The organism is Bacteroidia bacterium (genome assembly GCA_026932145.1).
Taxonomy (GTDB): domain Bacteria; phylum Bacteroidota; class Bacteroidia; order J057; family JAIXKT01; genus JAIXKT01.
Genome location: JAIXKT010000008.1, coordinates 1 through 57671 on the forward strand (window position 1 = coordinate 1; position 57671 = coordinate 57671).

A 57671-nucleotide genomic window follows, 5' to 3' on the forward strand; every position below is an offset into this window, starting at 1 on the left:
TGAACGGGAGAAAATTTGGGCTTTTTTAAAGATTTAGAGGTTATGCAACACGCTCGTAAATTGTAAAAAAAACTCCCCAAAAACTCCCCAAAAACTCCCCAAAAAATCAAAATTTATTTTGAACGGGAGAAAATTTGGGCTTTTTTAAAGATTTAGAGGTTATGCAACACGCTCGTAAATTGTAAAAAAAACTCCCCAAAAACTCCCCAAAAACTCCCCAAAAAATCAAAATTTATTTTGAACGGGAGAAAATTTGGGCTTTTTTAAAGATTTAGAGGTTATGCAACACGCTCGTAAATTGTAAAAAAAACTCCCCAAAAACTCCCCAAAAACTCCCCAAAAAATCAAAATTTATTTTGAACGGGAGAAAATTTGGGCTTTTTTAAAAATTTAGAGGTTATGCAACGCGCTCCATCAGAGATTCTTGGTATAGGTCGGCTATGTTTTCAACATTCATACAGCTAAATTAATGATATCCTTGCGTAACATCAGTTATTAAAACAGATTTAAGAGTGCGACCAATTTATCATTACAAAAAACGTAGGATAGAAGCACATATTTGCATTGCTTTTGCTGCTTGCAAGTTATACAAAGAGTTAGAACGTCAATTAAACATCAAAAAGGCAGGAATAAGCCCTGAAAAAGCTATTGATATTTTAAAGACAATCTTTGGACTTACTATCCGGTTGCCGCAATCCAATGAAAACAAACTTATGTTGCTTGATAAAACAGAAGAACAAAAATGGCTATTAGCACTGTTTTGAACTTTTGGGTGTCCTATTGATGAAGTCAGGAGTTAAACCCTTCAGCATCGATGGTACTGGGATAAAACCCGGAAGAGTAGACCACCGCCCAACCTATTTTTAAAAAAGCCCTACATAAGGGCTTTTTTTTATTTGAAAAACTTCTATTCATGGAAAAATATTTATTCAACTATTTCTTTTGTGTAAAAAACAGTTGAATAAACTAACGTAGCGTAATTCTAAGTACTAACCTTTAACTTTGCTGCAAAATATAGTTGTATGCGTATAGACACCAGCCCAACAACCGTTGAAACTGCCCAAAAATTAGGTTTGTTATCGGAGGAGTATCACAGGATTACTGAAATATTAGGACATGAGCCTAACTTTTTAGAACTCAGTGTGTATTCTGTTATGTGGAGTGAGCATTGTTCTTATAAAAATTCTATTCTTTGGCTTAAGAAACTTCCGAGAGCCGGTAAGGGAGTTTTGGCAGGCGCCGGAGAAGAAAATGCCGGTTTAATGGATATTGGAGATAGGTTAGCGGTTTGCTTTAAAATAGAATCTCACAATCATCCGTCTGCGATTGAGCCTTATCAGGGGGCTGCTACAGGTGTAGGCGGTATTCATCGTGATATTTTTACAATGGGTGCGCGCCCGATTGCTGCGTTAAACTCGTTACGTTTTGGGGACTTATCGCTTCCAAAGACTACTCAACTGCTACGCGGCGTTGTGCGGGGTATCGGAGACTACGGAAACGCCTTTGGTGTTCCAACCGTAGGCGGGGAAACTTACTTCGATTCCTGCTATAATGTAAATCCCCTCGTAAATGCAATGTCAGTAGGCGTTTTAGAGCAAAATAAAACAGCTTCCGCAATAGCAATCGGCATTGGAAACCCAGTTTATATTGTAGGGTCAGCTACCGGCAAAGACGGTATTCACGGCGCAACGTTTGCCTCCGCAGATTTAACAGAAAATAGTGCAGAACAACTCCCTGCCGTTCAAGTGGGAGATCCCTTTACTGAAAAACTACTTTTAGAAGCTACCTTAGAAGCAATAGCAACAGGTGCCGTTGTAGGCGTTCAAGATATGGGCGCAGCCGGAATCACCTGCTCCACCGCAGAAATGTCCGCCAAAGGGAGCGTAGGAATGGACATCTGGCTAAACCAAGTTCCTACAAGACAAGCAAATATGCATGGGTTTGAAATCCTATTGTCAGAATCCCAAGAAAGAATGTTAATCGTAGCTGATAAAAATAAGACTGCAGCTATTGAAGCTGTCTTTCAAAAATGGGATTTACCCTGCACTCAAATTGGAGTTGTTACAGATAGTGGAATGATTCGTTACTTTGACAATACGGAACTTTTGGGTTCAGTTCCGGCAGAAAGTTTAGTTTTAGGTGGCGGTGCGCCGGTCTATGAACGCCAATTTCAAGAACCTGACAGATTCAAAAAAAGACAGAAACCTGACCTATCATCAGTATTTGCAGATTTCGACTTCCCAAAATCTTTGGCTCTTGTTTTAGCCCATCCCAATATTGCATCTAAGAAGTGGATTTATCGGCAATATGACTCCATGGTAGGAACGGCTAATTTGACGACCCATAAACCTTCGGCAGCACCGATTGTTAAGATTCACAATACTTCAAAAGCTATTGCGATGACCGTAGATTGTAATTCCCGCTATGTTTATGCTGATCCATTCTTGGGATGTGCACATGCTGTAGCCGAAGCAGCCCGAAATATTGCCTGCACCGGTGCTAAACCGCTTGGCATCACCAACTGCCTGAATTTCGGAAATCCATATAACACGGAAGTATATTGGCAGTTTACCCAAGCTATTTTAGGTATGAAAGCTGCTTGCGAAGCGTTTTTGCTACCCGTTACAGGCGGAAACGTTAGCTTTTACAATCAATCTTCTTTTGAGGGGCCTGTTTATCCCACCCCAACAATCGGTATGGTTGGGCTAATGGATAATTTTTCAGAACAGCACATTGGTATAGCCTTTCGGAATCCCGGAGATATTTTATTTGTTGTTGGCCAGCAGCAATTAGACCTTAATTCGTCTGTGTTGTTGCAAATCAATCATATAGAGTCTGATTTTGCACCCTATTTGGATTTATCAGAAGAGTTAAAGTTGCATCGGTTTTTACAGGATTCAAATACCCACAAATGGCTGCAAACAGCAAATGATGTGTCAGAAGGAGGTTTGGTCATCACCTTGATAGAATCAGCTATTGTAGGAAAGTTCGGCATTAAGGTAAAAAATCCAACTGACCTGCATTCAGCATTATTCTGGTTCAGTGAAAGTGCCGGAAGAGTGTTAGTATCTGTTTCTCCCCAAAATGAAACTAATGTGCTTGCATTAGCCCAAAAACAAAATATTCCTATTCATAAAATTGGAACGGTTATCGAAACATCAGAAATCCAAATAGATGAGGTAGCCAATGACATAGAGTCTCTGCAAAAACTGTATGAAAGTACTTTGCCTCAATATGTATCTAACTAAATCTACCTTGAAATAGGGTTGCAAAAATAAAATATAACCGCTATTGTCCGATAAAAAATGGGTCAATCCTAATTTATGGGGAGTAATTGTTAAAAAGGAGTATGTTTGAGGCAGTAAAAAGTACTTACCATCGAAACAACATTTTTCAATGAAGTATTTCCGGAAGAGATATTGCGAGCTTGTTACACGACAAAAAGAATAAAAATATTTAACTATTTGATTTTGAATTAATTAACTAATACGATAATGATATTTTAATTAGACCAAAATGTATCTATATTCATATATTTGAATGTGCATATAGACATTACCATTTGAGGGCTTAGGTTCTTTATTGCTTGGTCAAAGAATGTGCTGATTTGTTCTAAATTTTCGAAATGTTTATTGGTAAACTTTCTTTTGATATGTTGCCATATCTTTTCAGCAGGGTTTAACTCTGGGCTGTAAGGAGGTAGAAATAATAGGAAGATATTTTTTGGAATGATTAGTTTTTTTGCCTTGTGGAATGCACCATTATCCAAAACCATTATTTTGTATTCTTCAGGTTCTTGCAATGAAAATTCATCAATGAAAATTTGAAAAGTTTCTCCATTGCAACTAGGCATCTCCAGTTGGAATTGCGTACCACTTACAGGAGAAAATGCTCCAAAAAGATAAGTGTATTGAAAAACTTGTTGGAAAGTACACACCGGTTGAATGCCCTTGGCCGTAAGACCTCTACCATACTTGGTATGTAATCCAAAACGGCTTTCGTCTTGAAAATAGAGATTAACAGATTGAAAATCTATTGAAAATGAAAGGATTATATTGGTTATTTTATTAATAAAGTTTTTTTAAAATCCTCAACAGCTTGTTCATTTTTTTTGACATGGCTTTTGCGAGCTACTTTTACCTTTGTCCCAAAATGCTTTGTGGCATATTTAAGCACTGTGTTGTATTTAATATCCTTGTTAAACTCATTGGCTATCCATTCCTTGAGTTCAATATACCCTGCCAGTCCATTTTTAGGGTCATGCAGTTTCTCTTCCATTTTTTTATGCTCTTCCTTGGTGAACACTGATGGCTTTCCTGCTTTCCCTTTCCTACCATTATGTAGCAAGGTGTCCATACCTCCTTTTTTGTAGGCAGTGCGCCAATTGTGGATGCTTTGACTGCTGGCACCAATGGTATCCATCAACTCACGTTTAGAAATACCTTTACTGCCCGCCTCTTTCATCGCTACCAACATTTTGATGCGAGGTTGCATCATTAAAGACGATGATTTTAATGATTTTCTCAACTCAGTCAAACTTTCTGATACAGGAATATATAATGCAAATGACATAATGATTTATATTAAAAACCAAAAATAAAATAAAAAATCCAATATGCAAAATATTGGTCTTGTTTATTTTTCACTATCGTATTAGATATTTTTGGATTTTTTTACCATCCATTCTGGATTATAATCTCACGTGTAATACGGTAATTTTATTTTGTTCTGATAGCTTCTACCGGGTCCATTTTAGCAGCTTGGTATGAAGGCCAAATTCCGGAAACTAAACCGATAAACAGTGATAAACCAATTCCGATAAGTATATCTTTAAACGCAACATAAACCGTGATGTTTATATCCAGATACTGCAATAATAATGTAGCCACAATCACCGTTAAGTACAAAAATGCTATTCCTACTATTCCGCCTAAGAGGCATAGCAGCAGTGCTTCTAATAAAAATTGCATCAAAATAAATTCTCTCGTTGCTCCCAAGGCTTTTTGTATCCCGGTTTCAGCTGTTCTCTCTTTTACTGAAACAAACAGGATATTCGCTATTCCGAAACCACCAACCAATAATGCCAATAAACTGATGAAGATTCCGCCGGTATTTAGCGCACCAAATATACTATTTAGCTCTTCCATCAAAGCCTCCTGTTTGTTGATTGAAAAATTATCCTCAATATTTGGTTTCAAGCCTCTTGATGCTCGAATTAAGCCGATAATATCACTTTCTACCTCTGGAACTTTTTCATAGCTTACGGCTTTTATGGAAATCACCTTATCTATTCTGCGACCGCTTAAATTGTATAGTTGAGACATGACGGGAAACGGCACTAACATCATTTCATCATTACTTTGGCCAAAAATATCTGGTGAGCCTTCTTTTTCAAGAATACCTATAACTAAAAGTCTTTTTCCTCGATGGGTTATATAGCGGCCAATTGGGTTTGCATCGGCAAATAATATCCGGCTTATCCCATAACCCAAAATGCAAACATTTCTGCCGGAAGTTATTTCTAAGTGGCTAAAAAACCTGCCAAAGCTAAATTTTAGGTCAGAAATTATTTGATAATCATAAGTTACCCCAACCGCCCGAGCATTATCTACAGAATTACCGCCACTTTTTAGGGTAACACCGTTCTTTACAGCTTCAAAAGAAACTCCCTCAACATTTTTTAAGTTATTCTTAAGTTTCAAAAAATCCCGATAGTTTACTTTGGGGCGGTTAAAGTATTTAAACCAATCCTCTGAATTATCTTTCCACGGCCAGTTATGTACATACAAAACAGTGTTTCCCAAAGCCGATAAGCTGCTGGTTAGGGACATCTGCATTGAATAAACCAGCGTAGAAATAACCGTTATGGCATAAATCCCGATAGAAATACCCAGCATAGTTAAGAACGTTCTTAACCGATGACTCGTAATCGCATGAATAGCTATCCTAAATGCTTCCGTAATCAGTATCCACCACCGCATTGCTATCCCAAAGTTCTATGTAATAATCAAATTGTAGATTATTTTTCGACCGAAAGCTACCTTTTTCAGGTAAAAGATACTTCAGGCATTTATCATCCCCAAAATTATCCCATAAAAGTTTAAAATTCATAAAAGTAGTTATTCAATCTTATGTAAATGTCTGATAAAAAGCTGTAACTTTGCAGCCGCTTTTTTAAAAAAGCAAAATATGCTCCCGCTAAAAAACATTGCTATCATTGCGCACGTTGACCACGGCAAAACAACATTAGTTGATAAAATTTTACACACCGGAAATTTATTTCGAGAGAACCAAAACCCGGGTGAGTTGATTTTGGATAACAATGAATTAGAGCGAGAACGCGGTATTACTATTGTTTCTAAAAATGTTTCTATTAGATATAAAGGATTTAAAGTTAATATTTTAGACACACCCGGCCACGCAGATTTTGGAGGGGAGGTAGAGCGCGTATTGCGTATCGCTGATGGTGTTTTGCTATTGGTAGATGCCTTTGAAGGACCAATGCCCCAAACTCGCTTTGTATTGAAAAAAGCCATCGAACTTGGCCTAAAACCAATTATTATCATCAACAAAGTAGATAAAGCCAACTGCCGCCCTGACGAAGTACTGGATAACGTAGTTGATTTACTTTTTTCTTTAGACGCAACCGAAGAGCAGTTAGACTTCAAAACAGTCTATGGATCAGGGAAATCTGGCTGGATGGGAAAAGACTGGAAAACCCCAACCCGAGACATCTCTTTTTTGTTAGATACCATTATTGAAGAAATTCCCACATCTAAATCCGTAGAAGGCCCGCTTCAGCTTCAGATTACTTCCTTAGATTATTCTAACTATGTAGGCAGAATCGCTATCGGGCGTGTAACCCGTGGCTCAATTAAAGAAGGCCAGCAAGTGTCTATCATCAAACGAAATGGTAGCATCGTTAAATCCAAAATAAAAGAACTCTATACCTTTGAAGGGCTTGAAAAACAAAGAGCAGCTGAAGTTACCTGCGGTGATATTGCCGCCATCGTTGGCTTAGAAAATTTTGAAATTGGCGAAACCATTACGGCTATAGAATGCCCCGAAGCATTGCCTCTCTTGCAGGTAGATGAACCAACGATGAGTATGTTATTCACAATCAATAACTCTCCGTTTTTAGGTAAAGAAGGAAAATATGTAACCTCTCGCCACCTACGGGATAGGCTGTTTAAAGAAACCGAAAAAAACTTAGCTCTGCGGGTATTTGAAACCGATTCAGCAGATTCTTACTTAGTTTATGGGCGGGGAGTGCTGCACCTCTCAATACTCATAGAAACCATGCGTAGAGAAGGTTATGAATTTCAAGTTGGGCAGCCACAAGTGCTCTTCAAAGAAATTGACGGCATCAAAAATGAACCTATCGAACATTTAGTAGTCGATGTTCCAGAGAGTTTTTCTGGAAAAGTTATTGAATTAGTAAATTCCCGTAAAGGAGAGTTATTTATCATAGAACCTAAGGGAAGTTTACAGCACTTAGAGTTTTACGTTCCGGCACGCGGGCTAATCGGCTTGCGCAGCACAATGCTTACGGCTACGCGGGGTGAAGCGGTGATGTCTCACCGGTTTTATGAATACCAACCTTATAAAGGAGATATTTTAGGCAGAACTAATGGAGTCCTGATTTCTATGGGTAGTGGACTCACCGTTGCCTACGCATTATTTCAGTTTCAAGATAGAGGATTGTTTTTTGTGGATCCCAATGTGGATGTTTATGGCGGACAAATCATTGGTGAACATACTCGCGGAAACGATCTTGTGCTAAATGTCCAAAAAACGAAGCATTTAACAAATATTCGGGCTGCAGGTAGCGATGAAAATATTATATTAGCACCGGCAATCCGATTTTCTCTGGAGGAATGCTTGGAGTATATCCAAGAAGACGAATATGTAGAGGTAACCCCCAAATCTGTTCGGATGCGCAAAATCGTCTTAGACAAAACAGAACGTGAACGAACCCAAAAACAAAAAGTAAGCCTATGAAAAATAACCTCTTGCAACTTACACTAAGCGTTTCAATGCTATTTTTTTTAAGTTGCCAAAAAACAGAACCAGATGTTGTAAAAGATGTAAAATTTTCTTTGACTTCTCCTTTTTATGCCCAGCCACAAAATCCCTGCTGCATATCTTTTTTCTGGCAATTACCCACAGCAGGCCAATCTATCTTAAAGGTATCCCCCAAAAATACCTTTGACTCCTTAATTGTGGACACAACGCTAAATTCCCCAATCTATAAATACCCCAAAAACCTTGAACCAGGTAAAACTTATTACTGGAAAGTTACTTGGAATAACGAAACCAAAATAGACTCTTTCAGCATTAAAAACACACCATTAAAAGCTGGCGGAGTTCACTACGTAGAAGTTTATTCCTATGACTGGAATTCATCCGGAATTTACAATGAAAATACAAAAGCAGACTCCATATTCTTAACCCGAAACGGAAGCACTATTCGCTATCAATATCCCCCAAAAACAATTGACAAAAACTTAAAATTTTCAGTAATTCAACAAGCACCCAATAAAGTATATTTTTTATCTCCTGATGATTTATCTAACTTAACAACATTAGAGCACACTTTTTCTAATGACTCTTTTTATGTAGAAAGTAAGAAAGAAATATCGGGCGGGGGTAATGTAGTTCGTGTAAGAGGTAAGTTTTAAATTTTATTGAAAAAGATGGATACCGGAAAACTCCCTGTTATGGTTATTGGGACTGGGCTTTTGGCGCGCCAAGTTGCTGAAATCCTGAATCTGCAAGACTTTGTGGTATATGGCTTTTTGAGTTTAAACCCCAATGAACCCACCCAAGAGCTAAACGATATTCCTATTTTGGGAAATATACAAGATAATACCTTTCAAAAACTCCTAAAAACGGAGCGAATGAACTTTATAGTAGCTGATATAGAAACAAAGGTATCAGAGCGGGAAAGTTTAAAGATAACAAAATTATCTGGTAATCAGCCAATTTCGGTTATTCATCACAGCGCAATACTTTCTCAGAACCTACGGTTAGGGGTGGGAAATATCATTCACGCCGGCGCAATTATTGGGATCAATAGTGATTTAGCAAGTTTTATACACTTAGGAGCAGGCTGCGTTATAGAAGCAGATTGCCGAATAGATTCACGGGTTATCATTTCATCCAAAGCAGTCATTGGCAGTGGAGCGGTTATTGAAGAAGATGCTTTTATTGGTTCCGGTAGTATCATTTCGCCTTATATCAAGATTGGCAAAGGTGCAAAAATTGCACCAGGTTCTAATGTAATCAGCAGTGTATCACCCAATATCACCGTTTTTGGAAATCCGGCAACAGAACTAAAAACCAAGAAAACGTAAACTACTATGCTGACTTTAATTGATTGGGTAGCAGTAGTTTTATTTTTGGTACTTTCTTTGGGTATTGGTATTTGGGCTTCAAGGAAGCGGGGAAACAGCACTATTCAGGATTTTTTTTTAGGTGGTAGGCAAACCAGTTGGTGGTTAGCCGGTCTAAGTATGGTCGCTACAACCTTTGCGGCAGACACGCCGTTAGCAGTTACCGAAATTATCGCTCAAAACGGTATTGCCGGCAATTGGCTCTGGTGGAATATGGCCTTAGGCGGATTATTGACCACATTTTTCTTTGCACGCTATTGGTATCGGGCAAATGTACTTACAGACTTAGAGATTATTACGTTGCGTTATTCTGGCAGGGAAGCTACTTTGCTGCGGGTGTTTCGGGCTTTTTATTTAGGGCTTTTTCTAAATGCCCTCATTATCGGCTGGGTAAATCTCGCCATGATGACTATCCTGCAAGTCTTTTTCAACATTTCTTACATAGAATCTTTACTTTGGTTAGCTGGGTTGATGCTTTTGACTACTGCGTACGCAACTTATTCCGGATTAAGAGGAGTTTTGTTTACAGATGCTTTTCAATTTGTTTTAGCTATGCTGGGGTGCATTGTGCTGGCTGTTGTTATTTTAGATTTACCGGAAATCGGCGGTATGTCGGGTTTGGTTAGCAAAGTAAAACCGGAGAAGCTGGATATTTTTCCCTCTCTGGGTAGTGGGAGCGGTTTTGTACTCGGGATTGGGTCATTTTTTGCCTTTATTGGGGTGCAATGGTGGGCAAGTTGGTATCCGGGTGCGGAGCCGGGTGGCGGCGGCTACATCGCACAACGTATGATGAGCACCGAATCAGAAAAAGATGCCCAACGCTCTACCTTGCTATTTCAGTGCCTACACTATGCTGTGCGTCCATGGCCGTGGATAATCGTAGGTCTCGCTGCAACAGTTTTATACCCCAATTTGACCCCGCAAACATACAAACTCGGCTACGTCTATGCAATGAAAGACTACCTACCAGCCGGACTTAAAGGGGTTCTATTAGCCTCATTCTTAGCAGCTTATATGAGTACCCTCTCAACCCAATTGAACTGGGGCGCGTCTTATATCGTTAATGATGCCTATAAATTCTTTTTTAACCCTGAGGCTTCTGAAAAAAAACTTGTCTATACCGGGAAAATAGCCACAATCGTGATGATGCTGATTAGTTTATTTGCAACCACACAGTTAGAAAGTATTGCCGGAACGTGGGCTTTTTTGATAGAATGTGGTGCCGGTTTGGGGTTAGTGTTGATTTTAAGGTGGTATTGGTGGCGTATTTCTGCGTGGAGCGAATGGGCAGCCACTGTTATTCCGTTAATCGTATTTGGGTTTTGCCAATTTTGGTATATCGTTATTGACCACAAAAGCCCAAACTCCTTTTTTCAATTTCCCAATACCTTTTTGTTAACCGTTTTTTTAACTACTGTGGGCTGGTTATTAGTTACTTATCTAACACCGCCAACGCAAGAAACTACTTTACAAAATTTTGTGAAGCGTGTATCTCCTTCCGGAATCTGGGGAAAGTATGGTAGCACCCAAAATACTTCAATACGTTACTTGATTTTAGCATGGATTTCCGGCATAGCAATCGTGTATGGTTCACTTTTTTCTATCGGAAAATATTTACTTCAAGAACCCTTAACAGCTACTATCTGGGTGGCATTGGCTATTTTGGGGATCTTAGGTTTGCGTTATGCCCAACAAAATATCGAATAATACTAATCTAAACTACCAAGACATTAGCTCTGCATCCGGTTTAGCTGCCGGAATATCTCGCATTACTACTCCCAACAAAAAGCCGATGATAACTCCGTAAGCAATGAGAGCTACCATTCTGGACTTCAATAATTCCAAAAATGTATGCGGATTCTTTTGGGCATAATCCAACTGTTTTTTTAAGGTCGTTTTGATTTGGATTCTATCAGATTCAGAATAACCGGATTCCGGCCGTTTAGTGGTTGAATCTGCCTGAATAATAGCTTGCTGAATAACCTTAACATCGTATTCAGGGTCAATTGAGCTATAAAATACAGTGTCATAAACCGTTCCAACAATTCCTGCAACCGAACCAGATAACACACAGATTGAAAAAATAACCGGAAATGTTACCAAAATAGCCGGATTCGCACGCAGCCGCCAAATAACAATTCCGTAAAAGATAGATGTCGTTAAATAAGTAGCTGCTAATAACACAAAACCAGAAAATAGCCAGAAATGCCAGTTATTCGCATAAAATAAAAAATGAAAAAATACCGATAGTAATCCGGCAGCTACTCCAAGCTGTAAACTGGTACGTTTAATGCTTGGTAACGCAGGGTTACTCATAAATTGTTAAAACATCACGGCCATAACGCAACGCAAGTAAGGATGCCAAAACGGGCGTTAATAAAGAATGTTTTTCAGAACTAAGCTGGCGTGATGCCTGCAAACAAGCTGACGGAGACTCAAACTGCTCATTAAAAAACAAGACTAACTCCGGAAAATCAGACTTAACAGCCATCTGCAACGCATCTGCCGGGTCTAATGACTCAATAAGCTCAGCCTGATCATAAACCGGAACTATCGGATCTATATCCTGCTCGGATACTTCCTCCTCACCCAACAAAAAGTTATCAACGAAATCAAGAATGTTAGGATGCGCCTGAATCTCTAAACATTCTAATAAATATAAAGCTAATCCTTGATAAAAGCCATTCATAGCCGGATTTAGCTCATGCAGAAAATCTTCGGCAGCCTCCCATTCCAAAGTGTCAAAAAATTCCTCAGGAACAGTTTCATCAACTAAGTAAAAGCAGAGTGCTAATTCACAAAAGTATGATAAGAAAGGCATTAACTTGGCGTTTTCCTGGCAAAGTCTTTGCATTTCACGTACCACATGAACAGGTTTATTTTGTATTTTCAAGAGGGCAGTTATCGTTGTAGTAGCCGCCTTTGCATAAGCTGACTCCGGCTTCAAAACCTGCTGAGCTAGCAAAACAGCCGCATCCACTACTCGCTGTTGAAGAAGTTGCATGATCTAAAATGACCGCAAAAGTACTTTCTTTTTACGCACCTAAGACAAAAAAACATAACTTTGTATGATTAAATCTTAACGCTGTGAAAACTGTAATTTTGTCTGTATTGCTTTTGACAATTTGTCTTTTTCCAAAAGTTACCGCAAACGATAAGGTTTCTAATTCAATTCATTGGGTTTCAATGGAGTACGCTGTAGATATGGCATCACTCAATAACCGTAAAATTTTGGTTGATGTTTACACCAACTGGTGTGCGTGGTGCAAAATTATGGAGCAAAAAACGTATTCTAATGAGCAGATAATCAGCTATATAAATGAGAAATACTATGCCGTTAGGTTAAACGCAGAATCCAAAGACAGTATCCGTTTTCAAGGGAAAATGTTCGGCTTAATGCCACAAAGCAGAGTTAATCAATTGGCATCTCTCTTGCTTAACGGAAAATTGACCTACCCCACGACCGTTATCATGTCAAAAAATGCAGAGGTACTTTCACCCGTAGCCGGCTATATGGAACCTTCCGCTATGATGCCTATCTTGAAATACTACGCAGAAGACATTTACCAAAAGCAGTCGTGGGAAGATTACAAGAAAACATCCTTAGTAGCAGAATCAGAAAAAAAATAACTATTTACATTTATGATAGATTCTTTTGAGCAAGAAACAATAGACCCTAAAACACAAGAAAACATAGGAAAAACAACGGTTGAAACAGACCACACCAAAACACCTTCCGAAGAAGGAATAGACACTAACTCAACTTTGCCCTCAGATAACGATATTTTAAACCAGCAAATTAGCGAATGGAAAGATAAATTTATCCGGCTATCTGCCGAGTTTGATAACTTTCGCAAACGCACTAACCGAGAAAAAACGGACCTTATCCGCTATGGCCAAGAAGATATGCTGTCAATAATTCTACCGATGGTTGATGAAATTCAGCGCAGCATTCGTGCTGCCGACTCTGCCACAGATTTAGACGGCCTAAAAAAAGGCTTACACTTGATGGATAAAAACCTACGCGCAAATCTGCAGAAAAATGGAGTTCAAGAAATCATTTGCATCGGCTCACCATTAGACCCCAATGAACACGATGCAATCGCAAGCGTTCCTTCCCCCAATCCAGATATGAAGGGAAAAATATTAGATGTAATAGAAACCGGATTCAAGTTCCAAGAAAAAGTAGTCCGAGTTTCAAAAGTTATTGTTGGAGAATAATTTATGGCAAAAAAAGACTATTACGAGATCCTTGGCGTTTCTAAAACGGCAACCGAAGATGAAATAAAAAAAGCCTACCGGAAATCTGCTATGCAGTATCACCCGGATAGAAACCCAGATAACAAAGAAGCAGAAGAGAAATTTAAAGAACTTGCGGAAGCATATCAAGTGTTATCAGATTCAGAGAAGCGCGCTAAATATGACCGTTTTGGCCATGCCGGTATGGGCAATATGGGCGGTGGCGGCTTTAACGGCGATATTAATGATATTTTTGGGGCTTTCTTTGGCGGTGGCGGCTTTGAAGATATTTTTGGCGCTAGCGGACAACGCCAAAAAAGCGGCCGTAAAAAAGGTATCAGAGGCTCCGACCTGAGAGTACGAGTGAAATTAACCCTCGAAGAAATCTCAAAACCTACTCAGAAAAAAATAAAACTGAATAGGCAAACTCCTTGCCCAACCTGCCACGGATCGGGTTCAGAAGATCCTGATTCCGTGCAAATGTGCCCAAAATGCGACGGACGCGGCGAAGTTCGTCATGCCACAGGAAACGGCTTCTTACAGCAAATATTCGTAACCGCATGCCCAACATGCCACGGAGAAGGAAGAATTATTGCCAAACCCTGCAAGACTTGCTCCGGTGAAGGCACACGCCCCAAAGAAGATGTAGTTTCAATAAACATTCCGGCCGGAGTTAATAACTCAGTGCAACTAAGTATGCGCGGCGAAGGAAACACCGGAAAACGAGGCGGCCCAAATGGAGACCTCATCATCCAAATAGAAGAACTGCCCCACCAGCACTTTACCAGAGAAGGAAATAACGTTATCTACGAACTATATCTCAACTTTGCTGATGCTGCCATAGGCACCCAAATAGAAATCCCTACCCTACACGGAAACCATCTAATAAAAATAACTGCCGGAACTCATTCCGGAAGAGTACTCCGGCTAAAAGGAAAAGGAATACCCAATATGGACGGCTACGGCATAGGAGACCAGCTTATCCATATCAATGTCTGGACTCCCCAGCAACTTACCTCTGAAGAACGACAGATTATGGAAAAACTGCGAAGCTCACGTAACTTTAACCCAAATCCGGGACCAAACGAAAAAACCTTTTTCCAAAAAATGCGTGAGTTTTTTTCCTAAAAACAGTACTTTTATATCGTAAAAATGCAACTTAACTAAAGTATTTTATCCACACCCAAAGCATCTTTTTTAAAATTAAACGACCTAAATCTGAAAATTACGTTAAATTAAGTACTAAAAATCAACTAAATAGCCCCAAAATTGCTAACTTATCATGTTTTTACCTTAAAAAAACACCTAATAAATATATTAGATACTTGTTTGAATTGTAAAAAATATTAACTTTGCGGCGTTTAAAATACACACACATATTATGTTAAACATCAAAACAGGAATTATTGGTCTGTTTATCGGATCATCGTTAATGTTTGGGTGCAAGTCTGACCCGGGAAAAACGACAGGCGAAGCTACCCAAGATACTCTGGCACTTAAATTTGATACAGGAATGCTCCAAAATGTTGGAGATATTATCAAGACAGTACCATCACCGGTAGAAATAGCTACATTAGTTAAAAAATCCGGTGCTAATTTTAATGCAAAGATGCTTAACCCCGCACAAAATGCTGCAAAATACACAAAGACCTATAAGCAAGGTCTAAATATGGGTGTTTATGGAGCTGATTTAGGTTATGCAGCACTCTATTCTCAAACCCAAGAATCTCGTTCATTATTAGAAGCCGTTAACAAATTGGGAACAGCTTTAAATATTTTGGGTGCTTTTGAGTTAGAAACAATTAAAGGTGTAGAAGCTAATTTAGACAAACCGGATTCCTTAATTCAATTAGTTACCGAGCAGTTCAAAATGGCAGATGCACATTTAAAGCAAACTGACCGTGCTGATATTGGTATTTTAGTGATGGCCGGCGGCTGGGTAGAAGGCTTATACCTCTCCACCCAACTCATTAAAGCTAAATCTAATCCTGCAATCGAAACCAGAGTTGGTGAGCAAAAGGTATCCTTAGGAAGTTTGATAGCATTAGTAGAAACATACAAAGACAAAGAAGGCTTTGTGGACTTAGCTAAAGATTTAAACGACCTTAAAGCCAGTTTTGATAAAGTAACTATCTCTTATGAAGAAGCTGCTCCAAACACCAAGAAAAGCGGCGATACTGCTGAGCTAACAATTAATACGAAGAGTAAAGTTGAGATTAGCAAAGAGGTAATGGCCGAAATCACCAAAAAAATAGAGGCTTTCCGTAATAAAATTGTTTCTTAACCTAATTTTGACTGCCATAAAAATATGAAATCATTATTCAAAATAGTTATCTGCGCGTTGATTTTTGCTCTACCCGCAATAACCAAAGCACAGGATTGTTCTTATGTATTTAAGTCTTGCGCAAGCACCCTGAGTGGATATACGCTTGTTGACGGATTATACGCCAAACTTGACGAAAAAGGAGCAAAATCAGAGATTACACTGTATTCAGGAAATAAATATCGCTTTGTTGGCTGTATGGACGAGTCCGTTTCAGGAGCCGGTCCAATTATTTTTGGCCTTGCGGACAAAAAAGGTAACTTATTGATTAGTAATCTATCTGATGATGAAAAATCTGCTTACAAATATATTGATGTTACTTGTAGTGCTACAGATACCTATATTTTAGTTGCTTTATTAAACAAAGGAAGTGCTTGTGCCGGTGTTCTATACGGCTCAGCAAAATAAAGTTTTAGTTTTAAATGATGAAAAAAAGGTCGCTATAAGCGGCCTTTTTTCATTTAGATAATTCCGGTGTGGCCAAAGCCGCCCTCATTTCTTGTTGTAGCATTTAAGGCAGAAACTTCCTGCAAACTTACCTTTACAACGGGAGCAACAACAAGTTGTGCTATTCTCATTCCATTTTGTATCCAAACGGGCTTATCTCCCAAGTTAATCAGCAGTACTTTTATTTCCCCTCTGTAATCGGCATCAATAGTTCCGGGGCTATTCAAAACTGTTATACCGCTATCCAAAGCCAAACCGCTTCTGGGGCGTATTTGTGCCTCATAGCCAATAGGTATCTCTATCCATAAACCCGTAGAGAATAAAAACCTTTTATGGGGCAATAATTCAACAGATTCTGGCACAAAAGCACATAAATCTAAGCCTGAAGCCCCGTCAGATGCATAAAACGGAAGCGGATTATTGCTTTTATTAACAATATAAACCGTAACGGAAGACATTAGTTATTTAGTAAATGATAATGGGATCGGGATAAACAAATGTTTGATAGCAGGTTTCATTGGCAAAAACGGTTAGCCGAACCTGATAAACTCCCGGTGAATCATATATTTTTTGGGGAGATCGCTGATTTGAAATACTTCCATCGCCAAAATTCCAGAGATATGATTCAGCAAAAGCCGTCATATTTTTAAAACGAATGGGTACTCCCATTTTTTCTACATTTTTAGGAACATCAATCGTAAATCGGGGTTTCATTTCGGAACAATCGCGCTCGTCTATGCGTAGTAGCCAAAAGTCTGTTGTGTTATTTTTCCCCAAATCTTTTTCAAAAGTATTTATTTTAGAGCCAAGAACGTAATAAACACCGGGTTTATATTCGATAATGGCAGTAGCACGCTCATTATTAGGTCCTCCAAAAGTCTTTTTCCAGACAATATCTCCTTGTGCATCTAAGCGAATTACCCAAAAATCCTCTCCGCCTTTAATGTATTGGTTCTCAAGGGTGTTATAGGAAGAATAGCCGCAAACGATTATTCCTCCGTCTGTACATTCTGCAACCGAAGTAAGATGTTCAAATCCCGAATCTCCGTATTTTTTATTTAAAATAACTCTGCCGCTCTGGTCAAATTTAACTATCCAAAACTGCTTGTTTTTATTTGTGGAGAGAGTGCTACCAACGGCAATCAAGAAGCCAAATTGGTTTTCAATTACTTTGGTTAAAATATCTTCGTATGGTTCTTTGAGGACATTCTTCCAGAGGATATTTCCCGTAAAATCCATCTTTGATATCCACACGTCTCCGTTCAATTTTGATTTGGAGCTATCCATGCTTTCGGAATTGGTAAAGCCTACTTGTGCATAGCCTCCGTCTTTGCAGCGTATAATACTGTTGGAGAAGTCGTTACGATTACCTCCATAAGTTAGGTTTCGGATAACTTCTCCGTCTTTGTTTAAGATAACGAGCCATTGGTTGTTTAGGCCGGTGTCGTTATTTTCAACATCGAAGTTTGTTGACCATGTAGATCCGGTTACCACAGGGCCACCAAATATAGACGTTGTTATGCCGTTTGCGATGTCTTGGTCCATTCCTCCCAGTGATTTTTGCCAGATTAGGTTTCCGGATTTATCTATTTTTCCAACCCAAAAATCAGCGTATGTTTGAGAATCACCTTTTTCAAAATGGGTCAAGTTAGAGCCGGTTACCCCGCAGAAAAAGAATCCGGAATCTGGGGTCGCCACTAAGTCTCGGATTTCATCATGCCCGCCTGCTCCAAGGCTCTGTTTCCATAAAAGTTTACCTATCGGGCTGATTTTAGCAACCCAACCATTATGAAGAGCGTTTACGCTATCTACTTGGTGGCTTCCGGCTATAACTAAATTACCGTCTTCAGTTTTGATCAAACTTGTTGGATTATCCGAAAATTTTGTGCCATAAAATTTTTGAAACCTTAAAATAGGAAATAATTGCCCCGAAGCTGCCTGAAAAGAACAGCTAAGAATAATTATCAGTGCCCAAAGTCTATTATTTCCTACCAACATCTGGGTTGTAAAAAAATAGCAATATTAGACTTGATATAATCATGGAAAATAAACTTCCACCGGCAGATTGAATCAAAATAGAAGAAAAACGTGCCCACGAAAATTGATATAATATTTGATACAAAAGACTATAAAACCCCAATAGTGGTAGTACGTAGAGTAACTTCCAGAGATAACTTTGCGCTTGGAAGTTAATTCCGTCTGTCTTTAAGGAAGTAATCTGCGGAGAAATAAGCCGTATCCAAGGATTTCGAGCCACACAGAGAGCCATTAAGCAAATAGACTGTAACCCAAGTGGTAATAGTGTTATATCCAAAGCTATCCCAAAAATAAATGCTGATGAATATAACAAATAACGATTGGTTGTAACCGGCAAAAATAGTATCCAAATAGGCGCAATATGCGGATAAGCCCAGCCTTCAATGCGAATTAAATCAAAAAAAAATATCTGCACCAGTAGATACACAATTCCAAGTACAGTTTGAATAGCAACCTCTATCATTTTACCGGTGTTGTTTTTGGGATAAGCGAATCTATAGATTGTTTCGCTTCATGCTGAACTAAATACAGATAATCTATATTATAAAAGTCTGTAGAAAGTTGAACTTTAATGTTGTAAAAACCATCATCTTCTTTTGTACTTATAGAATAGACTCTTCCGACTATATAATCTTCAGGAAAAATAGTGCTATAATGGCTGGTAAAAACGGTATCACCCTGCTGAATGTGAAAGTGAACGGGGATATATTTTAAGGAGGCAAATTCAGGCGAAGCACCGTCCCAAGTAATAGTTCCAATTACACTGCGATTTTTTACTTTGGCACTCAGTTTAAAATCTTTATTAAGTAAGCTCATTGCCAAAGAAAAATCAGAGGAGGTTTCAATAACTTGGCCGGCAACACCTTCGGGAGAAAATACCCCCATTCCTTTGCGCACCCCTTGTTTAGACCCGATATTGAGTAAGATATAGTTAAAATTTGTCCCAATAGTATTATGAAGTGCACGTGCAGGGATGTATTCAAAGCGGTTGTAGGGAACTAAACTATCTGGTATTATTCGATAGTTTAATGAATAGGGTATTTGATGTTTATGCAGCTCTAACTCTGTTTTTAAGGCATTGACTTTGTTTTTTAGTAGGATGTTTTCTGTTACAAGTTTATCATTTTGGTCTGAGAGGTTAATATGAGCAACTAAGCGCGCATTAATATCCTGAACTGCACCGGCTATTTTGAGCATTTGTTCTGTGTACCATTGGTTATGGTAGTTATTATGGCCAAATAGCAATAGTAATGCAGCTATCTGCAGCAATAGGAAGTATAACGCACTTCCGTAACTTATTATAAAGCTAAATAAGCGTTCCAAAGTGGGATTAAGACATCAAAAACTTGAATTTGTCAATGTTTTTGAGCGCAATTCCGGTACCTCTTACAACAGCTCTAAGTGGGTCGTCTGCAACATGAACGGGGAGTTTGGTCTTTTCGGCCAGTCGCTGGTCAAGGCCACGGAGGAGTGCGCCTCCGCCGGTAAGGTAAATACCTTTTTCATAAATATCGGCAGATAACTCCGGCGGGGTTAATTCTAATGCTTTTAAGACAGCTTCTTCAATTTTCATAATTGTTTTGTTAATTGCGTGAGCTACCTCTTTGTAAGAAACGCTAATGGTTTTAGGAATTCCGGACATTAAATCTTTACCACGAATTTCAATATTATTGGGAGGGTTATCTAACTCTGGCAGTGCAGCACCAACTTCTATTTTGATTCGTTCGGCACTTCTTTCTCCGGTCATTAGGCTATGTTGGCGGCGCATATAGTCCAGAATATCCATGTTAAGGTCATCTCCGGCAATCCGAATGCTCTGGTCGCACACAATACCGGACAAGGCTATGACGGCTATTTCGGTTGTTCCGCCTCCAATATCCACAACCATGTGCCCAACGGGTTGAGATACATCTATTCCGATTCCGATAGCCGCTGCCATAGGCTCGTGAATTAGATATACTTCTTTGGCATCTGCGTGCTCAGCAGAGTCTTTCACAGCTCGTTTTTCTACTTCGGTAATGCCGCTCGGAATACAAATAACCATCGTATGATTTGCACTAAAGAACTTACGTTCCGGCTGAATCATTTTGATAAATGCTCGAATCATGTGCTCTGCAACCGTAAAATTCGCGATTACGCCATCTTTTAATGGACGTATCGTCTTGATATTCTCATGTGTCTTTTCATGCATGAGCTGTGCCTCTCTTCCAACAGCCACTACCCGGTTAGTTGTGCGCTCAATCGCAACTATAGATGGCTCATCAACCACCACTACGTCATTGTGCATTATCAAGGTATTTGCCGTGCCTAAATCTATTGCTATCTGACTTGAGAAAAAATCCCAAAACCCCATCTCTTAAAATTTTTAAATTAAATCATTGATTATGAAAAAATTGCACCCAAATATCGTTTACAATTCACTCCACAAAATTAATTATTCAACGTATTCAAATCATTTTTTTCTAAAATTAATTTAAAAAAAATAAACAATTAATAGTATTTAACTTTTAAAATATTTTTTCTACGCTATAAATATATTATTATCAATAAATTATAACTTATTTTATTAAGGTTTTATTTTTTGTTATTTACTAATTTTATTTGATTTTTAACTCAAACATCAAAACAATTATTTTCAATTTTTAAATAATTGCTTTTTCCCAATGATAGTTTTTCTGTGTTATATGATGCTTTTTCTTCTATTATCTTTAAAATATTTGATTATTGTTTTTAGCTATTATTAAATTTAGATACCATAATTTCGACAGTTATGCTATTAAAATAGCCGTTTTTACAAAGTTATTTTTCGTTTAAACCAACAAGTGTTATTCTTTTAAGCATAAATTCGTGATATGTTTCAAAGTGATATTTTTTTAGGAAAAAAAGTTTTGGTTACAGGTGGCGGAAGCGGAATTGGTTATGGAATTGCTAAGTTGTTATTAGAACTTGGTGCAGAAGTAGTGATAGCCTCTCGTAAAGAAGACCGGCTTAAAGCAGCCCAAAAAGAACTTTCACAATATGGAAAATGCCATATTATCGTTTTGGATATTAGAGAACTTGTAGAAGTAGAAAAAGTGATTCTCGAAATTCAGTCTCTCTGGGGAGGCTTGGATATTTTAATAAACAATGCCGGCGGGCAATTTCCTTCTCCTGCTGAAAATATTGCCCCAAAAGGCTGGCTCGCTGTTATCAATAACAATCTAAATGGTCTTTGGTGGGTAACGTCCACAGCAGCCAAAACTTTTTTTATCCCTCAAAAAAGCGGGATTATTATTAATATTATTGCCAATATTTTTCGGGGTTTTCCGGGAATGGCGCACACAGGGGCAGCACGTGCCGGTGTTGATAACCTAACAAAAAGCCTTGCTGTTGAATGGGTTACACATAATATTCGTATTAATGCTATTGCACCCGGGGTTATCCAGTCCTCCGGCCTTGACCAATATCCTCCCGAACTATTGCAATCTATTAACACAACTATTCCAATGAAACGTACCGGTAGCGTAGAAGATGTAGCTTGGTTAACGGCCTTTTTGGCCAGCCCAATGGGAAATTACATCACCGGAGAAACTATTTATGTGGACGGCGGGCAACGACTTTGGGGTAATCTCTGGCAAATACCAGACCCAACTTGATTTTACTCCGTTGGAAAAATAGGTATCAAAATAGAAGTCGGATAATCTTTATTCAACCAAATTGTCTGTGTAGCCTCCTGAAAATCAGAATCTAAACAAGTATAAACATCTACAAATTTCTGTGGATTTCTATCAAATAATGGAAACCAAGAACTTTGAATCTGAACCATTAGCTTATGGCCTGGCAAAAAGGCATGAGCTACATCAGGTAACGTAAACCGAATTTGGGTCGGAGTATTTGGCTTCAAGGGAACTTCTTTTTCAAAACCTTCCCGAAAACGTGCGCGCATAATCTCACCACGAACCAACTGCTGGTAACCACTCAATGGAATTTTCGTAAAACCATTATCCGTAGTAGAATCCGGAAAAACATCTATTACCTTCACAATAAAATCAGCGTCTGTTCCCGTACTCGACACCCAAAGTTCCGCAATTATCGGCCCTGTAACCTTCAATGTATCTTGCAATAAATTTGTTTGGAACGTAAGCACATCCGTTCTTCTTGATGCAAATCGTTGGTCATCAGTCATATATTCCCTTGTCCGCTTTAAATGAACATCTTCAGTATAGGGAACCGGATGAAAAGGGTCAGATAGATAACTACGATAACCTCCTGATTTTATGGGCTTTATAAAGGATATGGAGAAATCGGGATATAAATAAAGTCGTTTATTTTGAATCTGTTTAGGTGGCCACGTTCCAAAAGAATACCATTGGTTTTCTCCGGTAACAAATATTGTTACCTCCGGTGGCTTCGGTACATCTGTATCTTTTAGGTAATGTTGAAAAAAGGGGAGTTCAATTTTTTCTTTAAAGAAAATACTGGTTGGTTTTCCAAAAGAAATATTACCGAGTCTATCTCCCGCAGAACGATGCCAGCCGCCGTGAAACCATGGGCCAACCAGCAAAAAATTATCATTATTTACGTTTTGCTTTTCTATGGCTTGATAGGTTGCAAAAGTGCCGAAACAATCCTCTGCGTCAAATAGCCCACCAACGGTTAAAACTGCCGGCTTAATATTGGTCAAATGTACCCGAATGTTCCGCGCTTTCCACCACGAATCATAGAATGAATGTTTCATCAAATCATTCCAGAAGGAAATAGAGTCCTTTAAAACTGCCGAATAATTTCTGATAGCACCCATTTTTAGGTGAAAATCATAATTATCGCGACTTGGGTACTGAAAAGAGGGAGTCCAAGTTTTAGTTAAACCGTTTCTTGGGCGGCCAAATACGTAGTAGAAATCAAATGCGTCCATCAGGGAAAAAACCCCATTGTGGTGAAAATCATCACCGATAAACCAGTCTGTAACAGGTGCTTGTGGGGAAACCGCAACAAGTGCTGAGTGCGCTTCCGGTAGTGCTGCGGTGCAATAAAAACCCGGATACGAAATACCCATCATCCCAACTTTCCCATTATGAGATGAAACATTTTTGAGTAGCCACTCAATTGTATCATAAGTATCGCTGCTTTCGCTAATCTTAGCGGAACTTAATGGAACATGAGGGCGAATATCCTCATAATTTCCCTCGCTCATAAACCGTCCGCGAACATCCTGAAAAACAAATATATAGCCATCTTTAACCAGATGCATAATCTGCGTAAAACGAGTTGTATATTCATTTTCCCCATAGGGGGCTACCGAATAAGGCGTTCGTAGCAATAATATTGGCCAGCGAAGAGTTGAGTCTTTGGGTAAATAAACAGAAGTAAATAAACGAGAGCCATCTCTCATTGGAATCTGATACTCCGCCTTCCAATAGTGTTCTCGAACATATTGAATCGAAATGCTATCTTCTTGTGAATAAGCATATTGAGTGCAATAAAGCATAAAAAAAAGAAAATAAGTGGGATATTTAAAGTTCAGCATCTGAAATATTAAATAAATAGGTCATTTTAATTTCATTAGTTACAGGAAATAATTCTATAATGATTTTAGAATATTTTTCAGGTATCCATAAATATTCTGATTGGGTGATGGTTGGGTTTCCATAGCAAGCATTATAATAATTTACAATTGACTGCCAAGTATTCAAAGTTGCTGCTTGTGAGGCATCAATAATTGAAATATTCATGGTTCGTAAAGTCTCTTGCTCAAAAAAATAGTTTACCCAAATAGTTTTGTTTTGTGCAATTTTCAGAGATAGCTGAATCCCGAAGCTATCCGAAATAACCAGGTGATTTTTTAATTCTTGATTTAATATTGATTTTGTTTTTCCGGATATGTCTTTGTTATAAAGCAAGTTAACCGAAGTTTGTAAAAATTGTATATTTTCTGGCAGATGAATTACTGGGTGTGAACAGCTATCGGATAATAATGAGATAAAAAGAAATAGGCAGAAGCTAATGCTTCTGCCTATCAAAAAGTTTTTCGTTTTTTGTATCATTAGGAAGGACTTCCTACGCGAATCATTGCGCAGCGGAATCCAACTGTTGATAAAGAAGAATCTGCATTTAAGTATCTACGTGATCCTGTTGTTAGATAGTAAGCAATATCTGCCCAAGAACCGCCACGATATACTTTTACGTTATCGAAGTCAGAATTACCCGGAGCTTTGTTAGGATCTGGATTGAATAATAATGAGCGGCGTTCGTCATAAGCTTCATCATCTTTTAGCGGATCTTTAAATATTTCGGTCATACCTTTGCGGCGGTGTGGATTTAAGTCTTCCATATCTTCGTAAGAAAGAACACGATAGGTATCTTTTGTCCATTCGCAAACATTTCCGGCCATATTGTAGAGACCTAAGTCATTTGGATAGAAAGCTCTTACTGGAGCACAAATCATATAGCCGTCATTTAGGCCGCCTGGTAGGTTAGAACCGCCTGTGCTGGAACGTCCTGCATAATCACCGCGGCCACGCTTAAAGTTAGCACGGAAACGACCTTGTGCATCACGTAGGGATTTTCCCTCCCATGTGTAGAGTTCTTGCTCCAGCATTCCGCGAGCGGCATATTCCCACTCTGCTTCTGTTGGCAAGCGATATTCTGGCCAAAGTACTGCTTCAGGGTCATCTTGTAACAATTTACCGTTCACAATATTTGTACGCCATTTGCAATATTCGTTTGCTTGATGCCAATTAACGCCAACTACAGGATACATATTGAAGCCGTCGTGGCCAAAATAGTATTGTGTGTATGGGTCATTGTAGGCCAAATCTTTTAGCCAAACGGTCGTGTCTGGATAAAGATTTTTGTACATAACATCGCCTGAATCACGTAAGATATAGAATAAAAATTCTTTGTAATCTACATTAGATACTTCGGATTCGTCCATATAAAAGCTATGAACGGTTACTTGGCGTTCACGATTATCCATATCATAGGCGATGTCTTTCTCACCACCACCCATGTGGAAAGTACCACCTTCGATAAACACAAGCCCCGGAGCTGTTTCCTGACCTTTATAATTTTTGACTTGAAAACCGTCATCACTGTTATAACGGATACCTGTTTTAGAACTTTCTTTACCAACAAAGTTGATATTTTCACCTCCACAACCTGTAAACATAACGGCTACAACCGCAGTCAAAAAAAGCAATAACCTACCTTTTTTCATATTTAAATGTTCGCTGAATTCTGGTTTAATTAAATTTCGTTGCAAATATAAAATGTTTTTTAATTAAAAACGTGGACACGGATAAGATTTATGCTTCATTTTATGTTTTTTATTTTGTTCAAACTGAAGCACCAAAGAAATTTCGTGAGAACCGCCCGTAACGGAGTTACGAAGTTTAGAAATAGTATAGTCATAACTATATCCAAAGCTAAAAATTCCTTTTCTTACGCCTATAAGGGCTATCACTGCATCTTGGTTTCTGTACCAAAGACCTATAACTAATGGGTCTAAGTTTGTATATAGCCCAATGTCAATTTGTGTGAATGGGCCTTGTGTTTTAAATAGTGCTGCGGGAGCAATAGACTTATTTTTACCTATCGGGATATTTATTCCCCCGAAAGCGGATATTTTCATTGGTAATTTTGTGTCTGGGGTGCTTCCGTTTACTGAACCTAAGGGACCTGTAAAGAAGCGTTGCCTAGGCTGGGTTAGATGGTTTACCGTAGTTCCAACATAAACAAACTTATTGAAGTATAAAACTCCAGCGGATACGTCCGGCGTAATGCGGGATTGGTTAATCCCTACTTCATTTGTTGGTTTCGTAAAACCTTCTAATGGGTCTATTTGGTCGCCAAAACGTAGTTTATAAAAATCTATTGAAGACTGTTGAATACCTCCGGCAAGACCGAAGCGAATAGACGAATGCTTATTGATTTCTAAATCATAAGCATAGGTAATATTTGCATCTAATTTATTTAAGTTACCTTCTCCGGCTTGGTCAGACATTAACGTAAGTCCAAGTCCGTGATTGGTGCCGCCAAAACTTAATGGGTGGTCAAAGCCAACTGCAAATGTTTTATATGCACCGGGAATAGACGACCATTGTCTTCGGTAGTTTAATGCTACTCGCGCACCGTCTCCTGACCCTGTAAACGCAGGGTTCAGCAAGATTTGATTCGCATAAAATTGAGAAAATTGCGGATCCTGCGCCTGTAAACCAGACCAAATGCATATAGCACAAAATGTTAGCTTTAGTCGTTTTTTCATAATGTTGTTACCTGGTGCAATTGAATTTTTGGATTATTTCTTTGCGGCAGCTAAAATAATTAGTTTTTGAATTAGTGTAGGATGTTTTGCAAACATTTATTTATTTTTTTCTTTTTTACCCATATTCATGCTATCTTTTGGGGATATTATATGCCATAATGCCGGTTCTAATCCTTGTTTACCCGGTTTTACTTTAATTCTGCCAATCTCTTTCTCATTTCTGAAAAATATAAACATCGGTATTGAATCTACCTGATAAGAATTTACCCATCTGTTAATATCCCGTTTGGTGGTATCTACTGAAACAATTGTAACGCTCCTAATGGGTAATTTTGGCATAATATTAAAAAACTTGGGTACTAATTTGCGGCTATCGCTACACCATGTGCCTAAAAATAATTTTAAATCCACAGAATCTTTTGTTGTCTGCAAAGAATCTAAATACACCAGATTGCGTTTTTTAGGTGTGTATCTTGTATTCACCGGATTTTTCCACCGGCATTGTTCTTTAAATTCTGAAACCGTAAAGTAACCTCGTAAATAATAATTTTTACACCCAAATAATGTAAAAACTATTATCCCAATAACGATATTTCTAATCATCAAGTAAAAGTAATTGGTTTAACTTTAATAAGACGTTTTTGGGGAAAGAATTTTCTGGCCAAACTGACATTCTAAGCACTTTTGGGATTGGCAATACTGTGTAATACATTCAATCATTCCTTGGCTATGCAAAATACATCTTGGTTTAAACTCAAGATTTTTAAATTTAGCAGTATGTTGATTTTGCTCCGGCGGTATTTTTTCCAATAAATTCAAATAATAATCTATTTGATCCGGATTGAATTTTGAAAAATAGCTCCACTGAATAGGTAAAAAGGCATTTATTATTAATCTGTTATACACTTCATCAGAAATAGAAACGTTATGTAGCTTTGTTTCTTTTTCAAAAATATAATGTGTTTTCCAATAATGATGAATGTGTTGATTTAAGAATTGCTTGTCTATATTCGGAATAATGGGGTTTGTTAGCTGCCAATATGGTTCAAATTGGATTATTGCTGCCAATTGTGCTATACGGATAGTAGGAAAAGCAATTGGTCGTATTCTAAAAAAATAACATTGAGTATTTAGCTGTGTTAATTGGTGCTTTTGTTGTAAGTAGTGCCATTCTTGCAGTAGTATTTTTGGGTAATCTTCGGTTGTTTTTTCGGGAATTAGGCGAGCTACTCCAAACAGTAATGCGTGTAATTGAATTATTTGGTGCCGGTACTGACGAATGATAGAAAAAGGTATGTGTTGAGCCATTTCTCCAAAAGCCTGCCGGTTGATTGGGCCAGCTATTGCTTCGGCGGTAGCCCTCCAAAGTAAATCTAAGTAGTCTATATCGCTGGGCTTTTGTTGCAACCAAAGGTCTTTCTTTCGCTCAAATCTTTCCACACCCAAGCGAGTAAACCACTGATAGGATAGCAAAGGAGGAATTTCTGAGTGAAAGTTTGAACAAGGAATAGAATTTTCTGTCTTTAAAAATTGTTGATACTTCTCCAAAATAGCCTCTGGTAGTGAAACAACTAATTCCGTAATCTCCGTTCCGTCTTTTCTGCAAGGAATCTGGGTAGATTTTTTTAAAACAACGTGAAGTATTACGGAATTATAGATACTATCTTTATGGTGGCTGTGCAAGTACCAACTTTGGCCATCTATATGACACTCAACGGAACCCACCCACTGGATTCCGTCAATTTCTAAGCGCGCATACAAGAAATCCGGCCCTTGATTAGCGTTTTGTCTTCCGGGCGAAAGTACTAATAACTTACGCCCGTCTGATAATGTAAATACTTGATTATGGAATAGTTGTAATCTCCAAACAAACTGAAGCAGGGCTTCCTGCATTCTTATACTCCTACGTGCGACCTATATGCAGTCGCATCTAAGAGAGCATCTAACTCGGTAGGATTTGTAACTCGGATTTTAACAACCCAACCACCTCCATAAGGGTCTTGGTTGATTGTGTCTGGTGCCTTTTCTAATAATGCGTTTACTTCAACAATTTCTCCAGAAATCGGTAAAAATAAATCCGAAACAGTTTTTACAGCTTCTATTGTTCCAAAAACCTCTTGTTGAGCGAGTGTTTTATGTAAAGATGGAACATCTACATAAACAATATCACCAAGTTCTCGCTGGGCAAAGTCTGTGATACCTACCTCTGCATACTCACCGGATAAGCGTATCCATTCATGGTCAGGGGTGTATTTTAGATTATCTGGAATATTCATAAGATTAATTTCTGCGCAAAAATAAGTTTTTCTAAAATAGAAAACTGCCCTTCTTTGAAAAAGAGGGCAGTTTTTCGTTACAAAATTTGGTTATTTATTTTGTTGATATTTTGGATAGTTCGTTATTAGCGGCAGCTTTATAGGGGCCAAACATAGCATCTTTGAAAGCTTTTTTAGCTTTTTCAATATCTCCTCCTTTTTTGGCAGCTAAGCCAAGTAAGAAATAATATTGTGCTTTTTTGTTGGGATCTGCCGGAGCCATCGTTAAAGCTCTTTCAGCAGAAGCTACTGCTTGTGCGTATTGGCCGACTTTGTATTCTGCAACTCCTTTTTGGAAAATTACGCCTAATGTATTAGGAGCTTTTTCTAAAATTTTATTTGCTGTTGCGATAGCACCTGCGTAATCACCGGCACCAGATTGAATTTTAATCATCAAATTGTATAGGGCAGCTTTTTTGGCGGCATCGGTTTCACTATCTACAGCCTTATTTAGATTCGTAATAGCCTCTTGAGAACGCCCTTTTTTAAAGTTAATAATTCCCATCAATTTATAACCTCCTGAGAATGTAGGAGTTAGCTCAACGGCTTTGCGTAGATTGTTCAATGCTTCTTCATCTTCTCCGCACTTGTAGTAACCTACAGCCAACTTATAGTAGTAGCTGTGTGAAGACTTGCTTTGGTCAGACTTGATTTTTTTGTAGTATGGTGAGTTTGTAGGTACATTTTTCCAAGCCTTATCTGCTTCGGCAGCATTTCCCATTTTGCTATAAGCAAGTCCTAAACCATACCAATACTTTGCGGAAGTAGTCGGTGGTAAATCTTTGGAAAGATCAACTGCTCTTTGATAGGAGTCTTTTGCTTGCGCCCACTGATTTGATGCGCCGTAAACATCTCCTTCCATAGCTGGAATTCTTGGATCTTGGGGAGATAAACTTTTTACTTGATCTACATGGGTACGTGCTTCGCTGGCGCGGTCTTGTTTCAATAAAATTGAAACTACCGTTTGCTTGTAAATAACCTTACGATTTACGTCGGTTTCATATTTGAAAGCTAAGTTAAAATACTGAACAGCTTTGTCGTATTCTTTCTTTTTAACATAAATCTTAGCGATAGACACATAGGCAGGTGAGAAATCCTCTTTATACTTTGTTGCATCCGAGAAAGCCGCAACGGCTGCATTAGGGTCAGTTTTAGCCAAACACTTACCTTTTGCATAGTAATATTTGTAGTTTGATGGTTCCATTTTAATGGCCTCATCATACTTTGCTATAGCACCGGCGCAATTCTTTTGCTTTCGCATTTGCTCACCAGCTCTGAACGATACCGATCCCGGCCCTTGTGCCCAGATAGCCGCCGGGAGCCACAAAAACGCTAATAAAATTGGAAATCGGAAAATTAGCTTAGTACACATAATCATTAATAGAAAAATTAGTTGAGAATTTTTGATTCAATATTTTTCGGGGTCAAATTTCTGTATTTCTTCACGAATTAAAAAATAAAAAATTGCAAATTGTTGTTTTTTTTTTGCCAACGGAGTATTTAAACTGTATTTCGTGATAAAACATAATTTGGGGATGTTTTCTTAGGTTTATACGAATATTTATCTACTTAGTTTCGGCTGTGAAATTAACTATTTTATGAACTTTGTAAAGTTTTTATATTTTTTTTTTAACGCATCGATACTTCTGTTTATCAATGAATTATATTGAAGAACTTTCTAATAGAGAATTAATCCATAGTAAAACACCAGATTTAGAGGCTCTTTTTAGCCAAAAGCAAGTTATTGCATACGCAGGATTTGATCCTACATCGGATTCTATCCACATTGGAAACCTTGCTACACTCATGCTTTTGGTGCGTTTGCAGCGGCACGGGCATAAGCCTATTGTGCTGATAGGGGGCGCAACCGGCATGATTGGCGACCCCTCCGGAAAATCCCATGAACGTAATTTATTGAGCGAGGAAATACTTACACATAATGTAGATTCTATTACTAAACAGTTACGTAAATTCCTTGATTTTGAGCACCCAACAGCTTCAGCAGAAATAGTGAATAACTATGACTGGATGAAGCAATTTTCCTTCCTTAATTTCCTGCGGGATGTGGGTAAACAACTTACTGTAAATTATATGTTAGCCAAAGATTCTGTCCAAAAACGCCTTGAAACCGGTTTGTCTTTTACTGAATTTAGCTATCAGCTAATTCAAGCCTATGATTTTTATTATCTATATAAGCATAAAAATTGTGTGCTACAAGTTGGTGGGTCTGACCAGTGGGGAAATATTACTGCCGGCACGGAGCTAATCCGTAGAATGCTTGGCCAGTCCGGGCATGGGCTAACCTGCCCGCTGTTGGTTAAATCTGACGGCAGTAAGTTTGGCAAATCTGAATCCGGTAATATCTGGATTTCTCCAGAACGTACCAGCCCCTATAAGTTTTATCAATATTTTCTGAATACTGCTGATGATGATTTGCAGCGTATTTTTATGGTATTTTCGTTAAAGTCTATTGAAGAAATCAACGAAATTCTTGCTGAACACCCCAAAAATCCAGAAAAGCGAATTGCTCAAAAAGCGATTGCAGAAGAACTTACAAGCTGGATACATAGTCCGGAGGTTTGCAAGCAGGTTATAGCTGCAAGCCTTGCCTTGTTTTCCGAAGATTTAAATAGCTTGCAAAATATCAGTCCATCTTTATTTGAAGATGTTTTCGAAGGTGTTCCCAGAAGTAATATTTCTATGGAGCAGTTTGAATCATGGACAATCTTAGACATTATTCATCAATGCCAAATTGTGCCTTCTAAAACCGAAGGACGTAAGGCTTTGCAAGCCGGCAGTATCCGCGTAAATAAAGAAAAGTTAACAGACGCTAACTGTTTGATAAAACAGTATAATCTGATTCACAATAAGTTTCTAATTATCCAAAAAGGTAAAAAGAATTATTACCTCATTGAAATCGGTTTAAATAGCTGTTCTTAGTTATTTAATCAATAGTCCGGTAAGCGGTGCGTGGTCAGATAGAGGCATTGTGCTCATGCCTCCGGTTTTTTCGTCTTGATGCACCATCCCTGAGTTAGGCACCCAAGAAAGGTTTGAAAAAAGGTAATCCAATCTTCTATTCCAAAAACCGTGTCCGTTTACGGTGTGAGAATAGTATTTTTCTTCGTTTAGGTTATATTGTTCTAATGGGATACATTCTGAGTAGCTTTTATAGATAGGTAGCAGCCAATCTCGTTCTTTGGTGTAGTCGTCTTCCAAAAAGTCTTTATCCTTACAAACGGAGTCATCAAACTTGCTGAGCTTTTTAGTTCCCGGAGGCAATGTATTGAAGTCGCCCCCAAAAACCACATTGTTTCCGGCTTTAACTAAACTATCAGCTACTTGCTGTAAGATTTTTAGCTGTACTAAACGGGTATTTTCTTTGGAATAAGCAGAGGTATGGGTGTCAATTAAGTAGATAGGTTTTGATGAGTTGGGTATATCTAACTTTGTTATCAACAAATTACGGCGTAAGTAGAAAAATCGGGTAACCGGATCTTGTTCTGTTAAAAGTGGTAATGCTATTCTGGTGGCCTCTTTCAGCGGCCATTTACTTAAAATAGCATTACCGGAGTTAACCTTTCCTAAGTTTTTAGTAGGAATATAATTTACTTGCCATTGGCTTGCGTAAGTGCCATAATTTAAGGCTGTATTGTCTAATAGATACTGAACCATATCTGCTCCGGGAGTACGCCACGAGTCAATATCAGCCTCTTGTAAAAACAAAATATCCGGATTAACAGCCTCTATTTTTTTCGCTAAGGCAGCACAATTTGTGATAACCTCTTCTTCGGTCATGTGCACACGGTCTCCATAGCAATCAAACCAAAAATCTATACGAGCTCCACCAAACTTTACATTCCAAGTCATCACCAACAAGGTATCCTTAGGAGAAGCCTCTTGAATCTGTTTAGCTTGGTAATACAGTGCAGGTTCAATCGGCTTAAATTGATATACCAACAAATTAGTTTGTGATATAAACAGCAATGCTATCAGTAAAGCGGATAAAAAAACCAGAGATACCTTGATGATTGTCTTACGCATATTTAAGATTTTTAACTCATTGATTTAAAGCTATTTTAATGATTTAACCTAACTTAAAAGCGGCAAGATATTAGTGAATCTGGAATGTGCTACCGCTTACAAACAGCTCATCTAAATTTTTCAGGTTGCTTTTGGCTTGCATTTCTTTCATTTGGGTATTAAAAGATTCATCAAAAACAGGTGCTTTCACATTTCTGATGATACCAAGTGCAACCGGAAATTCCGGCAACTTCATTTGGGTTAATAAATAATGTAAGGCTCCTGATTTAGCTTCTGCATCATGAATGAGGATGTCTTTTTCGGTAATTCCATTTTCACCAATCGTAACAACTTCAAGTTCTAAGCCATTTAGGCGGATACCTTTGTTTTTGTCTTTACCAAAAATCATTGGTTTTCCGTGCTCTAAAATAAGCTGGTTATTCAGTTTGTTTTCCTTACTTGTGATGTAGTCATGCGCTCCGTCATTGAAGATAACGCAGTTTTGTAGAATTTCAATCAGGGATAGGCCATTGTGTTTTTCAGCTTCAACCATAACTTGGGTCATTAGCTTCACATCTGTATCAGGAACTCTTGCAAAGAATTGGCTTTGCGCTCCTAATGCTAATTCTCCTATCTGAAATGGATTTTCTACAGTTCCATACGGAGACGACTTAGTAACCGTTCCAAAGTTAGTGGTGGGTGAGAACTGGCCTTTTGTTAATCCATAGATTTCATTGTTGAATATGAGGTAGTTAAGGTTTAAGTTTCTGCGAATTGCGTGGATAAGGTGGTTTCCGCCGATGGCGAGCGAGTCCCCGTCCCCTGAAACCACCCAAACACTTAACTCAGGATTTGCTAACTTCACGCCCGTAGCTACGGCCACTGCCCTACCATGAATTGTATGAAAACCGTAGGTATCCATATAATATGGAAAACGAGATGAACAGCCTATTCCGGATATTATGGCAACGTCTTCTTTTTTTAGATTTAGTTCTGAAAATGCTTTTTGGACAGCATTCAAGATAGCATAATCCCCACAGCCCGGACACCACTTAACCTCTTGGCTACTTGCATAATCCTTAGGTTTATATAAACACTGTAATCCTTCTAAGTTCATGGTATTATGAATTTTCTGCTAAAACTTTGTTGAAAGCAGCCTTTAATTCGGCTAATTTAAATGGTAATCCTTCTATTTTATTATATTGTAGGTACTGAAACTGAGGTAGGGTAGCTCGCAAATAATTAGCAAACTGACCTGTGTTGAGTTCACAAACGATGATTTTTTCAAATTTAGCAAATACTTCGCTTGTGTTTTTGGGCAGCGGATAAAGGTAGTTAAAGTGTGCAAATGCGATGTCTTTACCTTCTTGCTGGAGTTCGGTTACTGCTCCGAGTAAAATTCCGAATTGTCCACCCCAGCCTACAACCAATAACTTTGAGGCATTTTTACCTTTATATTTTTGATTGGGAATATCATTGGCAACGCGGTTTACTTTTTCTTTGCGGATTAAGACCATTTTTTCATGGTTTTCCGGGTCGTGGGATACACTGCTGGAAAGAGCATCTTTTTCTAAGCCCCCAATGCGGTGCTGTAAATTAGGTGTGCCGGGAGATACCCAACTTCGGGCTAATGTTTCTGGATTTCGGTTATAAGGTTTCCAGTTGGGGTCTGCATCGGTAAGAAAATTAGGATTAATTTCCGGCATATCTGTTGTCTGCTTAATTTTCCAGGGTTCAGAACCATTTGCTAAGTAGCTTTCTGAGAGCAGTATAACCGGTGTCATGTGTTCAACAGCTATTCGGGTGGCTTCATAAGCCCAATCAAAGCAGTCAGAAGGTGTACTTGCTGCCAAAACGACTACCGGTGATTCTCCGTTTCTTCCCCAGATAGCTTGCATGAGGTCGCTTTGTTCTGTTTTGGTGGGCAATCCGGTAGAAGGTCCTCCGCGTTGCACATTAACGATAACGATTGGTAGTTCTGCCATTACTGCTAAGCCGATAGCTTCCGTTTTTAAGGCCATACCCGGCCCGGATGTGGTTGTAATGGCTACATTTCCGGCATAAGCTGCTCCAATAGCGGAGCATATTCCGGCAATTTCATCTTCTGCCTGAAAAACTTTAACACCAGCCCACTTGTGTTTAACCAGCTCCTGCATAATGTCAGATGCCGGCGTTATGGGATACGAACCTAAAAATAACGGCTTCCCAATCCGTTGGGCTGCAGTCATAAAACCCCACGCAAGTGATTGATTTCCAGTGATGTTCCGATAAATTCCAGGCTGCCTTTTAGCTGTCAAAACAGCATAAGAAGGCTTGATAGCCTCAATCGTTAAACCGTAGTGAAAGCCGGCTTTTAATGCCCGAATATTTGCCTCCCCAAGAGTCGGATTACTCTTGAACCGTTTGTTGATAAACTCTATGGTCTGGTCTAAGGGTTCATCGAAAAGCCAAAAGACAACCCCAAGTGTAAACATATTTTTACATCTATCGGCAGTCTTTGTATCCAATTTTAGATCGGCTACGGCAGTTTTGGTAAGAGAGGTAATCGGAATTTCAATGACTTTGTAGTTTGCTAAAAGCTCTGTTTCAAGCGGGTTATTTTCAAAGCCGGCTTTTTCTAAGTCTCTTTTTCCAAAGGAATCTCGGTCAATGAGGATAGTGCAGGCGGGTCTTAGTTGTTTTAGATTAGCTTTTAAAGCAGCAGGGTTCATGGCTATCAAAACATCGGGAGAATCTCCCGGCCCATACACTCCAGAAGCACCAAAGTTAATCTGATACCCGGAAACCCCTGCAACTGTGCCCTGTGGGGCACGTATCTCTGACGGAAAATCAGGAAAAGTGGCTAACTGGCTACCCATAATCGCCGTAGTGTCCGTAAATAATGAGCCAACCAATTGCATCCCGTCCCCAGAATCCCCCGCAAATTTTATAATAGCATTTTGTAATTCAGTTCTCATTTCTTAATTTAAGAATAACTCTATTAAACAAATAGTTTATTCCAGAGTTATTTTTGAAACATATTTTTTAGTTAGATAGTTCTATTCGTTTTTCTTGATTTCTAATTGTTTGACCAATTTGGTTTTCTTTTTTCTAAAAATGCCTGAATCCCTTCATTAGCATCTTTGGTTTCCATAAGTTTTTGAGTATAAGTTTGTTCTAAATAATTCAAAAAATTACTTATGATATGGCTGAATTTAACTCTGGCTGCGCCGTTGGCAAAACGCAAAGAGGAGGCACTTTTGGGAAGGATGTATTTTTCTATCCAGCCGTCCACTTCGGCATCGAGGATATTTTTATCTTCATAGACAGCATTTAGAAGGCCTATTTTCAGGGCTTCTTCGGCATCAATGGTTTTTCCGGTGAGCAAAATATCTTCGGCGCGAGCTAAGCCAATTTTTTCGGGCAAAATAATGGATGCAGGAGGCGGAAAAACCCCCAAAATAATTTCGGGCTGGCCAAACTTAGCTGTCTTATCTGCAAAAATAAAATTACAAACAAGTGCTAACTCCATACCTCCCCCCAAACACTGGCCGGATACTTTTGCCAATGTGGGTATTTGCATCTCTATAATTTCTATAAATATTTGGTGAAACGTTTTGAGCATCTTCCCGGCTAACTGGTAGGTGTGCTCTTCAACACTTGCTCCAAATGAAAAATGTTTTCCCTGCCCTTGAAATGTGATGAGTTTTAGATTGTGATTCGTTTTAAATAGCTGAAAGCAAGCCAAAATATCTTGCATCATGGTGTTATCTAAAACATTTCCTTTTCCGTCATCTAACAAAATATTGGCTACTGCCTCGTTATGCGAGTACGAGAGTTTTATTTTTTTCATACAAAAATTAGTATCTTGTAAAAAAGACTTCCTCAATTGTTTGATTTTAAGGAAGTCTTTATTTTTAGGCTGTTTCAGTTTTAAATTGTGGGGAAATTAGTTGGTGCATTTCATCGTTCCATTCTTTGCCTTCGGCTAAGAGTTGGCGAAGTTTCACAAAATCTACTTCACGGTTATTTTTTGGGCCATAATTAAAGGCGCGGAATCCGGCTTTGGCTTCCGTCATCATATTTAGGGCTAACCATTCTCTGCTGCTTTCTTTATTCATATCCCAATGTTCGAGTTTTTTCTTACGAACTTCGGTGAGTGTTTTGTGGAGGCAATTGGGGAAAGTGTGTAGCAATTTAGCGAGGAATTTATTTAATAATGCATCAAGCATCGTAAAATCAATCGTTCCTTTTGCCATAAGTTCTTTTCCTGCAGTGAGTTCTGTGCCTGTTTTCATAGATCCGAAAATGATTCTGCCGTATTCATCGGCATATTTTTCGATGTTTATGAGTGGGTTAGGGATGAATTTTTCATCTACTTTTAGTACAGGAGCTATATCTGTGATGAGGCCGTGCATAAGTGCCTGATGGGCAGTCCATGGTTCACAGAGAGTTAGAGAGGCCATAGCTCGTTCTACGCCTACGTATAGGTGCAGGAAGTCGGTAGCTCCGCCAATGGCGGCACTGCCGTGTTTGGGTCCGGCTTGCCCAAAACGGGCTAAATCCGAGGCTATGGTAAAATCACAAGCCATACCAATTTCTTGGCCGCCGCCAATGCGCATCCCGTTTACCCTTGAAATAACCGGCTTCTCACATTTTAAAATACTGGAAACCATGTCATTAAACAAACGCATATATTGAGAATATTCCTGCGGATTTCCAGAATAATATTCAGCATATTCTTTGGTATTTCCGCCGGTGCAGAATGCTTTGTCTTCCGAACCTGTAAAAACAACCGCTACAACGCTTCTGTCATTAGAAGCTTCCCCAAACGCCAAGATAACTTCTTTAACTGCTTTGGTTGTGTATGAGTTAAATTGTTTTGGATTATTTAGAATTATCCACGCATTATACAAACCCTCAACCGGTGTGCCGTCAGTATTTAGGCAAGGGCGTTTTTCGTAGATAATATCTGTATATTGATAACCTTCTACTAAATTGTGATTTTTTAGAGTTTCCATAAAAGTTGTTTTATTAAATGTTTAGTTAAAATCCGGTACTAAAACAGAGCGTTTGTCGTATTTGTGTGCCAAAGTATTCTGAAATACTTCGTTAATTTTTGACATTGGAAAAGTTTGAACAAAATCGGTGATAGTCAGTTTTCCGGAGTCAATTAGTTCAACGACTTCGGGATAAAGTTCCGGTTTGCAACCCCATGTACCAATTAGTTTTGCATCGAAAGCCATGATATTGCTTAGGCGAATATCCGGTTTTGCCATTGTAAAGCCAACTATACTTAGGGTGGAGGTGTAGGTTATGAGGTTAAACGCAAGTTCTTGGCCGGCAGTAGTTCCAGATATTTCAAATATTTTCCAGCCATATTTGTGTGCACCTATTTCTTTGGCTATTTCTTTGACCTTTGCTTTAATGGCTTTTATGTCCATATTTTTGGAGTTAAGCACTGCATCTACTCCGTTCTTTTTGGCTGCTGCTAATTTTTCGTCGCTAATGTCTATTGCTAACACTTTGGCTCCCAATATTTTAGCTATTAACGCACCGTAAACACCTACACCGCCTACACCAATCACGATGGCCAAATCTCCGGCTTCTAACTCCGATTTTTTGATAACTTGATACGGTGTAGAAATGGCATCAGCAATAACGGCTAACTGCTCTAAGCTGTATTTTTCTAAAATACTTTCCGGAACGGGGCAAAGAAATTTATGCGGTACCACAATATGGGATGCAAACCCTCCATGAAAATCATTTCCGGGCATCAGTTGGTTTTGGCAAATATTACTGCGTCCTTTTTTGCAGAGTTCACAATCTCCGCAGGGTAGCACTGCCGGTATAATTACCTTTTTATCAAGAAGATGTGCTGGGCCTTTGATAACTGTGCCACTGATTTCATGGCCTAATGTCAGCGGTAATTCTTTTTTTGTTTTAACGCCATCGTGCCAAAAACTCAAATCTGTATGGCATACGCCGCAGCCGGCAATCTTTACTAAGGCATCCTGATCCGAAATATTCGGTATATCCGACTCCACCAATTTAAAATCGGCTTTTAGCTCGGTCATCTGATATTGATACAATTTCATGTTGTTATTTATTATTTTTTATGCTTGCATCATTTTGTCGTATTCTGCGCCGATTCTTCCTTTTCGGCAAAGCGGATTTACCATAAAATCACCAGATAACTTAGCCTGAACGTGGATTGATTCGGCAATACTTGCATTGCAAGAGTTTTCAATACAAGCGGTAATCGCTTTACGTGCTTCTAACAATCCGGCATCTTGTGAGGGCGTTATATTCGCCTCTTCAAAATTCAGTTTTCCAAGGGGAGTATTGATTAGCAGACGTTTAGGTAAAGCATTTTCGCCTTCTTGTAAGATCTGCCAGATTTTCTGTAATGAATTTTCTGCGGTATCGGCAAAGTCTGTTAGCCAGCCAATGGTATCTTTTGCTTTAAAGGATTTTCCTTCTATGAGCATTTTCAGCAGATTTTTACGCATTTCCGGCTTAGCTTTTCGGATTGCCCAATGGCAGCCCTCCATACCGGGTATTACCGGCAAGGTAACTTCCGGCATTGCTAAGGTAGCATCTTGAACCGCAAAAAGATAATGACAGTGCATCATAAGTTCTAACATTCCGCCCATACAACGTTTGCCATTGATAAAACCAATAGAAATCTCAAACTCATGATGCAGTCTTCTGGCTGTTTCTGACCAAGAATATGCAATATGCGCTCCTTGCTTGGGGTCGGTAACGGCGGGGAAAAATTCCGTAATATCGGCACCAACCATCTGTGTGGATAGATGAAAATCACCGGTTAAAACAACCCTTTTGATTTGATGCTGCTTTAACCAATCTATGGCACGGTTTAATTCCGCATCAACATCCCAACTATAACTTTCTCTGCTTAGAGTGATAACTCCCACGGAACCATCATGCTCTGCATTCACATATAGTTGTTGCCATTCGGGGGTATCCATATTCTTAAAAACATCCGGATACCACGCTGTTTCGGCAGCCTGCGGAATAAGTTGATGATATGCTTGTATGGTTTTAAAAACTTGTTCACTACCTGTTTTTCTGGCAGTAGCTATCATTCCTTTGGTAAACTGCGCACAAAGTTCTCCAATAGCATTCATGGTAGCAAAATCAGCCCGCTTCTCATGAATCATGATAGAAGTCATCTGGAATAATGCGCCCAAAATAATGTCTTTCAATATTACGGATTCGTCGTCTGCCAAATTCCAGTTAACTAAGGGACGAAAATGGTCTGGCGGATACCAATTTTGGCCGCTATCTTTACGTTCTGTAAGTTCTTGAACCGGCGTAAATAGGTTTCCATAGTGCTGGCCAAGATGATATAAGCATGACCAAGTTAAGAAATTAGAACCTTTTGCACCAATAACATCGTGTGCTCGGAAAGGATTCGGGCCAATTAACCGCCTAATGTATTTGTCTATTTTCCAATAAGGTGTGTTGGTAATGTTGGCAAATTGAATACTTGCCTGCAACAATCCGCAAAAGAATACATCCAAAACAAATGACCAGTCATCGCTTACTTGAACGGGAATCAGGCCAAGCGACCAAAGCAATTGTGTTTGTGGTGTAACCGAAGGTTCTACAACTTCAAAGATTTTGTTAATCTCATGGGGAAAAGCAGGGTGAGCAATACTCACGCCTAACTGGGCAGATGGAAAACCGGACGTTACCGAAAAAATATGAATATCCGGAAATTCTTTTTTAAAGAGTGCATAGTGTGCCTTTTTCAGCTCCAAATTTTCCGGAATAGCTTCCAATAAAAATGTAGGATTATAGCTTTTGACAACCGGCGGGAGGGAGTTTCCGTCATAATTTAAGCGAATGACGTTTTTTAGAATATCATTCGCGGCTTCGCGCCCAAAAGAGTTAAGTAGTTGTTGGGTTTGCTGGTTAAAGCCGTCTGCAGAGCAGGGTAGGTCAAGGGCAATGATAGGGACGTTATAGGGAGCTAATCGGGAAGCAAATTGCATCACTTTACCGGCTCCAACGATGCCGTTAGCACCGGTTATTACCAATGCGCCGCGATTTTCTTTTTCTCCAAAAACTTGATTAACAAGTCTTTCTGTATCTATTGGAAGTTTTCCGTTTTTGATAATATCGAGTACGCTGCCCAAACCGAGGGCTTCTAACGTAGAGGGTCTTAGATAGTTATTCATAGAGTACGTTTTGTTAGTTTACTTTAAAAATAGCGGCAATTCCGACATCTCCTGCGGCGCAGCCAAAAATCAATACATAACCGCCACCTAACTCAACGGCTTCTTCTAAGGCTTCGATAACAACTCGGGTTAGGGTTGGCCCTTGTGGATGACCAAAAACAAGCGGACTCCCGTTGTTATTCATCTTTTTCCAGTCATAGTTCATCACTTTGGCAAAAACGGCATCATTTACAGCAAAAGGATTGTGGTCTTTTACGACCGCCATATCTTCTAAGGTGAGCCCCGTTTGGAGTAATAGCTTTTGGACGGCGAGTGCCGGAGCTTCCGGCATACAAGATACGCCTACCCGAATTTCTGTTTTGGCTATAAAAGTGATTTCTACTTCTGGCTTACGGCTTAGTTGTTTTGCTTTTTCTCTTGAAGTTACTAACAGTGTAGCCATACCGTCTGAGGCATGGGTTTGGGAACCGCCGGTTACGCAAGAGTCAAGTTCACGCATAGCACGTAATGTTTCTAAAGAAATTTTTCGAACTCCTAAATCATCATCAATTTTTCCAAGTGGCTTCCCTTGAATATTTAACACATCAAGCGGCACAGTTACTTTGTTGAGGAATCCGGATTGTTTTCCGTTGAAATATTGTTCATAGCGGTAGGCTGTTAGTTCATCTATTTCTCTGCGGTCAATTTTATATTTTCTGGCTACGGTTCCGGCAGAGGTTATCATTGCTTTTCCGGTGGAGGGGTCAAAGCCAAAGTTATCCCAAACGTCGCTAATGACTTCGGTTCTTCGGTAGGCTCTTCTTTCTGGGAAAACGCCTACGGGTGAGTCGCTGGTTCTATCAAATGTCAAAACGCCTACGGTATCGCTGGCTCCCGATTGAACTTGGCCGGCAGCTAACACAACGGCTTGCAATCCGGTTGCGCAGGCTTGCTCTATGTGATAGCCGGGAATACGTCTTCCGACACAGTTAGCTACTACGGTAGCATTCCAAAACTTAAAATGCCACGGCACAGTAGAACCAATTATCAGATAATCCAGATGGCTGGTAGATACATTTCTTTTTCCCATAATTCTGGCCATAGCTTCTCCGGCAAACTGGCCAATGTTTACCTCTGCCAGCGGGGAACTCTGCCACGCCGGGAAAAAACTGCTTCCCCAAGTTCCATAAGGTAGATAAGCTCGTGGAAAAACAGATTGAACTTCTTTCATATTTAAAAAACGCTAAAATTCGATGTTTTTGGGTGTTATTGTATAGTTGGCAAAGATTAGTTTTTATTAGCTTAATCTTTCAAACTTAGCTGTAAAATGTCTTAAAAATGGCGGTTCTTCCGTGATTTTATAGCCTTTAACGGTATCTTTTTCCTTCAAAATCTCTGAAAAGGTTTCGATAACATATTCTATATGGCTTTGGGTATAAACTCTTCGGGGAATGGCTAAACGCACGAGTTCCATTGAGGCGGGAATTAATTTTCCGTTTTCATCATATTTTCCAAACATAACCGACCCGATTTCTACGCATCTGATACCGGCTTTGAGATAAAGTTCAGCTACCAATGCTTGCCCGGGATATTCATGTGGCGGAATATGCGGATAAAGTTTTTTGGCATCTATGTAAACAGCATGGCCACCTATTGGCATCATAACTGGAATCCCTAATTTATGAAGGTGTTCTCCTAAATAGGTAGTGCTTTTAATGCGGTATTCTAAATAACTTGGGCTAAAAATCTCTTGGAGGCCGATTGCTAAGGCTTCCATATCTCTGCCGGATAATCCACCGTAGGTAGCAAAACCTTCCGTAATGATTAATAGATTTCTACAGGCATCTGCCAGTGTTTTATCTCTAAGGGATAAAAAGCCTCCCATATTCACTAAGGCATCTTTTTTGGAACTCATTACTGATCCGTCCGTGTAAGAAAACATTTCTTGGGCAATTTCTTCATAAGATTTGTTTTCAAAGCCGGGTTCTCTGTGTTTGATGAAGTAGGCATTTTCGGCAACACGGCAGCAGTCTAATAGCAGCAATACGTTGTGTTTTTTGCAAACATGATGTGCCTCACGCATATTTTGCATACTTGCCGGCTGGCCGCCGCCGCTATTGTTCGTAACTGTAATAATCACAGCAGCGATATTTGCAGCACCTTTTTCAAGAATTAAGGATTCTAAACGGCTTATGTCTAAATTTCCCTTAAATGGATGAATGAGTGCCGAATCGTTTGCTTCCGAAATCGGAATATCAATAGCTTCAGCACCGGAAAATTCGATATTTGCTCGTGTCGTATCAAAATGCGTGTTGCTGATAAAATATTTTCCTTTTCCCCCTAAATGGCTGTATAAGATGCGTTCGGCAGCTCTCCCTTGGTGGGTAGGCAAAATAAATTCGTGCCCAGTTAAATGACGAACGGCATTTTCCATTTTGTGCCAAGATTTAGAACCAGCATAGGATTCATCGCCCAGCATTATGCCTGCCCATTGTTCAGCACTCATAGCAGAAGTTCCGCTATCAGTTAAAAAGTCAATGATTACTTGGTCAGAATTTAGCAAAAATGGATTGTAATGAGCTTGTTGCAGATACTGAATACGTTCTGCTTCGGTACTCATCTGGATATGCTCTATGGATTTGATTTTGAATGGCTCTATGATTACGGTGTGCTTCATCAATTATTATTTAGATATTGTTGTTTCGAGTTTTGGGCTGTGTTGTTTTTGAAAAACTTGTTTCGCGATAGTGGCTGCGCCGAAAGCAACTATAAATTGTGGATTTTGGATGATTTTGATGTCTTTCTTAAATTTTTCATTTAAAATATCTTTCAAAAAGGGGTGGTGAGCGATTACGCCGCCTATCATATAGGTTGGTATTCCGGGGTCAAGGCGCATTTTAGCAACTCTATTGGCAATTGAGATATAAATACCTCGGGCGATGTCTTCTAATTTCATTCCGTCAAAAATCCAGTTCATAATTTCTGTTTTGGCAAAAACGGTGCAGAAGCTGTTTAGTTCTTTGTCATATTTAGACAAGGCTGCTAAGTTGCTCATTTCTGAGATATTAATATTTGCCCGTTCGGCTATTTCGGCTAAAAAAGAGCCTGTTCCGGCGGCGCATTTATCGTTCATATAAAAGTTTTCTACGCTGTTGTCTTTATCACAGCGGATTACCTTGATGTCTTCGCCACCGATGTCTATGATATTTTTTTCACCGGGATAATAGGCCGAGGCACCGGCAGCAGCACAATTGATTTCGGTTTTTACAATATCTGTTTCTGTAAAATGCTTACGTCCGTAGCCGGTTGCGCAACTGTATTTTACTCTAAAAGAAGAATTTATGGCCATCATGACATTTTTGAAGGCTTGTTTATCGTTGGTCATGGTGGGTAAGAAATACTGGAATACAGCGGTTCCTTGTTCATCAACAACTGAAAACTTAGCGTATGCAGAGCCTAAATCAATCCCTAAAAAGCAATCTTGGTTTTTATAGTTTGTAATAATTGCCTGTTTGTTGATAACACCTTTTCCCAGAATTAGGCGGGAAACATCGTTTTGGTTTCCGGGTATGCGGGAAATGATATTTTTGTTGGTCATGGCCTTTACCATGTTGGTAAAGGATAAATTTAGTGAAGTTCTTACGTAGTGTTTTCGTCCGTATTCAACGATTTTCCCGTTAAAGTAATCTATTTCAGTTTGTTTTCCTTGGATCAAGTCCAGGGCGAGGGACGGGAAGTGGTCTCCGCCTTTTTTCAAGTAACGCATACACAGGCGGATGAAGTCATCGGAGAATCTGATTTTTTCTTTTTCAGCAACTTCTAAGCCTTCATTGATAATTTGTTCAACAAGTTCTGCGGTGTCTGGGTCAGCCATTGCTTCGGCCATCGTTAGGCGGCCTACTCCGCAAAGTGGGCTTAAAGCTGCATTTAAAATCGTTTTTTGCCAAACCTGTTTGGTTAAGGCAAAAGAATCAACAACTTTGGTTTCCAAGCCAGCTTGTGTCAAAAGTTCAGCAAGTTCTTGGGCTTTTGTGTGTTGAGAATCATTAACAGAACCGATATAGTTAGGTGGGTTAAAAAAGGCTACTTTTACGGTGTTGGGAGTAGCCATATTTCCGGCAAAATTGACAACCATTCGTAGGACTTTCAGTTCTCCAAAGGTTGGAATAAACATATCTTCTATATCAATTCCGTTTTGGGCGATTACTACGGTCAATTTTTCTGAGTTTAGGCTGGCAGCTTCTTGCAGTGCTTCATCTACTTGATACGACTTGGTGGCGAAGATAAGATAATCAAGATTTAGTGCTGCAAAGTCGCTTATTTTTTCATAGACAGTTACCTTAGAGGTGCTTTGAAATACACTTTCTAAAATAAGGCCGTTTTCTAAAATTTTATTGCGTTTAACTTCATTTCTGATACATAAAGCGGCTTCACAGCCGGATTCATGGAGTTTAGCCGCTAAAATAATACCGATTGGACCTGCCCCTATAATTCCGACTTTCAGGTTTTTAAGGTTCATGAATGGATTAGCTTGTTTTCAATAAGTTGTTCTAAAAATGTTTCTATTTTGGTCATACTTTGTCCTTCGCTGAAGAAACGCAGGTCGCACAAATCTCCTTCAACGACCAATGCTGGGACGCCATTTTTTTCTTTTAGGCGTTGGGGCATTCCAAATCTTGCGTTGGAATTGTTGAAGCAGGTTTTTGAATCATGATAGACGATACCGTCAATTTTATATTCATTGAACCAATCTGTTAGCATTTCCATTTTAGCGGCTTCACTGCGGTTGATAAAAATTTCCGTATAGGCGCGCGCTGTGGAGTTCCAAGGGTCGTTTTCGTCAAATTTATCAAAGACCCAACTGCTGCAATATGTTGAGGCAACTACTGCGGCTTGATTATCGGCAAATAAGTCGCTGAGCATCCGAAGTTTTCCCCAAATAGGCATTCCTTCCCAAAAAATACGGACTTTAGCTTTTGGCAAAAATCCTTCTCCGTTAGCAACTTTTTCAGTAAGTTCTGCTAAAAGGGTTGTGTAATAGTCTTTGGCTACTTGGGTGCCTCGTAAGACTACGATTGGCCCCATGTGAATGGTGCCATCAGAAAAGCTGATAGGTGCAATATCGGCGGTAGATGTCTTGAGTACTTTTTGCCAGAGTAATGTTGCTTCTTTGCTAAGCCGGACGGTTTCTTTAAACTGGTCTTCGTCAAACTTTCTGCCGCTGGCTTGCTCGCAGGCGGGAATCATCCGCTTGAATTGTTTTACAACAAGTTCAACTTCTTCTTGGGTAACTTGGTCAATGTGCCTTGGGGGTTGGATTCCCACGATTGGGCAGCTAAACTCTTGGGCAAAAAAGTTAAACCAGTCTTGTACTTCGCGGCATTGATTGGTATTATAGGCGATGATGTCTGGTTTTGGGATTCCTTTTAGGCCATAGTGTTTTTGCAGGGGGGTTTCTTGTTTAAGATAAGAACCTATATCTGCGGTGGTGTAGGAGCAAACGTGGCCTGAGTAGCCGCGTTTAACGGCTTCTGGGATATAATCCATTGCGGAGCGGGTAGCCCCTAATAATGCACCGTGATTTTCCGGAAAATATACTTCAAAGCCAAAGGAGCGTAGTAGCTCGGCAGGACCAACGCTGGTACACCAAGCAATTTTTTTTTCGCCGGATTCTAATGAACGAAAGTAATTGCCCATTACCTGCTTTAAAATATCGGTACTGGCTATTTTATACATAATGAGTGTTTTTGTGGTTTTTGAGGTCAATGATATACACTTCTTCGTTGGCGGGGACGTTTTCTCCGTATAAACGAAGTAAGTGGGCGCGGTATTTTTCTACAACGTTTTTGGGAATTATTTTTAATGACGGTGTTAGTGTGTTGTTTTCGAGGGAGAGTTCGTCCATGATGATGGCGGCGGCTTTTACTTTGGCAAATTTTTGGCCGATGCTGTTGTTGGCTTTATCAAGGCAGTCCGTTAGGCAGCGACCCATTTCATTTAGGTTTCTGGGGCAAAAGCAACCTTCTTCCGGTGTAAATTCGTAATCAGGATTGTCTAAGAGTCTTTTGTTCGGAAATATTAATGCTACGGGATGTTCTTCGCCGCTGCCGGCTACTACTGTATATTGAACGTAGTGGCATCTTAGCTCGATGGCTTTTTCTAAGTCGGTAGGAATCACTTTTTCGCCATTAGATAGTTTAAAAATTCTATCTTTTCGGGAAATTAGGCGCAAGCCGTTTTCGGTGATTTGGCCAACATCGCCGGTTCTGTACCAGCCGTCTTCGGTAAAAGTGATGCGGTTTATTTCGTCATTTTTGTAATAACCAACCATCACATTAGGGCCTTTTACCTGAATCTCATCATCATCGGCAATTCTGATAGTTACGCCCGGAATCGGTTTTCCAACCATACCGGTTTCTCGCCTGAGCTTAGGATTGGTTAAGGTGCAGCAGGGAGATGTTTCTGTAAGCCCCCAACCTTCAATTACCGGAATATTTCTCTTTTCAAATTCATTAGATAACTTTTCCGGTAAAGCAGCCGCAGCAGTAAAAATAAATTTTAAGCCGGAGTTAAAGAAAATATCTTCGGTCTCTTTATTTTCTCGGGTTAGTTCAAATAGATTTTGGTAAACCTTTGGGACACTAAAAAAGACTGTTGGGCGAACTTTTTTCCAATTTTCAAAAATTATCTTTGGGTCTCGGCCATAAGAGCTTTCTAATGAATAGGTAGCACCTTTTGCTAAGGCTGTAAATAGCTCAAAAATACCTCCAAAACTATGATGCCAAGGTAGGTAGGATAGGAATCTATCTTCTTCATTAACGTTCCAAAGAATATCGAGAGCAGCCTGCTGAGAAAGGATATTCTGGTGGGTTAGCTGAACGCACTTAGGAGTCCCCATCGTTCCGGAGGTAAACATATTTAGGCAAATCGTTTCCGGTGTAATGGTTGTATCCAAATAATTTTCTTTCGCTGGTTTTAGCAACTCCCGAATATGGACCAACTGTTCAAAACGGGTGGTAACAATATCATCATCAAAGGTATAGATTTTTTTTAATGATAAATTGGTTCCGATATTGTTCAGTTGTGTATCTCCTTCTACAGTTAGCCATTGAGCGTCTGCATGAGTGATTAGTAGCTCTGCCGTATCTTTTTTAAAGTTAAAAAAGATAGGAACAGCAACGCCGCCGGATGCCATAACTGCAAGTTCTACTTGCAGCATATTCAGGTTATTTCGTGAAAAGAGCACCATTTTGTCCCCAACCTGAAATCCTGCTTGGCGGAGGTTATAGGCAATGTTGATGATGTTCTGATAAAAGTCCTTCCAAGTTATTCCAATATAATTTTCGGAGGCATCTTGTTGTTGAAAGACAATCTTTTGCGCAAATTTTTCTGCATTTTGCTTTAGTAATATTGCGATATTTGGAATAACCTGCCCGAGCGTATATTCACTGGCCAACTGTTGCTTCATGGTTGGTTTATTTTGTGTTTTAAACAACTAAGGTAGTTTGTTTTTCTTTCAGTTTATAATATCTGAATCCGCCCCACAGTGCTGCTCCTATTGCGCCGGAGTAAATGGCATTGGGGTTAGAAATAAAGGTAAATGTACTTTTTTTGTTTTCGGCAGAAATTTCTTCAATAGCCTGAATCATACCGATATTCATTCCCATACCTCCTGCAAGAACGATGGGGGATTCTGCCCGCAGGGAACTTAATAATTTTACGACCCGGCTGGCTATGGATAGATTGATTCCCTTTACGATATTAGGAGTGGAGATTCCTTTTGATACCGAGTTAATCACGTCTGTTTCAGCAAGTACGGCGCAAATTCCAGACGGAACGTCCGGGTTATCTGCTTTGATGGAAATTTCGCCTACCTCTTCGATAGCTAAGCCGAGGTAGCGGGATATATTTTCAATAAATTGTCCGGACCCCGAGGCGCATTGGCCTGTCATTTTGTAGTCCAGTACTTTGCCTTTGGAATCCACTTTGATAGCTCTCACATACAAACCGCCCATATCAACAACTGTTTTAGCTTCTGGGGCAAAGTATTTCCCGCCGCGCGCATGTGAGGTCATGCTGTAAAAATGGCCTTTTTTCTTTTCTACCATTTCTCCCTCTCCGGTAGAGGCTAAGTAGGCAATGTCTTTATCATAAGACAAATTATTCCTTTTGAGGATAATATCTACTGCATCAACTACCACATCTTTGGGGTTTCTTTTGCGGATTTTTTCGGTTTGTTTATCTATGAGTTTATGGTCTCCACCGGTGTGGTCGTACTGCATCAAGACTGCTTTTACGTAGCTACCGCCTACATCTACGCCTACTGTATAAATTAGTTTTTCCATAAGTATTTTATTTAGATTAGGTTAATTGATTTTATTCAACGGGTTCGCGGACTTCGGATTTTTGGGCTTTGGGTAAATTTACCTGAATATTTCTACGGGCAAACATGGCTGCTCCGAGTGCTCCCATAAAGATTGAATCTGTATGAATATTCATCGTTAGGTTTCCGTAGGTATTTGCAACCATATCTTTGACGTATTTTAGTATAGCTTGATTTCGAGCAACACCGCCGGTAAAGGTAAATTCATTTTTTACACCTCCCGAACGGGCGATTAGGGACATTGCTCTTTGAACAATGGCTTTGTGTAAGCCAGCCAGAATATTAGGGCGTTCTTCGCCGTTGTTTAGTAGTTCCTTTACTTCTGAGCCTGCAAATACGGTACAAGTAGAGCAAATAGTAGTTTCGCGGGTTGCGCTAAGGGCTTCTGGACCTAATTCATTGAGAGAAAGCCCGAATTCGTCAGCGATATAACCCAGATAACGTCCACAGCCTGCTGCGCAACGGTCATTCATGTGGAAGCTGGTTACTAAGCCATAACTATCTACTTGAATAGCTTTAGTATCCTGCCCGCCAATGTCTAAAACAGTTCGGGTATTTGGGAAAACGGCGTGCGCACCAAAGGCGTGGCAAAGGATTTCTGACTTAATGCAGTCTTCCGGAAAAGGAAGTAAAGCTCTACCATAACCCGTTCCAACCATATTCGCAATAGGTATTTCCTCATCGGCAATGGCCTCTATATGCTGGCGTAAGGTATAGGCTAAGGTTTCATAGTTATCTTTGGTAGTATTTAATTCAGCATAATACCAATCTTCTTTGTTGTTATTACCTTGGGTATCTGCCAATCCCTGATATTTTTCATCTAAGATTTTGATGGATTCTATAACCAATTCTTTAAAGTTATAGGATACCATTTCGTTTTCTGTGGGAGTGATACTTTTGTCAAAGGCAAGTATGAGGGGTTCATAGAATTCTGACCCGATATTGGAAACTTCTCCATTATATTTTTCACTAACGATATCTCTAAAAAATTGATTTTTAGTACCGAGCATTTCGTAGATAAATTCATGATGAATTTGTGGGCGGATTTTTTCGATAATGATTTTTAGTTTTTCTAGAATATCTGCTTTGTTTGGGTGGGAGAAGTTTTCTACGGTTTGGATGAGCATTTTTTCAAGGCTATCCATTCTTCTTTTAAATTGTCCGTATTTGAAGACGTTTTTTAGGTCTTCCATATATTTTTTGAGTTCGGGGCGTTTGCCTTGGCTTTCACCAATTTTTTCTTCTAAAAGAGTAAAGCGGGCATCATAAATAGCTTCTTCACGGGCGATGTCGGCAGCTATTTTGTAGTTTGCTCGTGTATTGGTGATACCGCGCCCTACAATTTCATCTTTTTCATTAATGATGACGGATTTTGAAGTTGTGGAACCGAGATCTATTCCTAAATAATATTTTTTCATAATTTTCAACTATTTTAATTATGTATTAGAGGGTTGGTTGGCAAGTTCCTTCATCATTTTTCGCTGGGCAAGCATTTGAAAATAGGATTCAAGTCTATTTTTAATGTTTGAATATGAGAAGTATCGTGGGTCAACGAGGTCAGATTCGATGAAGCCTACGGGGACTTCTAATTTGTCTTCAATTTCACGCATCATAGCAAGCTGGCCGGCTGAAAAGGAGTTACAGCTTTTGATTGAGTTTGTTACATAGCCGTCAGCACCATATTCTGCAATGCACTTTGAAAGTAAATCTACCCGCTGGGGGAGGTTCAGGTTGGTATAGCAGTTCATGCAATATTCTGCGAGGGATTCGAGGGGTTTTTCGGGATTATGTCTCCAGCCGAGGTCATAAACGCCGCCTACTTTGGTATAAGAAGAAGCTACAATTACGGCTCCCATATCATAGAATATTTTCCAAAATTCTCTGAAACTTGTCCAGTTTGGTGGGCCTTCTACCACTAAGCGGTATTTTTCCTCGCTCATTTCACCTTCTGGGGTAACGGGGCCTAACCCCAATTGAATTCTTTCTTGAATTTCTGCATACAATGCCTTGTAGTAATCCACCGCTTCTTGAGTACCTCTAAAACCAATATTGATGGGACCGATGTAGTAAACGCCGGCAAAATAAGCGTCTATGGGAGAAGGACGATGTTTGGTTGTATCAAAGATTTTGGTAATCCAGTCTTCAGACTCTTTGGAGAGTTCTAAGTGCTTTTTTAGCTTTTCTTCATCAAATTTAATACCGGAAACGGCTTCCATTTTAGGGATTACTTCTTCATGGAATTGTTTTACCATATATTGAGTCATTTCCGGAGTCATTTTGCCATTTTCTTGGTATGGTGTATGCAGCATAATGACGGTGGTATCTGGATATTCCCGTTTTAGTGTTTCAAACCATTTCATGAAAGTAAAGCAGCCGGTATAGCTGAGCAGGAGGACATCCGGTTCTGGAAGTTTTTGGCCGGTTGGGCCGATGTTTCCTTTTAGGAGCATTCCTACGTCGCATTTTACGTAGGTGCAAACGTCTTCACTATGAGCGTGTTTTTCTGCCTCTTTGATGTATGCAGCAGATTTTTTGCGCATTGCATTTTGCAGCGCGTTGATTTCCGGATAAACCGGCAGCATATCGAATGTCCGGATTAGCTCAGACAAATTACCCGGCACAAAAGTATAGCATACTTTACGCCCGTTTGCTTTGGCATTAGCCAAATCATTGAACAATCCTTCTATCATCTCCTTTTGGAGAATCATGCTATTTTCTTTTTTTACTTCTGATTTCATTGGTTTAAAAAAATGGTTTTTAAGAAATATGTACAGATTCGTCTTCCCACAATTTGATAGAATCAGAGAAGGCACCTACTTGTTCTTTAATTACTTTATATTGGTTGATGTTTTCACTAAATTGGAATGCTATGTAGCGGATTCCCATTTTGTCAAAAGCCTTTTGGAAGATAGGAGCATCTAAGAGGCTGGGGTCGCAAAAACTGGCTGAGGCAAAAAGAACCCCGTCTGCACCACGTTTTTTGGCAATTTCTGCTAAACGGTTCTCTTTGGGGTTACTTACATCATAAATAGAAGAAGAATATTGGCTTTGGTAAATGTAAGCATGAGCAATAGCTTCTAAGGGGCTGTTTGTTGTAGCGCTAATGTCTCCAAGAATCATTCTGGAGCCAAGCATATAATCATCATCAACTACATAGCATCCGGCTTCTTCGATAGATTTTATCAGACCGATTGACGGTTGCTCGCAGAAAGCTCCAGAAATAACTACCTTTACTTTGTCCTGTGGTTCTCCAATATTTTGTTCAATGTGGTTGCAGACTTGCTCTAAAATCTGATTGTGTTCTTCTACCGGAATGACTGTTCCGGCTCTGAGTACATAATAGACTTCTTCGATAGTCATTCGCCAAGGGTAATGCTGGCGGATTTCATAAATTCGCTCTATTAGCTGGCGATTTTTATTGTATAAAGCGATGGAGTGATTTAAATCTGCTGTGGTAACGGTCTTATTATTAATTTCTTGGACGTAATGCATGACGTGCTGCATTTCTTGTTGGTAAAATACACCGCCTACTTCCGGTAAAAAGTTTTGCGGAAAATCCATATATTTGATGAACTTCCCGATGTTATTGAGTTTAAAAATTCCGGATAGATTTCGGATTACGTCACAGATAGAGGGAAAAATATATCCGTCAAAATGTGCAGTTTGGCCGTCCAAGACTATATCAAGAGTGCTTCTGGGGATGTGGCAAATGTATGATTGGTAGTAGGCATCTCCTCTGATAACCTGTTTTTTATCTCCGCCGCCAAAGATGGCTACCGGCAAAGCTCCGGCAGCGTGCAGCACTTCGCGGGGAAAATATACCGGCATATACCCCACAACAACCCTACCGGGTGCTTCCTCTTTCCAACGCTTTGCGCGTGTAAAATTCAAATCAAACGCTAACTCTTTGCATTCCTTAATTAGTTGTTTAAAATCCAGCATATAACTTTCTCGTGATTAAAATCATTGTTTTTAGACCCAAATAGATATTTGCAGTCAGTTATAAAATAATTTATCAACAATTATCCGTTGGATAAATTTACTTGATAACTTAAAACCGTTAAATCCATTTTACTATGCAAATCTACACAAAATAATAATCACTTACAAACAAGATAAAATGATTCATAGCCAAATCCTTTGACTTTAGCTATCAAAAGACTTAGATGGATGATATATTAGGGCTACCCTAAAAGATAAAAAAGTAAATATCTACTTAATTATTAAGCTGGTGTTAATTTCATAACCATTTAAGTGGCTATTCCTGCTATAAGCAAAAAAATATACAACTTTGCAGTTGAACTTTTAGTTCATATAATGTCTAATGAAAAAAAACTTAGAAAAAAATCTTGAACAAGTAGAAGCATTATCAAATACTTCCAAATTGGGCAGGTTACTGCACAACCCAATTAGATATATTTATGCGATAGTATTAAAAAACGTCTTGTATCCGATATTTCAAAAAGAAATATCGGTAAGCTGTGAACTATTTACAGGAAAAAAAATCAACGTAGTTTTGCCTGCTTCAACCGATATTTACTTAACTGGAGGCAAGTCTCACCCGTCTGAAATTAGGTTAGCTAAGTTTTTAATTCATAATTTACAAAACAACGACTCTTTTTGGGATATAGGAGCGCATTATGGCTATTTCTCAATTTTGGCATCTGAATTGGTCGGGCCGGGCGGAAAGGTTGTATCCATTGAAGCATCTACCTCAACTTTTGATATTCTGAAAAAAAATACAGAACAGTATGCTAATATATCCATACGGCACAATGCAATGTCTGATAACAATCAAAAGGTCTCATTTTTTGAATTACCTAATTTGTATTCAGAATATAATACAACTGACTTAGCTCAATTTGAAAACGAAAAATGGTTTTCAAAAATCAAAACTAAAAAGGTAGTGGTTGATGCCCTTACATTAGACAACTTACTAACCAAATATGGGGAAGTTCCTAATATCATCAAGATTGACGTAGAAGGCGGAGAATTCGCTGTGATAAACGGCGGGATGAATCTCCTAAAAAAAGAAGGCTCAAAACCCGTTATTGTGATGGAATACTTAGAAGCCAAAAGAAACAATCAGCCGCATAAACAAGCTACTGATACCTTAACGCAGTTAGGCTTTAAGCCAAACATCATTCAAAATGACGGCAGTTTGATATTCATCAGTGATATTGAAGCCCATTTATCAAAAAACAATTTAGAATCAGATAATATTGTTTTTAAGAAATAGCGGCTCTAAATACATTCTGAATAGAGAAAAACAGCTTTAAAAACAAGAATGAAAAAGTTCCGTAAATTTGTACCATGAAAGACTTTAATCTGCTGATTATATTGTTGGCATTATTTTCAGGTTGTCAAGACTTTTGGGGCAAAAAAACAGATTTAGGGTTTATTGATGTTCCTAAATATGGTGATGATATTGTGGCTTATATACCGATTCAGCCTTCTTTAACGGGTTTTGCCAATCCCGTAGATGTTTTAGCAGGTTATGATGAATTGCTGTATGTGGTGGATGCTGGCGCGAACCAAATTATTCAATATGACCAAGCCGGGCGGGAGTTAAGCCGATTTACTTTACCCAAAGTAAAAGCCATCGCTCAAGATAGAAAGTTAAATTTATTAGCAATAGCCGGCTTTGATACCGTAATTATGGGCAACCCCATTACGTTAAATGCAATTTTCAGAATAGCTTTACCGGCGTATCCTTACAGCTTAAACGGAGCCAGAATCACCCAAAAAATCATCCATCCATTTTACTTTAAGTCAGTAGTTTCTCCCAGCGATTTATCCGTAGAAATCAGAGACATCGCCGTATTGGCAGATAATTCTTATTATTTTGTTAGAAAAGGGAATTCTAATTCTTCGGTGCAATTTGGAGGCCCTGATGATTCCATAGTACTGATGGATGCCAATGATGTGTTTTTAGGAACTTTGTCTGTAACAACTACACAAGGGACTTTTAACAATTATTTTCGTCAGCCACTTGCTATTACGGCTTATGCACAGCCGCCTCAAACTCCATTTGTGAGCAGTAGCCGTGATTTCTTTGTGAGTTCCGGTGATAAATTCATAACCCTGAGCGTTCAAAACATTCGTGTTACTAACGGCCAAGATGGCCTTGAATATTCTTTAAACGCAGATTTAGGTTCTATGGATACTTCTAAAGCAAGCGGCTTTTTGTATTCTCCACAGCGTTTTGGCCAAGCTACCGGCTTAACTTATTCCGGAGACGGCACCAATTATCTATTTGTAGCTGATAGCCAAAAAGATTCTATTTATGTGTTTACCAATACCGGTTTAGAAGGAGTAACCCCGCCGCCAAGTGCAGCAGTCCGAAAAAATATTCGGGTTTCTTTTGGCGGAACAGGTACGGCTCCCGTCCAATTTCAACAGCCGGTAGCCGTAGCATATCTAAATAAAATTGTGTATATTTGCGACAAAGGAAACAAACGCATATCTCGGTTTAAACTAACCACCGACTTCAATTAATCTAAAAAACTACTGGCCGGCCATGATTATTCTGAAATGGATTCTAATTGGATTTGGAATATTTTTTTTACTAATTCTGTTTGCTGCACTTACCATACCGCTATGGCTCCCGCTATTGCTAAAGCTATTCGCAAGATATTTTTTGAGAAAGCACGCATCCCAAGTAAAAGAAGTTTTATCTGAAGACTTTATCAGCGTAGCTAACAGCTATGTAAACTCTAAATCCGGCGATATACCACAACAAGCCGGCAGATTCAGAGATGAGCAAATTATAGACGTTGATTCAACCAAAATAGACTGACTCCAATGCAGATAATCCTGATTCTTGTAAGTATTTTAGTAGGCGGGAGTTTGGGCTACTATCTGGCTAATTTACAAACAGACAAAACCCTTTTTAGTTCTGTAACTGTCTTTATGGCGATAGCAGGGGCTATTGTGGGCGGAATCATTGCGCTATTTCCAGCAGAGGCTTCTTATTTTGTTTTTATACCATTAGCCGGAATAATATTTTATCTAATTGGCTGGCGAAAATTTGCCAAACACTATTTCCAGAAGTTTTATTCTGCCGGAAAGATGATCTTGATACTGATATTGAATCTCTGTTTGTTTTTTTGGCTATGGGTAGAATATCCCAACGGTATTTTGACGATGCTATATTTCTCTGCTATGTCGCTTTTTCTCCTGCTGTTTTTACCCAAGCAGGGAAAGTACAAAGAGATTTTGGCCGCCCTAATTATTTTCGCTATCTATGGATGGTTATTGAGTTTTTTGACCAATAATCTCTTATTGGTTTATTACACAGGTCTTATCCAATATAACGGTTTTGGGATAACGATTACCTTGCTATACAGTTTGTTGTTTTTTGTATTTGCCAAAAGTTTAAAATTTCGCTATAAAAGTATAGAGCAACGTAACCTTTATCCGATAAAAGATTTTCTTACAGATGGCCGCCGTTGGGCAGATTACCGAAAAAAATATCCTTCGGAAGTAGTCGAAAAAAGACACGCAAAGATGATCCAAGCATATAATAAAGTGCTCACAGCCCGCTTTGGTCTTGATATTCTCCACCCAGATATGCTTGAATTGGATAAGATGAAAACCAAAATACAGCTACGTGCATTGAAGGTATTCAGAAGATGAGGATGCTCGTTATTCTTTTTAAGTCCTTATCCACAGCAGTTATTTCCATTTTTGGGGTTATCACAGTACTATTTTTTTTGTTTTACTGGATTGGAGACCCAGCACAGATGCTGGCCGGGCAGCGAAACGATTTAGCAACCCTCGAATCAATACGGGCGGAGTTGGGCTTAGATAAACCCTTGCTTAGTCAATACAGTAATTTATTAAACGATATATCTCCTGTTGCTTTGTTGGACTCTAAGCAGCAAAGTTCCGGAAACTATCATTTTCTTAACATAATTTCTACTGAACCGGCTTTGGTACTCAAATGGCCTTATTTAAGAAGGTCATTTCAAAGTAACCGCCCAGTAATTGATTTATACCTAAGTCGCTTACCCGGAACCCTTATCTTAGCAACTGTCAGTTTGATATTAGCTATCTTCATAGGGATTCCGTTAGGAGGCATTGCTGCTGCGAATGCTCAA

The 57671-nt window shown here is 39.1% G+C and carries 53 protein-coding genes (1 of these 53 running past the window's edge); 18 read left to right on the forward strand and 35 right to left on the reverse strand.

What is annotated here, in order from left to right; all coding sequences use genetic code 11:
• Positions 1-512 precede the first annotated feature (512 nt).
• Both LC115_03055 and purL read left to right on the forward strand, forming a co-directional pair.
• Positions 513-764 carry a hypothetical protein gene (locus LC115_03055; protein ID MCZ2355662.1) on the forward strand — a complete coding sequence of 84 codons (252 nt, stop codon included), beginning with the start codon at positions 513-515 and terminating at the stop codon, positions 762-764.
• A gap of 258 nt (positions 765-1022) precedes the next feature.
• On the forward strand, positions 1023-3248 hold the full coding sequence (purL, locus tag LC115_03060) for a phosphoribosylformylglycinamidine synthase subunit PurL (protein MCZ2355663.1): 2226 nt from the start codon (positions 1023-1025) through the stop codon (positions 3246-3248).
• Positions 3249-3502: 254 nt separating this feature from the next.
• Here purL and LC115_03065 read toward each other — a convergent pair whose 3' ends face one another.
• The 4 genes from LC115_03065 to LC115_03080 form a co-directional block, all read right to left on the reverse strand.
• Entirely contained in the window at positions 3503-4036 is a 534-nt protein-coding gene (locus tag LC115_03065) for an IS630 family transposase (protein MCZ2355664.1), read from the reverse strand.
• Positions 4037-4059: 23 nt separating this feature from the next.
• Entirely contained in the window at positions 4060-4572 is a 513-nt protein-coding gene (locus tag LC115_03070) for a hypothetical protein (GenBank protein ID MCZ2355665.1), read from the reverse strand.
• Positions 4573-4718: 146 nt separating this feature from the next.
• On the reverse strand, positions 4719-5981 hold the full coding sequence (locus tag LC115_03075; protein MCZ2355666.1) for an ABC transporter permease: 1263 nt from the start codon (positions 5979-5981) through the stop codon (positions 4719-4721).
• Positions 5947-6111, reverse strand: coding sequence for a hypothetical protein (locus LC115_03080; protein MCZ2355667.1), 165 nt, complete (start codon positions 6109-6111; stop codon positions 5947-5949). Before LC115_03080 ends, LC115_03075 begins: the two co-directional genes overlap by 35 nt.
• A 78-nt stretch (positions 6112-6189) precedes the next feature.
• On the opposite strand from LC115_03080, the gene typA reads away from it, so the two are divergent.
• From typA to LC115_03100, 4 genes are read left to right on the forward strand one after another with little or no spacing between them, the layout of a single operon-like run.
• A complete protein-coding gene (gene typA / locus LC115_03085; GenBank protein ID MCZ2355668.1) occupies positions 6190-8001 on the forward strand; it encodes a translational GTPase TypA in 1812 nt (603 codons plus the stop codon).
• The gene (locus tag LC115_03090) at positions 7998-8681 is read left to right on the forward strand and encodes a hypothetical protein (protein MCZ2355669.1); all 684 of its coding nucleotides are present in this window, start codon (positions 7998-8000) and stop codon (positions 8679-8681) included. Before typA ends, LC115_03090 begins: the two co-directional genes overlap by 4 nt.
• Before the next feature lie 15 nt (positions 8682-8696).
• On the forward strand, positions 8697-9356 hold the full coding sequence (locus LC115_03095; protein ID MCZ2355670.1) for a hypothetical protein: 660 nt from the start codon (positions 8697-8699) through the stop codon (positions 9354-9356).
• A gap of 6 nt (positions 9357-9362) precedes the next feature.
• Positions 9363-11102, forward strand: a complete 1740-nt coding sequence (locus LC115_03100) for a Na+:solute symporter (GenBank protein ID MCZ2355671.1) — start codon at positions 9363-9365, stop codon at positions 11100-11102.
• A 12-nt stretch (positions 11103-11114) separates the two neighbouring features.
• Here LC115_03100 and LC115_03105 read toward each other — a convergent pair whose 3' ends face one another.
• Together LC115_03105 and LC115_03110 are read right to left on the reverse strand one after the other, a co-directional pair.
• On the reverse strand, positions 11115-11711 hold the full coding sequence (locus LC115_03105; protein MCZ2355672.1) for a DUF4199 family protein: 597 nt from the start codon (positions 11709-11711) through the stop codon (positions 11115-11117).
• Entirely contained in the window at positions 11704-12399 is a 696-nt protein-coding gene (locus LC115_03110) for a hypothetical protein (GenBank protein MCZ2355673.1), read from the reverse strand. Before LC115_03110 ends, LC115_03105 begins: the two co-directional genes overlap by 8 nt.
• 83 nt (positions 12400-12482) lie before the next feature.
• Between LC115_03110 and LC115_03115 the strand changes: the two genes are divergently transcribed.
• The 5 genes from LC115_03115 to LC115_03135 all read left to right on the forward strand — a co-directional run bounded on the left by LC115_03115 (position 12483) and on the right by LC115_03135 (position 16365).
• Positions 12483-13025: a DUF255 domain-containing protein gene (locus LC115_03115; protein MCZ2355674.1), complete on the forward strand. Its 543-nt coding sequence runs from the start codon at positions 12483-12485 to the stop codon at positions 13023-13025.
• 12 nt (positions 13026-13037) lie between these two features.
• On the forward strand, positions 13038-13616 hold the full coding sequence (locus LC115_03120; protein ID MCZ2355675.1) for a nucleotide exchange factor GrpE: 579 nt from the start codon (positions 13038-13040) through the stop codon (positions 13614-13616).
• A gap of 3 nt (positions 13617-13619) precedes the next feature.
• On the forward strand, positions 13620-14762 hold the full coding sequence (dnaJ, locus tag LC115_03125) for a molecular chaperone DnaJ (GenBank protein MCZ2355676.1): 1143 nt from the start codon (positions 13620-13622) through the stop codon (positions 14760-14762).
• A gap of 253 nt (positions 14763-15015) precedes the next feature.
• Complete coding sequence (locus LC115_03130; GenBank protein MCZ2355677.1) at positions 15016-15918, forward strand: hypothetical protein; 903 nt, start codon at positions 15016-15018, stop codon at positions 15916-15918.
• Positions 15919-15942: 24 nt separating this feature from the next.
• Entirely contained in the window at positions 15943-16365 is a 423-nt protein-coding gene (locus LC115_03135; protein MCZ2355678.1) for a hypothetical protein, read from the forward strand.
• Between the two features lie 53 nt (positions 16366-16418).
• On the opposite strand, the gene dut is transcribed toward LC115_03135, so the two are convergent.
• Genes dut through LC115_03160 form a run of 5 tightly spaced genes read right to left on the reverse strand, consistent with a single transcriptional unit; the run spans position 16419 to position 20794 of the window.
• Positions 16419-16862 (reverse strand): dUTP diphosphatase, encoded by a 444-nt coding sequence (dut, locus tag LC115_03140; GenBank protein MCZ2355679.1) that lies wholly within the window; start codon positions 16860-16862, stop codon positions 16419-16421.
• Between the two features lie 7 nt (positions 16863-16869).
• A complete protein-coding gene (locus tag LC115_03145; protein MCZ2355680.1) occupies positions 16870-18402 on the reverse strand; it encodes a PKD domain-containing protein in 1533 nt (510 codons plus the stop codon).
• Positions 18386-18904 carry a hypothetical protein gene (locus tag LC115_03150; protein ID MCZ2355681.1) on the reverse strand — a complete coding sequence of 173 codons (519 nt, stop codon included), beginning with the start codon at positions 18902-18904 and terminating at the stop codon, positions 18386-18388. The genes LC115_03145 and LC115_03150 overlap by 17 nt, the downstream gene beginning before the upstream one ends.
• Positions 18901-19764, reverse strand: coding sequence for a rod shape-determining protein MreC (mreC, locus tag LC115_03155; GenBank protein MCZ2355682.1), 864 nt, complete (start codon positions 19762-19764; stop codon positions 18901-18903). Before mreC ends, LC115_03150 begins: the two co-directional genes overlap by 4 nt.
• 7 nt (positions 19765-19771) lie before the next feature.
• Positions 19772-20794: a rod shape-determining protein gene (locus LC115_03160; protein MCZ2355683.1), complete on the reverse strand. Its 1023-nt coding sequence runs from the start codon at positions 20792-20794 to the stop codon at positions 19772-19774.
• A 499-nt stretch (positions 20795-21293) separates the two neighbouring features.
• On the opposite strand from LC115_03160, the gene LC115_03165 reads away from it, so the two are divergent.
• Positions 21294-22076 (forward strand): SDR family oxidoreductase, encoded by a 783-nt coding sequence (locus LC115_03165; protein ID MCZ2355684.1) that lies wholly within the window; start codon positions 21294-21296, stop codon positions 22074-22076.
• A 2-nt stretch (positions 22077-22078) separates the two neighbouring features.
• Here the strand turns inward: LC115_03165 and LC115_03170 are convergent, their stop codons facing one another.
• From LC115_03170 to LC115_03205, 8 genes are all read right to left on the reverse strand, one after another.
• Positions 22079-23908: a CocE/NonD family hydrolase gene (locus tag LC115_03170; GenBank protein MCZ2355685.1), complete on the reverse strand. Its 1830-nt coding sequence runs from the start codon at positions 23906-23908 to the stop codon at positions 22079-22081.
• A 25-nt stretch (positions 23909-23933) separates the two neighbouring features.
• Positions 23934-24320 (reverse strand): hypothetical protein, encoded by a 387-nt coding sequence (locus tag LC115_03175; protein ID MCZ2355686.1) that lies wholly within the window; start codon positions 24318-24320, stop codon positions 23934-23936.
• 143 nt (positions 24321-24463) lie between these two features.
• Positions 24464-25636 (reverse strand): formylglycine-generating enzyme family protein, encoded by a 1173-nt coding sequence (locus tag LC115_03180; GenBank protein ID MCZ2355687.1) that lies wholly within the window; start codon positions 25634-25636, stop codon positions 24464-24466.
• Between the two features lie 63 nt (positions 25637-25699).
• Positions 25700-26683 carry a type IX secretion system membrane protein PorP/SprF gene (locus LC115_03185; protein ID MCZ2355688.1) on the reverse strand — a complete coding sequence of 328 codons (984 nt, stop codon included), beginning with the start codon at positions 26681-26683 and terminating at the stop codon, positions 25700-25702.
• A gap of 96 nt (positions 26684-26779) precedes the next feature.
• Positions 26780-27286: a thioredoxin family protein gene (locus LC115_03190; protein MCZ2355689.1), complete on the reverse strand. Its 507-nt coding sequence runs from the start codon at positions 27284-27286 to the stop codon at positions 26780-26782.
• Positions 27287-27310: 24 nt separating this feature from the next.
• Positions 27311-28576 carry a DUF2851 family protein gene (locus tag LC115_03195; GenBank protein ID MCZ2355690.1) on the reverse strand — a complete coding sequence of 422 codons (1266 nt, stop codon included), beginning with the start codon at positions 28574-28576 and terminating at the stop codon, positions 27311-27313.
• 2 nt (positions 28577-28578) lie between these two features.
• On the reverse strand, positions 28579-28959 hold the full coding sequence (gcvH, locus tag LC115_03200) for a glycine cleavage system protein GcvH (protein MCZ2355691.1): 381 nt from the start codon (positions 28957-28959) through the stop codon (positions 28579-28581).
• A gap of 94 nt (positions 28960-29053) precedes the next feature.
• Positions 29054-30259 (reverse strand): tetratricopeptide repeat protein, encoded by a 1206-nt coding sequence (locus LC115_03205; protein MCZ2355692.1) that lies wholly within the window; start codon positions 30257-30259, stop codon positions 29054-29056.
• A gap of 395 nt (positions 30260-30654) precedes the next feature.
• Here LC115_03205 and tyrS point away from each other — a divergent pair, with 395 nt between their 5' ends.
• A complete protein-coding gene (gene tyrS, locus LC115_03210; GenBank protein MCZ2355693.1) occupies positions 30655-31938 on the forward strand; it encodes a tyrosine--tRNA ligase in 1284 nt (427 codons plus the stop codon).
• On the opposite strand, the gene LC115_03215 is transcribed toward tyrS, so the two are convergent.
• From LC115_03215 to bcrC, 16 genes are all read right to left on the reverse strand, one after another.
• Entirely contained in the window at positions 31939-33042 is a 1104-nt protein-coding gene (locus LC115_03215; GenBank protein MCZ2355694.1) for an endonuclease/exonuclease/phosphatase family protein, read from the reverse strand.
• A gap of 70 nt (positions 33043-33112) precedes the next feature.
• A complete protein-coding gene (locus LC115_03220) occupies positions 33113-34138 on the reverse strand; it encodes a 2-oxoacid:ferredoxin oxidoreductase subunit beta (GenBank protein MCZ2355695.1) in 1026 nt (341 codons plus the stop codon).
• Between the two features lie 4 nt (positions 34139-34142).
• Complete coding sequence (locus LC115_03225) at positions 34143-35978, reverse strand: 2-oxoacid:acceptor oxidoreductase subunit alpha (protein ID MCZ2355696.1); 1836 nt, start codon at positions 35976-35978, stop codon at positions 34143-34145.
• 101 nt (positions 35979-36079) lie between these two features.
• Entirely contained in the window at positions 36080-36853 is a 774-nt protein-coding gene (locus tag LC115_03230; GenBank protein ID MCZ2355697.1) for an enoyl-CoA hydratase/isomerase family protein, read from the reverse strand.
• Between the two features lie 64 nt (positions 36854-36917).
• A complete protein-coding gene (gene oah / locus LC115_03235; GenBank protein ID MCZ2355698.1) occupies positions 36918-38021 on the reverse strand; it encodes a 6-oxocyclohex-1-ene-1-carbonyl-CoA hydratase in 1104 nt (367 codons plus the stop codon).
• 21 nt (positions 38022-38042) lie between these two features.
• Positions 38043-39098, reverse strand: coding sequence for a 6-hydroxycyclohex-1-ene-1-carbonyl-CoA dehydrogenase (had, locus tag LC115_03240; GenBank protein MCZ2355699.1), 1056 nt, complete (start codon positions 39096-39098; stop codon positions 38043-38045).
• Between the two features lie 18 nt (positions 39099-39116).
• Positions 39117-41207: an enoyl-CoA hydratase/isomerase family protein gene (locus LC115_03245; protein MCZ2355700.1), complete on the reverse strand. Its 2091-nt coding sequence runs from the start codon at positions 41205-41207 to the stop codon at positions 39117-39119.
• A 13-nt stretch (positions 41208-41220) separates the two neighbouring features.
• Entirely contained in the window at positions 41221-42417 is a 1197-nt protein-coding gene (locus LC115_03250) for a hypothetical protein (protein MCZ2355701.1), read from the reverse strand.
• 66 nt (positions 42418-42483) lie between these two features.
• A complete protein-coding gene (locus LC115_03255; GenBank protein ID MCZ2355702.1) occupies positions 42484-43863 on the reverse strand; it encodes a tryptophanase in 1380 nt (459 codons plus the stop codon).
• A 6-nt stretch (positions 43864-43869) separates the two neighbouring features.
• A complete protein-coding gene (locus tag LC115_03260; protein MCZ2355703.1) occupies positions 43870-45705 on the reverse strand; it encodes a 2-dehydropantoate 2-reductase in 1836 nt (611 codons plus the stop codon).
• A complete protein-coding gene (locus LC115_03265; GenBank protein MCZ2355704.1) occupies positions 45702-46922 on the reverse strand; it encodes a 2-hydroxyacyl-CoA dehydratase family protein in 1221 nt (406 codons plus the stop codon). The genes LC115_03260 and LC115_03265 overlap by 4 nt, the downstream gene beginning before the upstream one ends.
• Positions 46915-48654, reverse strand: coding sequence for an AMP-binding protein (locus LC115_03270; protein ID MCZ2355705.1), 1740 nt, complete (start codon positions 48652-48654; stop codon positions 46915-46917). Before LC115_03270 ends, LC115_03265 begins: the two co-directional genes overlap by 8 nt.
• A gap of 19 nt (positions 48655-48673) precedes the next feature.
• Positions 48674-49531 carry an acyl-CoA dehydratase activase gene (locus LC115_03275; GenBank protein MCZ2355706.1) on the reverse strand — a complete coding sequence of 286 codons (858 nt, stop codon included), beginning with the start codon at positions 49529-49531 and terminating at the stop codon, positions 48674-48676.
• Positions 49532-49562: 31 nt separating this feature from the next.
• Positions 49563-50987 (reverse strand): acyl-CoA dehydratase activase, encoded by a 1425-nt coding sequence (locus LC115_03280; protein ID MCZ2355707.1) that lies wholly within the window; start codon positions 50985-50987, stop codon positions 49563-49565.
• A gap of 18 nt (positions 50988-51005) precedes the next feature.
• Entirely contained in the window at positions 51006-52307 is a 1302-nt protein-coding gene (bcrB, locus tag LC115_03285) for a benzoyl-CoA reductase subunit B (protein ID MCZ2355708.1), read from the reverse strand.
• Positions 52308-52326: 19 nt separating this feature from the next.
• On the reverse strand, positions 52327-53511 hold the full coding sequence (gene bcrC, locus LC115_03290) for a benzoyl-CoA reductase subunit C (protein ID MCZ2355709.1): 1185 nt from the start codon (positions 53509-53511) through the stop codon (positions 52327-52329).
• Positions 53512-53893: 382 nt separating this feature from the next.
• Between bcrC and LC115_03295 the strand changes: the two genes are divergently transcribed.
• The 5 genes from LC115_03295 to LC115_03315 form a co-directional block, all read left to right on the forward strand.
• On the forward strand, positions 53894-54808 hold the full coding sequence (locus tag LC115_03295) for an FkbM family methyltransferase (protein MCZ2355710.1): 915 nt from the start codon (positions 53894-53896) through the stop codon (positions 54806-54808).
• A gap of 74 nt (positions 54809-54882) precedes the next feature.
• A complete protein-coding gene (locus LC115_03300; protein MCZ2355711.1) occupies positions 54883-56067 on the forward strand; it encodes a hypothetical protein in 1185 nt (394 codons plus the stop codon).
• A 142-nt stretch (positions 56068-56209) separates the two neighbouring features.
• Positions 56210-56368, forward strand: a complete 159-nt coding sequence (locus tag LC115_03305) for a hypothetical protein (protein ID MCZ2355712.1) — start codon at positions 56210-56212, stop codon at positions 56366-56368.
• Positions 56369-56373: 5 nt separating this feature from the next.
• Positions 56374-57207: a hypothetical protein gene (locus LC115_03310; GenBank protein ID MCZ2355713.1), complete on the forward strand. Its 834-nt coding sequence runs from the start codon at positions 56374-56376 to the stop codon at positions 57205-57207.
• Between the two features lie 2 nt (positions 57208-57209).
• On the forward strand, positions 57210-57671 hold the beginning of the coding sequence (locus LC115_03315) for an ABC transporter permease (protein MCZ2355714.1). Its footprint extends 585 nt past the window's final position; only the first 462 of its 1047 coding nucleotides appear in the window; it begins with the start codon at positions 57210-57212; the stop codon falls past the right edge of the window.

What these genes read in the sequence shown, in the direction of transcription:
- LC115_03245 (MCZ2355700.1), bottom strand. Translation starts at nt 41,207, where the DNA reads ATGAATAACTATCTAAGACCCTCTACGTTAGAAGCCCTCGGTTTGGGC.
- LC115_03215 (MCZ2355694.1), bottom strand. Translation starts at nt 33,042, where the DNA reads ATGCGTAAGACAATCATCAAGGTATCTCTGGTTTTTTTATCCGCTTTA.
- LC115_03260 (MCZ2355703.1), bottom strand. Translation starts at nt 45,705, where the DNA reads ATGAACCTTAAAAACCTGAAAGTCGGAATTATAGGGGCAGGTCCAATC.
- LC115_03070 (MCZ2355665.1), bottom strand. Translation starts at nt 4,572, where the DNA reads ATGTCATTTGCATTATATATTCCTGTATCAGAAAGTTTGACTGAGTTG.
- LC115_03180 (MCZ2355687.1), bottom strand. Translation starts at nt 25,636, where the DNA reads ATGAAAAAAGGTAGGTTATTGCTTTTTTTGACTGCGGTTGTAGCCGTT.
- LC115_03150 (MCZ2355681.1), bottom strand. Translation starts at nt 18,904, where the DNA reads ATGATAGAGGTTGCTATTCAAACTGTACTTGGAATTGTGTATCTACTG.
- LC115_03255 (MCZ2355702.1), bottom strand. Translation starts at nt 43,863, where the DNA reads ATGAAGCACACCGTAATCATAGAGCCATTCAAAATCAAATCCATAGAG.
- LC115_03275 (MCZ2355706.1), bottom strand. Translation starts at nt 49,531, where the DNA reads ATGGAAAAACTAATTTATACAGTAGGCGTAGATGTAGGCGGTAGCTAC.
- tyrS (MCZ2355693.1), top strand. Translation starts at nt 30,655, where the DNA reads ATGAATTATATTGAAGAACTTTCTAATAGAGAATTAATCCATAGTAAA.
- LC115_03100 (MCZ2355671.1), top strand. Translation starts at nt 9,363, where the DNA reads ATGCTGACTTTAATTGATTGGGTAGCAGTAGTTTTATTTTTGGTACTT.
- LC115_03185 (MCZ2355688.1), bottom strand. Translation starts at nt 26,683, where the DNA reads ATGAAAAAACGACTAAAGCTAACATTTTGTGCTATATGCATTTGGTCT.
- dnaJ (MCZ2355676.1), top strand. Translation starts at nt 13,620, where the DNA reads ATGGCAAAAAAAGACTATTACGAGATCCTTGGCGTTTCTAAAACGGCA.
- LC115_03190 (MCZ2355689.1), bottom strand. Translation starts at nt 27,286, where the DNA reads ATGATTAGAAATATCGTTATTGGGATAATAGTTTTTACATTATTTGGG.
- LC115_03090 (MCZ2355669.1), top strand. Translation starts at nt 7,998, where the DNA reads ATGAAAAATAACCTCTTGCAACTTACACTAAGCGTTTCAATGCTATTT.
- LC115_03160 (MCZ2355683.1), bottom strand. Translation starts at nt 20,794, where the DNA reads ATGGGGTTTTGGGATTTTTTCTCAAGTCAGATAGCAATAGATTTAGGC.
- purL (MCZ2355663.1), top strand. Translation starts at nt 1,023, where the DNA reads ATGCGTATAGACACCAGCCCAACAACCGTTGAAACTGCCCAAAAATTA.
- typA (MCZ2355668.1), top strand. Translation starts at nt 6,190, where the DNA reads ATGCTCCCGCTAAAAAACATTGCTATCATTGCGCACGTTGACCACGGC.
- LC115_03250 (MCZ2355701.1), bottom strand. Translation starts at nt 42,417, where the DNA reads ATGAAAGAAGTTCAATCTGTTTTTCCACGAGCTTATCTACCTTATGGA.
- LC115_03130 (MCZ2355677.1), top strand. Translation starts at nt 15,016, where the DNA reads ATGTTAAACATCAAAACAGGAATTATTGGTCTGTTTATCGGATCATCG.
- bcrC (MCZ2355709.1), bottom strand. Translation starts at nt 53,511, where the DNA reads ATGCTGGATTTTAAACAACTAATTAAGGAATGCAAAGAGTTAGCGTTT.
- LC115_03110 (MCZ2355673.1), bottom strand. Translation starts at nt 12,399, where the DNA reads ATGCAACTTCTTCAACAGCGAGTAGTGGATGCGGCTGTTTTGCTAGCT.
- LC115_03195 (MCZ2355690.1), bottom strand. Translation starts at nt 28,576, where the DNA reads ATGCAGGAAGCCCTGCTTCAGTTTGTTTGGAGATTACAACTATTCCAT.
- dut (MCZ2355679.1), bottom strand. Translation starts at nt 16,862, where the DNA reads ATGTCTTCCGTTACGGTTTATATTGTTAATAAAAGCAATAATCCGCTT.
- LC115_03310 (MCZ2355713.1), top strand. Translation starts at nt 56,374, where the DNA reads ATGCAGATAATCCTGATTCTTGTAAGTATTTTAGTAGGCGGGAGTTTG.
- LC115_03300 (MCZ2355711.1), top strand. Translation starts at nt 54,883, where the DNA reads ATGAAAGACTTTAATCTGCTGATTATATTGTTGGCATTATTTTCAGGT.
- LC115_03295 (MCZ2355710.1), top strand. Translation starts at nt 53,894, where the DNA reads ATGAAAAAAAACTTAGAAAAAAATCTTGAACAAGTAGAAGCATTATCA.
- LC115_03105 (MCZ2355672.1), bottom strand. Translation starts at nt 11,711, where the DNA reads ATGAGTAACCCTGCGTTACCAAGCATTAAACGTACCAGTTTACAGCTT.
- LC115_03080 (MCZ2355667.1), bottom strand. Translation starts at nt 6,111, where the DNA reads ATGAATTTTAAACTTTTATGGGATAATTTTGGGGATGATAAATGCCTG.
- oah (MCZ2355698.1), bottom strand. Translation starts at nt 38,021, where the DNA reads ATGGAAACTCTAAAAAATCACAATTTAGTAGAAGGTTATCAATATACA.
- LC115_03095 (MCZ2355670.1), top strand. Translation starts at nt 8,697, where the DNA reads ATGGATACCGGAAAACTCCCTGTTATGGTTATTGGGACTGGGCTTTTG.
- LC115_03265 (MCZ2355704.1), bottom strand. Translation starts at nt 46,922, where the DNA reads ATGTATAAAATAGCCAGTACCGATATTTTAAAGCAGGTAATGGGCAAT.
- LC115_03135 (MCZ2355678.1), top strand. Translation starts at nt 15,943, where the DNA reads ATGAAATCATTATTCAAAATAGTTATCTGCGCGTTGATTTTTGCTCTA.
- bcrB (MCZ2355708.1), bottom strand. Translation starts at nt 52,307, where the DNA reads ATGAAATCAGAAGTAAAAAAAGAAAATAGCATGATTCTCCAAAAGGAG.
- LC115_03280 (MCZ2355707.1), bottom strand. Translation starts at nt 50,987, where the DNA reads ATGAAAAAATATTATTTAGGAATAGATCTCGGTTCCACAACTTCAAAA.
- LC115_03170 (MCZ2355685.1), bottom strand. Translation starts at nt 23,908, where the DNA reads ATGCTTTATTGCACTCAATATGCTTATTCACAAGAAGATAGCATTTCG.
- LC115_03230 (MCZ2355697.1), bottom strand. Translation starts at nt 36,853, where the DNA reads ATGAAAAAAATAAAACTCTCGTACTCGCATAACGAGGCAGTAGCCAAT.
- LC115_03145 (MCZ2355680.1), bottom strand. Translation starts at nt 18,402, where the DNA reads ATGTTGGTAGGAAATAATAGACTTTGGGCACTGATAATTATTCTTAGC.
- LC115_03220 (MCZ2355695.1), bottom strand. Translation starts at nt 34,138, where the DNA reads ATGAACTTAGAAGGATTACAGTGTTTATATAAACCTAAGGATTATGCA.
- gcvH (MCZ2355691.1), bottom strand. Translation starts at nt 28,959, where the DNA reads ATGAATATTCCAGATAATCTAAAATACACCCCTGACCATGAATGGATA.
- LC115_03225 (MCZ2355696.1), bottom strand. Translation starts at nt 35,978, where the DNA reads ATGAGAACTGAATTACAAAATGCTATTATAAAATTTGCGGGGGATTCT.
- LC115_03165 (MCZ2355684.1), top strand. Translation starts at nt 21,294, where the DNA reads ATGTTTCAAAGTGATATTTTTTTAGGAAAAAAAGTTTTGGTTACAGGT.
- LC115_03205 (MCZ2355692.1), bottom strand. Translation starts at nt 30,259, where the DNA reads ATGCGAAAGCAAAAGAATTGCGCCGGTGCTATAGCAAAGTATGATGAG.
- had (MCZ2355699.1), bottom strand. Translation starts at nt 39,098, where the DNA reads ATGAAATTGTATCAATATCAGATGACCGAGCTAAAAGCCGATTTTAAA.
- LC115_03270 (MCZ2355705.1), bottom strand. Translation starts at nt 48,654, where the DNA reads ATGAAGCAACAGTTGGCCAGTGAATATACGCTCGGGCAGGTTATTCCA.
- LC115_03120 (MCZ2355675.1), top strand. Translation starts at nt 13,038, where the DNA reads ATGATAGATTCTTTTGAGCAAGAAACAATAGACCCTAAAACACAAGAA.
- LC115_03075 (MCZ2355666.1), bottom strand. Translation starts at nt 5,981, where the DNA reads ATGCGGTGGTGGATACTGATTACGGAAGCATTTAGGATAGCTATTCAT.